At 49.1% G+C, this 57,671-nt stretch carries 50 protein-coding genes (2 of these 50 cut by a window edge); 12 read left to right on the top strand and 38 right to left on the bottom strand.

Translation table 11 applies throughout. The features are described 5' to 3' along the window. The 3 genes from NSQ46_RS14755 to NSQ46_RS14745 all read left to right on the top strand — a co-directional run. Positions 1 to 37: the 3' portion of an AraC family transcriptional regulator gene (locus tag NSQ46_RS14755; protein ID WP_342576918.1), read on the top strand. 917 nt of this gene lie to the left of the window's left edge; only the last 37 of its 954 coding nucleotides appear in the window; its start codon lies off the left edge, out of view; its stop codon occupies positions 35 to 37. A 174-nt stretch (positions 38 to 211) separates the two neighbouring features. Continuing rightward, positions 212 to 958, top strand: a complete 747-nt coding sequence (locus tag NSQ46_RS14750; RefSeq protein ID WP_028405971.1) for an EcsC family protein — start codon at positions 212 to 214, stop codon at positions 956 to 958. Between the two features lie 304 nt (positions 959 to 1,262). Continuing rightward, entirely contained in the window at positions 1,263 to 2,612 is a 1,350-nt protein-coding gene (locus NSQ46_RS14745) for a glycoside hydrolase family 64 protein (protein WP_342576917.1), read from the top strand. 168 nt (positions 2,613 to 2,780) lie between these two features. Here NSQ46_RS14745 and NSQ46_RS14740 read toward each other — a convergent pair whose 3' ends face one another. The 4 genes from NSQ46_RS14740 to nirB form a co-directional block, all read right to left on the bottom strand. Then, positions 2,781 to 3,299 (bottom strand): GNAT family N-acetyltransferase, encoded by a 519-nt coding sequence (locus tag NSQ46_RS14740; protein ID WP_341033276.1) that lies wholly within the window; start codon positions 3,297 to 3,299, stop codon positions 2,781 to 2,783. A 24-nt stretch (positions 3,300 to 3,323) separates the two neighbouring features. After that, positions 3,324 to 3,773, bottom strand: a complete 450-nt coding sequence (locus NSQ46_RS14735; RefSeq protein WP_341033275.1) for a MarR family transcriptional regulator — start codon at positions 3,771 to 3,773, stop codon at positions 3,324 to 3,326. Between the two features lie 220 nt (positions 3,774 to 3,993). Then, positions 3,994 to 6,132: a nitrate reductase gene (locus tag NSQ46_RS14730; protein ID WP_342576916.1), complete on the bottom strand. Its 2,139-nt coding sequence runs from the start codon at positions 6,130 to 6,132 to the stop codon at positions 3,994 to 3,996. 33 nt (positions 6,133 to 6,165) lie between these two features. Next, positions 6,166 to 8,334, bottom strand: a complete 2,169-nt coding sequence (nirB, locus tag NSQ46_RS14725; RefSeq protein WP_342576915.1) for a nitrite reductase large subunit NirB — start codon at positions 8,332 to 8,334, stop codon at positions 6,166 to 6,168. Between the two features lie 459 nt (positions 8,335 to 8,793). Between nirB and NSQ46_RS14720 the strand changes: the two genes are divergently transcribed. After that, on the top strand, positions 8,794 to 10,020 hold the full coding sequence (locus NSQ46_RS14720; RefSeq protein ID WP_342576914.1) for a nitrate/nitrite transporter: 1,227 nt from the start codon (positions 8,794 to 8,796) through the stop codon (positions 10,018 to 10,020). A 125-nt stretch (positions 10,021 to 10,145) separates the two neighbouring features. Here the strand turns inward: NSQ46_RS14720 and NSQ46_RS14715 are convergent, their stop codons facing one another. Next, the gene (locus tag NSQ46_RS14715; RefSeq protein WP_342576913.1) at positions 10,146 to 11,375 is read right to left on the bottom strand and encodes an MFS transporter; all 1,230 of its coding nucleotides are present in this window, start codon (positions 11,373 to 11,375) and stop codon (positions 10,146 to 10,148) included. Between the two features lie 148 nt (positions 11,376 to 11,523). Between NSQ46_RS14715 and NSQ46_RS14710 the strand changes: the two genes are divergently transcribed. Together NSQ46_RS14710 and NSQ46_RS14705 are read left to right on the top strand one after the other, a co-directional pair. Next, the gene (locus tag NSQ46_RS14710) at positions 11,524 to 12,138 is read left to right on the top strand and encodes a TetR/AcrR family transcriptional regulator (protein ID WP_342576912.1); all 615 of its coding nucleotides are present in this window, start codon (positions 11,524 to 11,526) and stop codon (positions 12,136 to 12,138) included. Positions 12,139 to 12,304: 166 nt separating this feature from the next. Then, the gene (locus tag NSQ46_RS14705) at positions 12,305 to 12,646 is read left to right on the top strand and encodes an MmcQ/YjbR family DNA-binding protein (RefSeq protein WP_251534707.1); all 342 of its coding nucleotides are present in this window, start codon (positions 12,305 to 12,307) and stop codon (positions 12,644 to 12,646) included. Positions 12,647 to 12,652: 6 nt separating this feature from the next. Here the strand turns inward: NSQ46_RS14705 and NSQ46_RS14700 are convergent, their stop codons facing one another. The 5 genes from NSQ46_RS14700 to NSQ46_RS14680 all read right to left on the bottom strand — a co-directional run bounded on the left by NSQ46_RS14700 (position 12,653) and on the right by NSQ46_RS14680 (position 21,910). Beyond that, complete coding sequence (locus NSQ46_RS14700; protein ID WP_251534705.1) at positions 12,653 to 13,213, bottom strand: dihydrofolate reductase family protein; 561 nt, start codon at positions 13,211 to 13,213, stop codon at positions 12,653 to 12,655. 144 nt (positions 13,214 to 13,357) lie between these two features. Beyond that, positions 13,358 to 13,588, bottom strand: coding sequence for a hypothetical protein (locus tag NSQ46_RS14695; RefSeq protein ID WP_007128185.1), 231 nt, complete (start codon positions 13,586 to 13,588; stop codon positions 13,358 to 13,360). Between the two features lie 202 nt (positions 13,589 to 13,790). After that, the gene (locus NSQ46_RS14690) at positions 13,791 to 14,567 is read right to left on the bottom strand and encodes an SDR family oxidoreductase (protein WP_251534703.1); all 777 of its coding nucleotides are present in this window, start codon (positions 14,565 to 14,567) and stop codon (positions 13,791 to 13,793) included. Between the two features lie 462 nt (positions 14,568 to 15,029). Then, a complete protein-coding gene (locus NSQ46_RS14685) occupies positions 15,030 to 20,939 on the bottom strand; it encodes an S-layer homology domain-containing protein (protein WP_342576911.1) in 5,910 nt (1,969 codons plus the stop codon). Positions 20,940 to 21,682: 743 nt separating this feature from the next. Continuing rightward, the gene (locus tag NSQ46_RS14680) at positions 21,683 to 21,910 is read right to left on the bottom strand and encodes a hypothetical protein (RefSeq protein WP_342576910.1); all 228 of its coding nucleotides are present in this window, start codon (positions 21,908 to 21,910) and stop codon (positions 21,683 to 21,685) included. Between the two features lie 423 nt (positions 21,911 to 22,333). Between NSQ46_RS14680 and NSQ46_RS14675 the strand changes: the two genes are divergently transcribed. Further along, entirely contained in the window at positions 22,334 to 22,792 is a 459-nt protein-coding gene (locus NSQ46_RS14675; RefSeq protein ID WP_341341937.1) for a hypothetical protein, read from the top strand. Positions 22,793 to 22,927: 135 nt separating this feature from the next. Here NSQ46_RS14675 and NSQ46_RS14670 read toward each other — a convergent pair whose 3' ends face one another. The 6 genes from NSQ46_RS14670 to NSQ46_RS14645 all read right to left on the bottom strand — a co-directional run bounded on the left by NSQ46_RS14670 (position 22,928) and on the right by NSQ46_RS14645 (position 27,702). After that, the gene (locus NSQ46_RS14670) at positions 22,928 to 23,284 is read right to left on the bottom strand and encodes a helix-turn-helix domain-containing protein (protein ID WP_144878342.1); all 357 of its coding nucleotides are present in this window, start codon (positions 23,282 to 23,284) and stop codon (positions 22,928 to 22,930) included. A gap of 82 nt (positions 23,285 to 23,366) precedes the next feature. After that, positions 23,367 to 23,930 carry a 6-phospho-3-hexuloisomerase gene (gene hxlB / locus NSQ46_RS14665; protein ID WP_040738218.1) on the bottom strand — a complete coding sequence of 188 codons (564 nt, stop codon included), beginning with the start codon at positions 23,928 to 23,930 and terminating at the stop codon, positions 23,367 to 23,369. 4 nt (positions 23,931 to 23,934) lie between these two features. Further along, complete coding sequence (gene hxlA / locus NSQ46_RS14660; protein ID WP_007128193.1) at positions 23,935 to 24,567, bottom strand: 3-hexulose-6-phosphate synthase; 633 nt, start codon at positions 24,565 to 24,567, stop codon at positions 23,935 to 23,937. 576 nt (positions 24,568 to 25,143) lie between these two features. After that, positions 25,144 to 26,391, bottom strand: a complete 1,248-nt coding sequence (locus NSQ46_RS14655; protein WP_007128195.1) for an MFS transporter — start codon at positions 26,389 to 26,391, stop codon at positions 25,144 to 25,146. A 335-nt stretch (positions 26,392 to 26,726) separates the two neighbouring features. After that, positions 26,727 to 27,131 (bottom strand): nuclear transport factor 2 family protein, encoded by a 405-nt coding sequence (locus NSQ46_RS14650; protein WP_007128196.1) that lies wholly within the window; start codon positions 27,129 to 27,131, stop codon positions 26,727 to 26,729. A 100-nt stretch (positions 27,132 to 27,231) separates the two neighbouring features. Then, complete coding sequence (locus NSQ46_RS14645) at positions 27,232 to 27,702, bottom strand: DinB family protein (RefSeq protein WP_007128197.1); 471 nt, start codon at positions 27,700 to 27,702, stop codon at positions 27,232 to 27,234. Positions 27,703 to 27,894: 192 nt separating this feature from the next. On the opposite strand from NSQ46_RS14645, the gene NSQ46_RS14640 reads away from it, so the two are divergent. After that, positions 27,895 to 28,797, top strand: a complete 903-nt coding sequence (locus NSQ46_RS14640) for a LysR family transcriptional regulator (RefSeq protein ID WP_007128198.1) — start codon at positions 27,895 to 27,897, stop codon at positions 28,795 to 28,797. A gap of 464 nt (positions 28,798 to 29,261) precedes the next feature. Here the strand turns inward: NSQ46_RS14640 and helD are convergent, their stop codons facing one another. From helD to NSQ46_RS14605, 7 genes are all read right to left on the bottom strand, one after another. Further along, complete coding sequence (gene helD, locus NSQ46_RS14635) at positions 29,262 to 31,676, bottom strand: RNA polymerase recycling motor HelD (RefSeq protein WP_007128200.1); 2,415 nt, start codon at positions 31,674 to 31,676, stop codon at positions 29,262 to 29,264. Between the two features lie 336 nt (positions 31,677 to 32,012). Next, positions 32,013 to 32,690 carry a DUF1796 family putative cysteine peptidase gene (locus NSQ46_RS14630; protein ID WP_034273142.1) on the bottom strand — a complete coding sequence of 226 codons (678 nt, stop codon included), beginning with the start codon at positions 32,688 to 32,690 and terminating at the stop codon, positions 32,013 to 32,015. A 305-nt stretch (positions 32,691 to 32,995) separates the two neighbouring features. Further along, positions 32,996 to 34,075, bottom strand: a complete 1,080-nt coding sequence (locus tag NSQ46_RS14625; protein ID WP_050954003.1) for a glycoside hydrolase family 88 protein — start codon at positions 34,073 to 34,075, stop codon at positions 32,996 to 32,998. 190 nt (positions 34,076 to 34,265) lie between these two features. Next, the gene (locus tag NSQ46_RS14620; protein WP_340900464.1) at positions 34,266 to 35,909 is read right to left on the bottom strand and encodes an extracellular solute-binding protein; all 1,644 of its coding nucleotides are present in this window, start codon (positions 35,907 to 35,909) and stop codon (positions 34,266 to 34,268) included. 51 nt (positions 35,910 to 35,960) lie between these two features. Further along, the gene (locus tag NSQ46_RS14615; RefSeq protein WP_340900463.1) at positions 35,961 to 36,860 is read right to left on the bottom strand and encodes a carbohydrate ABC transporter permease; all 900 of its coding nucleotides are present in this window, start codon (positions 36,858 to 36,860) and stop codon (positions 35,961 to 35,963) included. A 14-nt stretch (positions 36,861 to 36,874) separates the two neighbouring features. Continuing rightward, positions 36,875 to 37,840 carry an ABC transporter permease subunit gene (locus NSQ46_RS14610; protein WP_342576909.1) on the bottom strand — a complete coding sequence of 322 codons (966 nt, stop codon included), beginning with the start codon at positions 37,838 to 37,840 and terminating at the stop codon, positions 36,875 to 36,877. A 270-nt stretch (positions 37,841 to 38,110) separates the two neighbouring features. Next, complete coding sequence (locus tag NSQ46_RS14605; RefSeq protein WP_342576908.1) at positions 38,111 to 40,381, bottom strand: helix-turn-helix domain-containing protein; 2,271 nt, start codon at positions 40,379 to 40,381, stop codon at positions 38,111 to 38,113. Between the two features lie 657 nt (positions 40,382 to 41,038). On the opposite strand from NSQ46_RS14605, the gene NSQ46_RS14600 reads away from it, so the two are divergent. Continuing rightward, positions 41,039 to 41,521 (top strand): MarR family transcriptional regulator, encoded by a 483-nt coding sequence (locus tag NSQ46_RS14600; RefSeq protein WP_007128208.1) that lies wholly within the window; start codon positions 41,039 to 41,041, stop codon positions 41,519 to 41,521. Between the two features lie 57 nt (positions 41,522 to 41,578). Continuing rightward, positions 41,579 to 42,610, top strand: coding sequence for a nitroreductase family protein (locus tag NSQ46_RS14595; RefSeq protein WP_340900460.1), 1,032 nt, complete (start codon positions 41,579 to 41,581; stop codon positions 42,608 to 42,610). An 87-nt stretch (positions 42,611 to 42,697) separates the two neighbouring features. Here NSQ46_RS14595 and NSQ46_RS14590 read toward each other — a convergent pair whose 3' ends face one another. The 5 genes from NSQ46_RS14590 to NSQ46_RS14570 form a co-directional block, all read right to left on the bottom strand. Next, positions 42,698 to 43,060 (bottom strand): DUF4181 domain-containing protein, encoded by a 363-nt coding sequence (locus NSQ46_RS14590; protein ID WP_341033263.1) that lies wholly within the window; start codon positions 43,058 to 43,060, stop codon positions 42,698 to 42,700. A gap of 332 nt (positions 43,061 to 43,392) precedes the next feature. Then, entirely contained in the window at positions 43,393 to 44,271 is an 879-nt protein-coding gene (locus NSQ46_RS14585) for an ADP-ribosylglycohydrolase family protein (RefSeq protein ID WP_028405105.1), read from the bottom strand. 82 nt (positions 44,272 to 44,353) lie between these two features. After that, positions 44,354 to 45,178 (bottom strand): isocitrate lyase/phosphoenolpyruvate mutase family protein, encoded by an 825-nt coding sequence (locus tag NSQ46_RS14580; protein WP_341033262.1) that lies wholly within the window; start codon positions 45,176 to 45,178, stop codon positions 44,354 to 44,356. A 182-nt stretch (positions 45,179 to 45,360) separates the two neighbouring features. After that, a complete protein-coding gene (locus NSQ46_RS14575; protein WP_007128213.1) occupies positions 45,361 to 45,795 on the bottom strand; it encodes an SRPBCC family protein in 435 nt (144 codons plus the stop codon). A gap of 2 nt (positions 45,796 to 45,797) precedes the next feature. Next, a complete protein-coding gene (locus NSQ46_RS14570; protein WP_341033261.1) occupies positions 45,798 to 46,298 on the bottom strand; it encodes a MerR family transcriptional regulator in 501 nt (166 codons plus the stop codon). A 233-nt stretch (positions 46,299 to 46,531) separates the two neighbouring features. Here NSQ46_RS14570 and NSQ46_RS14565 point away from each other — a divergent pair, with 233 nt between their 5' ends. Next, positions 46,532 to 46,870, top strand: a complete 339-nt coding sequence (locus tag NSQ46_RS14565) for a DUF1801 domain-containing protein (RefSeq protein ID WP_007128215.1) — start codon at positions 46,532 to 46,534, stop codon at positions 46,868 to 46,870. 228 nt (positions 46,871 to 47,098) lie between these two features. On the opposite strand, the gene NSQ46_RS14560 is transcribed toward NSQ46_RS14565, so the two are convergent. The 3 genes from NSQ46_RS14560 to NSQ46_RS14550 form a co-directional block, all read right to left on the bottom strand. Further along, positions 47,099 to 47,617 (bottom strand): hypothetical protein, encoded by a 519-nt coding sequence (locus NSQ46_RS14560; RefSeq protein ID WP_342576907.1) that lies wholly within the window; start codon positions 47,615 to 47,617, stop codon positions 47,099 to 47,101. Between the two features lie 361 nt (positions 47,618 to 47,978). After that, positions 47,979 to 50,018, bottom strand: a complete 2,040-nt coding sequence (locus tag NSQ46_RS14555) for a serine hydrolase (protein WP_342576906.1) — start codon at positions 50,016 to 50,018, stop codon at positions 47,979 to 47,981. A 245-nt stretch (positions 50,019 to 50,263) separates the two neighbouring features. After that, positions 50,264 to 51,001, bottom strand: coding sequence for an SDR family oxidoreductase (locus NSQ46_RS14550; protein ID WP_028405111.1), 738 nt, complete (start codon positions 50,999 to 51,001; stop codon positions 50,264 to 50,266). A gap of 186 nt (positions 51,002 to 51,187) precedes the next feature. Here NSQ46_RS14550 and NSQ46_RS14545 point away from each other — a divergent pair, with 186 nt between their 5' ends. Further along, entirely contained in the window at positions 51,188 to 52,093 is a 906-nt protein-coding gene (locus NSQ46_RS14545) for an AraC family transcriptional regulator (protein ID WP_028405112.1), read from the top strand. Positions 52,094 to 52,350: 257 nt separating this feature from the next. Here the strand turns inward: NSQ46_RS14545 and NSQ46_RS14540 are convergent, their stop codons facing one another. The 7 genes from NSQ46_RS14540 to NSQ46_RS14510 form a co-directional block, all read right to left on the bottom strand. Then, positions 52,351 to 52,848, bottom strand: coding sequence for a DinB family protein (locus NSQ46_RS14540; protein ID WP_007128221.1), 498 nt, complete (start codon positions 52,846 to 52,848; stop codon positions 52,351 to 52,353). 131 nt (positions 52,849 to 52,979) lie between these two features. Next, positions 52,980 to 53,573 carry a YdeI family protein gene (locus tag NSQ46_RS14535; protein ID WP_040738121.1) on the bottom strand — a complete coding sequence of 198 codons (594 nt, stop codon included), beginning with the start codon at positions 53,571 to 53,573 and terminating at the stop codon, positions 52,980 to 52,982. 130 nt (positions 53,574 to 53,703) lie between these two features. Further along, a complete protein-coding gene (locus tag NSQ46_RS14530; protein ID WP_040738123.1) occupies positions 53,704 to 54,480 on the bottom strand; it encodes a TerC family protein in 777 nt (258 codons plus the stop codon). Between the two features lie 556 nt (positions 54,481 to 55,036). Further along, complete coding sequence (locus NSQ46_RS14525) at positions 55,037 to 56,242, bottom strand: PQQ-binding-like beta-propeller repeat protein (protein ID WP_007128224.1); 1,206 nt, start codon at positions 56,240 to 56,242, stop codon at positions 55,037 to 55,039. A gap of 349 nt (positions 56,243 to 56,591) precedes the next feature. Beyond that, the gene (locus tag NSQ46_RS14520) at positions 56,592 to 56,792 is read right to left on the bottom strand and encodes a helix-turn-helix transcriptional regulator (RefSeq protein WP_007128225.1); all 201 of its coding nucleotides are present in this window, start codon (positions 56,790 to 56,792) and stop codon (positions 56,592 to 56,594) included. A gap of 10 nt (positions 56,793 to 56,802) precedes the next feature. Further along, positions 56,803 to 57,183 carry a DUF3796 domain-containing protein gene (locus NSQ46_RS14515; protein WP_007128226.1) on the bottom strand — a complete coding sequence of 127 codons (381 nt, stop codon included), beginning with the start codon at positions 57,181 to 57,183 and terminating at the stop codon, positions 56,803 to 56,805. Beyond that, positions 57,176 to 57,671, bottom strand: partial view of a hypothetical protein gene (locus NSQ46_RS14510; RefSeq protein ID WP_342576905.1) — the end only. Its footprint extends 728 nt past the window's final position; only the last 496 of its 1,224 coding nucleotides appear in the window; the start codon falls outside the window, past its right edge — the gene reads right to left on this strand; its stop codon occupies positions 57,176 to 57,178. Before NSQ46_RS14510 ends, NSQ46_RS14515 begins: the two co-directional genes overlap by 8 nt.

The raw sequence follows: 57,671 nt of genomic DNA, 5'->3' as shown, positions 1-57,671 counted from the left end.
CTCTCCATCCAAGTGGCGAGCGATGAAACGTCAATGACCTTCGCACGATCAGAAACAATCGAACCTCTATACAGAACCCTGCCCACAATCAGCAATTTATCTTCGATGCGATGCTGGACTTTAGTCGAGGTCCGCTACCTCCTGCGGACGGTTTCGAATCATGGATATATTCGTTATAATTTTGCCAAGTATGTTGGAGGAGCGATGGAGCATGAGCTACGAACATAAAGTACAGAGGGAAATTGCCGACTGGGAACACAAAATGTTCAGACCGCCGGGATGGCTGGAAAAAACATCGAAAACAATCGGCAATCGAATTAATCATTGGATTCCCCCGAAGGTGCACAATATCATAACGACCACCATTCGATCGATCGTGCGCACGGCATTGTTCGGCGCGGAATATACGCCGAGTCGGCAGGTGGAGCGTACTTTGGACCTTGAGGCTGCGGATCAAGAAGCGCAGGAATTATTTGCCCTGTACCAAAAAATTGCGGTTGCCGAAGGGGCTGGAACGGGAGCTGGCGGCATTATGCTTAGCATGGTGGACTTTCCCGCTTTAATTGCGATCAAGATGAAATTTCTGTTCGAGCTGGCTCATGTTTACGGCTATGACACCAAGCATTTCTCTGAGCGGGTATTCATTCTCAAGGTGTTCCAAATGACGTTCTCGGGACCGGAGAACCGTGCGCGGCTGCTCGAATCCGTCAAGCATTGGCATATCGAAAAGGAACAATGGATGTCCGACACCGAGTACGCCCGCAATATGGACTGGGAGACATTTCAGATCGAGTATCGGGACGCCATGGACTTCCGGAAAATGCTGCAGATGGTGCCTGGGATCGGCGCTGTCGCCGGCGCCTGGGCAAATTACACCATTCTTGAGGAGCTGCGTGAATCCGCCATGAATGCTTACCGCCTTCGTAGATTGCACGATGATTTCGTAATTGTGGGTTAAATCCCCTTTCTTTTGCCATAACCACAGTTATAAACATGATGCCATGACAATAGCGGCAGCTAATCTGTATGATTAGCTGCCTTTAAAATTGCCAACTATTGTAACGCTCAAACTCCATCCGAAATTGTGAGCCCCATCCCGAAATTCCAAGACTCCTATATTTTGGTAAACGGAATTATAATCATTTTTGTAACCGCATTCACAGCAATCAACAGCCGAATACCTCGGTAAAACAAAGGAGTGATGCCGTTTCAAGCCCAATTGCAAAGTTGACTTTATCCCCAAATTAAAGGAGGAACTTTTAATGATGCGAAAGGGATTGTCTTATTTGCTGATTCTGTCGTTGCTGCTGACGTGCTGTACCTTCTTCGGTACGAAGGCGGAAGCCGCAGACTACACGCAGGGCATCGAACGATCCGGAAGCACAGCTACCATATGGTTCAAATCGTCCGTCAAGACGAGTTGGGTGGATGTTCATTACAAAGTGAATGACGGCGTGCAGCAAAATTTGAGAATGGCGTACAACGCTGGCAAATCCCGATACGAACAAGCGATCACAGGCATAGCCGCTGGCAACGTCATTGCGTATTGGTTTACTTATAATAACGGAACCCCAGCCTACGACACCAATATCTTTACGTACACCGCTGGTTCCACGCCAGATCCCCCTTCATCCGGTTCCATATATGACATTCTCCCATCCTCGATTCCCATGCCGCCAAACGGTGCCGTCTCCGTAAAGATCATGAACGGGACCCATGGCGCTTACACCGACCAGCAAATATACTGGGGCGTCCTCGGCATCAATCCCGTGAACGGTCGTTGGAGCTACCTGGACCTGAGTGGCAATCTGATCCCCATCTCGAGCGCCTTGAATGATGCGCCAGGCCACTTAACCAAGAACGGCATCCATTACGCCAACATTTACCACAAGGTCAGCGATGCTTCCTGGATCACCTTGCCTCAGATTACGTCAGGCCGAATGTTTCTTAGCGTCGGTTCCCCAATGTACTTGAAAACCTTCGATCACGGATTTGCCGGTCCCGATCTGAACAATCCAACGGATCCAAACCGCGATATCATTTTCGATTTCGTTGAATTCACGGTTGACCAGGCAGGCTATCACGGCAATACGACACGCGTGGATGGGTTCGGTTTTCCGATCCAGCATCGGCTAGTCAACAAATCAGGTTCTTTTGACCAAACCGTAGGTGAGCTTGAATCCGAGACTCGAAGCGGAATTTTCGCCAAATTCCAGGCCGAGGTTCCTGCCGAATTCAAATCGCTGGCAACCGTTCAAGCTCCATATCGCATTGTAGCGCCAATTCACGGCTCTTTCGCCCAGGGAGGCGCGAATGCCAACTATTTCGCCGGGTACGCACCGTACAGTACGCAGGATATTTTCCGGTGCGACGGCGCTTTGACAGATGCTGCAACGTGCGCAGCCATCAATCGCCATGTATATACGACGAGCGACTGGAATAACGTGTCAAATTACTATCAAGCCGCTCCGGCTAATTATTACGTAAAATTCTGGCACGACCACAGCATTAACCGCTTGGCCTATGGATTTGCATATGATGATGTCAACGGCCAAGCTGCTTATCTCGAAGTGGGCGATCCGAAGGGCCTGATTATTCGTGTAGGATGGTAAATGATCAATCAAATCTGTTAGATCTAAAGCAAAAACGATGACATAGGTCATCGTTTTTGTTGTTATACCATTAAAACGTTGCCTAAGCCGTACAGACAAGCCGCACCCATCTTGGCGCCCTTTTGCTAGTTATAGCTCAGCTTCAGTGCTATAATCTCGGTTGAAGCGTTACATGCAGGTTTTGATCATAATGAAGTCCCTCTGTTCTTCGTCCCCCATATAAAAGGAATGGGAACCTGTTTGAACAAACCCCATTTTCTTATAAAAAGCAATAGCATTTTCATTTCGTTCCCAAACGCCTAACCAAACCTTCCGTTTATGGCGTTCCGCCGCGATTTCCATGGCTTTATTGAGCAGAAGCTTGCCAAGCCCATGTTTTTGATAGCGGCTCTTAATATAAATCCTCTCGATTTCAAGCGAGTCATTGCCCATCAATTCCGTTTGCGCATCTTCGGTGTTTACCTTTAGATACCCGGCGATTTCCCCATTATAAGAAGTAAAATAGAACTCCGAATAGCTATTGCTTATCTCTTGTTCTAATTGGTTTAAGTTAAATGCTTTGTCTAAATATGCCTTCATATTTTCAGGTGAATTCTGATCCTTAAATGTTTCATTAAATGTTTCAACACTAACATCTTGAAGTATTTCCAGGTCTTCTAAGGTGCATTTTCTTATATGGATCGTCAATCGATCTCTCCTCCCTTTGATAAATCAATACAATCTCTTGTTGCCCTTTTTAACAAACTCCCAGTCTTTCTCTACATTTTTTCTGACCCTCTGCAAGAGATTGAACAGAGTTTCTGCTTCGTTTTCGGATAACCCTTCTAATGCAACCCCATTGGAATAATCATGTTCTCTCTTTATAAAAGGATACACACGTTTCCCTTTCTCCGTTGGAAAGAGCCGTTTGATTTTTCTATTATGATGATCTTCCTTCTTTTCAATAAAGCCGTGAAGCTCAAGCTTCTTGATGGCACGGGCTGCAGTTGTGCGGTCTACTTTTATCATCTCAGCCAGCTTCTCTTGAATGATTCCTGGGTTTTCGCATACCCTCACAAGGTACAAATATTGTCCTTTGGTCAGGTCATATTCTTTAAATTCCATATTGCTAATCGAATCCAATGCTCTTGCAATCATTCCAATCTCTCGAAGAATTTCCATCCAATTGACTCCCTCGTTCTCAATATGTTGCAATTGCAACAAAAGTATTTATTTAGTTTAATCGAATAATGCTGCATTTGCAACAATTAACGACAAAATAATGACCACTTCGATGAGATGCTCTGATTCATCGAAATGGTCATTAGATTGATAGAAGCTGATTTGTGACATCGTAATAGAGGCGAATTATAATCAATGTAGGCGCTTTGTTCTTAACCGCTTATCCTTCCAGGCTGTTTGCCTGCTTTAAAGACCGAATACGAACGGCAGTGGTCTTGAAGCCGGGCATTTTGCAGAACGGGTCCAGCTCCGGCCGGGTAGCATGATTGACGTTCTGTACCCCGCCCCAATGCATAGGGACAAACAGGGTATCTTGCCGAATAGAGTCTCCAACTCTGCAGCGGACCGTAAATGAGCCATGCTCCGACACAACTTCGACCCACTCGCCGTCACGGACCCGATAACGCTGTGCGGTAGTCGGGTGAATCTCTGCGAAATTCTCCAGCTCGCGCGCAAGCAAAGAGGGGCTTCTCCGGGTCTGCACCCCGGTCAGATAATGGGACAATACGCGTCCATTGGTCAGGATTAGCGGGTATTCCTCGGACACTCCTCCCCAGCGCTCTCCTTCTGTTATGGTGAAAACAGCCTTCCCGTCCGGGTGGGCAAACGATTGCTGGAACAGTAAGCCGACCCCAGCCTCTTCGGTAGAGGGGCAAGGCCAGTACACCCCTTCCTCCCTGCGCAATCGGTCATACGTGATGCCGTAATAATCAGCAACCCCGCCTTTGCTCGCCAGTCTCAGCTCATTAAATATCTCTTCAGGCCCGTTGAAGCGAAAGTACAGTCCTTTTCCCAGTTGGTCTGCTATGGAGCAGAGGATCATCCAGTCATGGCGCGCCTCACCGGGAGGCTCACGGCCGGCTTCCCGCAGAAGGACCCGCCCCTCCAGATTGGTCAGTGTCCCTTCATTCTCCAAATAGGAGGTCACCGGCAGCACGATGTCAGCCAATTGGGCCGTTTCGGACATGAACATATCGGCAACCACCAGCAGATCAAGGCTCTTCAAGCCTTCCACCACATGCCCGGCGTTCGGATTCGAAACCACGGGATTGGAGCCCATCACGAAGAGAGACTTGATCTCGCCCTGATGAACAAGCTCCATCATCTCATAGGCCGAGATGCCTTTTCCAGGTAAGCTTGAAGCTTCAACACCCCATACGGAGGCAACGTACTTACGGTCCTCCTCATTCTCGATCGATCTGTAGCCCGGCAGCTGATCAGCCTTTTGCCCATGCTCTCTTCCGCCCTGTCCATTCCCCTGCCCGGTGACGGCTCCATATCCGCAGCCTTCCCTGCCGATTTTGCCTGTGGCTAAGACCAGGTTCAGAAAATGCCGAACCGCAAGATGGCCATCCATCTGCTGCTCTACCCCTCGGGCGGTCAAAATCATTCCTGTGCCTGCCATGCCATAGGATCTGGCTGCCTCCCGGATTTGCTCCAGCTCCAGTCCGCATAGATCGGCAGCCCGATTCAAATTGAACCCGTTCATATAGGCTCTCAGCTCATCATAACCATTTGTCCTGGCTCGGATAAATGCCTCATCCACGAAGCCCTCATCCATGATGATCTTCAGCATGGCATCAGCCAGCAACGCATCCGTACCCGGTCTGATCGGCAGGTGGATATCCGCAATGGCGGCTGTTGCCGTTTTCCGCGGGTCGATGACCACGATCTTCGCTCCGTTCTCTTTCGCCTGGTTAAAATAAGGCAGCAGCGTTGGCTGGCACTCCGCGATATTGGTACCGGCGAGGACAATGCAGCGCGCCAGAGGAATGTCGGCCAGCCTGAACGTCAGCCCCCTGTCAATCCCAAAGGTTTTACTCCCAGCAGAGGCCGCTGCCGACATGCAGAAACGACCGTTATAATCGATATATTTCGTGCCGAGCGCCACTCTGGCAAATTTGCCGAGCAAATAGGCCGTTTCGTTGGTCAGCGATCCACCGCCGTATACGGCATTCGCATCAGGACCGTACTGGTCTGTAATCGTCTTTAGCCGATGGCTTATCACGTGAATCGCCTCGTCCCAGGAACAAGAAACGAGCTCGCCGTTGACACGGATCAGTGGTTCCAGCAACCGCTGCGAGTGGACAGCATGCTGATGCGCATTCATGCCTTTGACGCAGACCCTGCCCTCGGAGGCAGCGTTTGGCACGCCTTCAATCTGGTAGGCAGTCCGTCGCTGACCCGGAACGCCTTCCTCCACTTCAGTAACCGTCATCTTACACTGTACACTGCAAAAAGGACATTGAGTCTCTACCTTGGCAGGAGCTCTCTCTATATCCAAATCCGTATAAACCATCTTAGACCACCTCTCCCTCGATTTCTCCTCCGTCTAACCGGCATAAGCTTTCAACGAACGTCGCGACAGCTTTTCTGCAAGCTCACGCTGCATATCATCGTCAAGCACAATCTCCCGGATCGCAAGGACATCCGTACGTTCCACCCACGCCCACAGCGGTTCATTGTAGAAGCTGTTCTGCCGATACCACTGCAGGCAAGCGGATACGAGACGAACGATGTCTTCCTCTTGCTCTGCAACACCGATCAGCTGTCCTTCACGGACAGGATGCTCCGCATGTCCGCCGAGATACACCTCCCAACCTGCGGGGGAAGCTGAGATCCCGATCCCCTGGACCAGAATTCCAATGGGCGACCCTGTCCCATATGACACGCCGGCACTTACCGGATAAGGAAGCGTTACATCTTGCCAGCTGATACGGAGCCTTTCCCCAATGCGCTGGATGCCAGCCGCGACCGGTTCGGAAGCTTCCCCATCGTCAATACGTATCCGCACGCCCTGATAATACGATTGATCTGCATAAAAAACATGGCTTTGTGCCTTCCTAGCCGCTATCCTCTCTTCATCGTTAACAACGCCCGCCATTTCCAGATAGAATCGTATGACCGGGAGGCATATAGTACATCCGCCCGCCTTCTTCCAGCCCAGTTGCGACATGATGTCCGGGATGGTACGGCAGCCTTGATTCACCGCGTCAGTAATGGTTTGCTTCATTGAAGAATGACCATGAACCGTACAATCACATATAGGAGCTTCCGCCGGCGTTCCGACTGCCTTCTGTTTCTGCGGCTTATCCGTCGTTTTACTGCTTTGCATATATTGGACAATTCCAACCACCATTGGCCGGCATCCGCCGCAAGAAGCGGATGCTTTGGTATGCACCTTTACTTCTTCGGCACTTGTTAAATCGTGGTCGGTTATGGCATGAATGATCGCCGCTTTGCTGACACGGTTGCAAGCGCACACCGTTTCATGGTCCGGCAGCGCTTCAGCCGCCGCTTCCGCCGGGCTGGCAGCACGCTCACGCGGGAGTAGCTCTGCTACGGCCGCGCCCCGTTCCACAAATCCCAGCAATGCAGCTCCTTCCGCCGTATCCCCGAACAGAATTGCCCCGGCAATCTTGCCGTTGTGCATGGTTACTTTTTTGTATGTGCCGCAAACGGCATCATAGTTCTGAACAGCGGTTTCTACGCCTTCACCCGAGATTACGCCGGCGGAAAAAACATCTACACCCGATATTTTAAGCTGGGAGGACGGGATCGACCCGTTATAGGGCTCAGTCTCGTGTCCGCAGATGACGCGGGCAAGCACCCTCCCCTGCTCATATAAGGGGGCCACCAGGCCGTAACTTACTCCTCGGTGTTCCGCGCATTCCCCCACGGCAAAAATGTTCGGATCGCTTGTTCTCATGAAGTCATCTACGACAATCGCCCTCCGCGTTAGAATGCCGCTTCTTTGGGCCAGCTCTATGTTCGGCCTGATCCCCACGGCGAGGACGACCACATCCGCATCAAGCCGCGTTCCGTCCATAAACCGAAGCCCCTGCGCCCTTGTTCGGCCGGTAATTCGCGTGGTGTTTTTCGCCAAATAAAATTGCATCCCTTGGCTCTCGAGTTCTCGCTGAAGCATATCCGCAGCGACGCGATCCAGCTGTCGATTCATGATATAAGGTGCGTTATGAACCACTTGGGTCTCCATACCAAGATGAAGCAGCCCGCGAGCTGCTTCCAAGCCTAACAGCCCTCCGCCAATGACAGCCGCTTTTCTATAGGATTTGGACATTTCGGACATTCTCTCGCAATCGTCGATCGTTCGAAAGGATATAACCCCTTCCTTATCCGTTCCTGGGATAGGCGGTATGAATGGAGATGAGCCGGTTGCCAGGATTAATGCATCATACGTTGCGCGTAGGCCGGAGGCTGTCTCGACGAAACGTCGTTTGGCATCGATATGACGAACGGGCTGACCAGCGAACAAGCGGATCCCATGCCGCTTATACCAGGACCAGTCGTTCAGAATAATATCCTGCAGCGCATGTTCACCTTGCAGGACTTTGGATAAGAGGATCCGATTATAGTTTGGAAAGGCCTCGGCTCCGAAGATCGTAATATCAAGGTGCTCCGGAGCAATCTTTAGGATTTCTTCAACACACTTTATCCCCGCCATGCCATTCCCGACGACTATAAGTTTCTTTCGCTGCATGTTATTCCTCCATTCAAGCCATGTCATCTTCATGTGAGAAAAATACAAAAAATGCCCTCCCCCTGCACGCAGGGAAAGGGCGTCATTGCCTCAAAACTGGCACAGCATTGTGCCGATCTTCGATTATTATGTTAAATACAGATTAGTTCATGTCGATTATAATGTCAATATATATTACATTTTGAGAGTAGTAAATTTATAAATTTAAATTTTTTTAAATTTTTGTGTTATGTATATTGACACCATTTCCCCCTCCTGTCTATAATGTGAACATCAAATCAGCTGAATATTAAGACGAAAGACACAATGACGTGTTTTTTGTCATGGGCAATGTGGCCGCGAATCGTTCTGGAAAAGAGCGACTTGCGGCCTTTTTTGCCTGCGGCTGGGGATTTGGCGATTTGGCTTCATGAAGCCAAGAGAACAGAGAAGAACACATTTGGATGAGGAGTGAAAGTCATGGAGAGGAAAGGTTTTTGGCAAAGCGGGCATAAGCCCTCCCTGTTCGGTGCTTTTCTGTATTTTGATATCAGTTTTATGATTTGGGGCATGCTCGGGCCGCTTGCGGTTATCATTGCCGCGGATTATCCGATGGATCCGGTTCAGAAGGCAAATTTGGTGGCGCTGCCCGTTCTGGGCGGCTCGATTCTCAGACTTGTATTAGGCTTCCTGGCTGATCGTATCGGTCCCAAACTTACCGCTCAGATTGGAATGATGGTCACCCTGATCCCTCTGTTGCTCGGCTGGTTATGGGTAGATTCACTCGATCAATTGTACGTCGTTGCTGTTCTGCTCGGGGTCGCGGGAGCATCGTTCGCCGCTGCGCTTCCTCTTGCTGGTCAGTGGTATCCCAAGGAACATCAAGGTCTGGCAATGGGGATCGCGGGTGCCGGGAACAGCGGTACCGTTCTCGCGACCTTGTTCGCCAATCGTCTTGCCCAGCATTTCGGAAGCTGGGAAGTTGTGTTCGGTCTAGCAATCATACCTATTGTACTGGTCTTCATTTACTTCTCGCTGTTTGCCCGCAACAGCCCGAATCGCCCTGCCCCCAAACGGCTGTACGAATACGGCCATGTCCTTAAACAACGTGATGCTTGGGTATTCTGTGCCCTGTACTGCGTAACCTTTGGCGGCTTTGTCGGGCTCGCTAACTATCTGACGATCTTCTTCAACACCCAGTATGGTCTCTCCGCGGTTCAGGCCGCAGACATTACAACGATCTGCGTCATCGCAGGGAGCTTCTTCCGCCCAGTTGGAGGCTTTCTCGCCGATCGAATCGGCGGCTCTCGAATGCTGATGATTCTCTATGCCGGTGCCGCGATCATGCTGATCGGTGTTTCCTTCCTGCCTCCTCTTTGGGTCGTTGTCATCCTGCTGTTTATCGGCATGATGTGTCTGGGAGCGGGTAACGGTTCCGTATTTCAGCTCGTCCCTCAACGGTTTGCCGGCGAGATCGGCCTGGTTACCGGGATCGTCGGCGCTGCCGGTGGACTTGGAGGCTATGCGCTGCCGCTGATTCTGGGGCGATTGTACCAAGCGACAGGCTCATACGCCACAGGCTTCATCATTTTAAGCTTTATCGCGGCGGCTTCGTTGACTCTTACGATCGTAATGCAGCTGAAATGGCGCCGCAGCTGGCTCCGCAGTGTGCCATCCGGCCCGCAAACCGGATCGGCTAAGGTTTAATCTCGGATTTAGCCATACGTACAGCACATTGAGCAGAACAACTACGTGGAATCGTGTTGTTTTGCTCATTTTTTTTATATGGCGGAACGTAGTCATGTTTGGTCTTCTTAAAGATTACCTTCAATTTATTGCTGATTATTAAGAGAACAATCGGACGTATTCAAAGTACAAGCCCAAAATATCAAGGCGATCATGCTTACTAGAACCCCCAGCATGCACACGCCGAACCACCCTGCCCAAGAATAAATCCAGGTTGACGCGATTGCACCCGTTGCACTTCCAAAGGAATAAAAGATCATGTACCCGGCAGTTAACCTGCTTCTTGCTTCCGGACGAACACTTAAAATCATGCTTTGATTGGTAACGTGAATCGCTTGCACTGCGAAATCCAACATAAGGATCCCTATGATGAAAAGCCACATGGAATGCAGTAGTAACCCGATTGGGAGCCATGCGAACAATAACAGCAACAACGCGATTCCTGTTGTCCGTTGTCCTAATCCCCGATCTGCCAGTCGCCCGGCGCTGCTCGCGGCCAACGCCCCCGCTGCACCTGCGAGTCCAAACAATCCAATTACGCTGTGGCTGAACGAAAGTGGAGGGGAGCTCATCGGCAAAACCATTGAGGACCATAGAATACTAAAGTCCGAAAAAATGAAGAAGGCAAGGAGGCCGCGAATTCTCAATAGGGGGATTTGTACGAATAGATCTTTTATGGAGCGGAGTACTTCCCTGTACGAGTTCTTACTTGGCGGACGTCTTGTATCGGGTGTAACGGTTAGGAACACAAAAGCCAATGAGATCATGATCACTGCCGAGACGATATAAACGGAACGCCATCCGTTCATATCCGCTAAGGTGCCCGAAAAGGTACGGGCCAGTAGTATCCCTATTACAATTCCACTAGTAACAACTCCAATCGTGCGGCCACGTCTGTATTGCGGTGCTCGATCAGCGGCAAGAGCAACAAGCACTTGTGCAACTACAGCCTGGAATCCAACCGTCCCCAAGCCGAGGAATAGAAACCAAGGTTTTGAAGCTAATGCGACGATACTTAATGCGATCGATAATAACACGATCATCCCCGTTACAAGCCGACGCGGATTAAACATATCCCCTAACGGCACCAAGAACAATAACCCAAACGCATAACAAATCTGGGTCACGGTTACTACCGTACCGATGATAGATCTATTCATACCAAACTCAGTAGCCATCATATCGAGCAAAGGTTGGGAGAAATAAACCGTTGCTACTGCCGATCCGCAGATGACCGCATAAAGAAAAACCGCCGCGCTCGATAGTTGTGCTTGTGATTCCGTGTAATTCGGACGAAGCTTAGGGGAACTTGACATTGAATCAGCCTCCTTAAATGTACCGTTCGGTATGTTATTTTGAGACCAATTAACTCACAGAAATGGATGAATGTCAACGTTTAGTTGATTTAATCAATATTCTTCGATAAAATATTATGTACTAAAAGGTATTTAATCAGGAGGGGTTATGGCTAGAATTCGTGAATTTGATGAACAACAGGCTTTAACGGAGGCAATGCATGTGTTTTGGGAAAAGGGATACGAGGCGACTTCACTTAGTGACTTAACTTCTCGAATGAAGATTCAGAAACCTAGTTTATATGCTGCATTTGGAGACAAATTATCTTTGTTTGAATCAGCCCTTCGAAAGTATAACGAAATACACGCTAAATCCATTCGCTTGAAGCTTAACGAAAGTACGAGTGTCAAGACTGCCTTCAGGCGCTTGTTTCTGGAAGGGGCGTTCCCTGACGGAACCCTTGAGCAGAAAGGTTGCTTCTGCATTAATACGATGGTGGAGCTCGCTCCGCACGATGCGAAGTTTGAAATTTTGACGCGAGAGCATCAACAATATTTAGCGGCGATGTTTGAAGATGCCCTTAAACGAGGGATACGCTCCGGAGAGATCGACGAATCGATCAACGATCGGGCGATAGCCCAGTCGCTTGTGGTAGCTTTCATCGGAATAACGGTATTAAAGAAATCCAATCCTAATCGGGAATGGATCGATAGCTGCATCGACTCAGCGTTATCATTACTCACAGCACCCCCACGTAAAGAACGTGACAGTCTGATTAAATGAAAGGAACCAAGTGTCGATCCGTGTTCCTTGCAGCTTCAGCTTGTCCCCCGACAACCATATTTGTTATGTTAATAGTAGTTCTGCGCTTGATGTTGATTAGGAGTGCATACAAAAATGCCGTACAAGCCACGGCATTTTTGTAGGTTATAGGTTGGGGGAGTTATGAATGCGAAGTAGACAGGAAGCCATTGATTACTGTTTGAGTTTGAGCCATGCGTATGAGGATCAACCATTTCGTGATAAAAATTGGACAGTGATTCGGCATCAAGATAACAATAAAGTTTTTGCTTGGATTTTTGAAAAAGACCATCTTATTTGGATCAATGTAAAATGCGAACCCGGCATGCTCGAGTTCTTACGCCAGGCATACACTGCAGTAGCTCCGGCCTTTCACCTTAATAAAAACCATTGGAATTCTATTATTCTTGACGGCACCGTACCAGAAGAAGAAATTCACGACATGATCAAACAGAGCTATCATTTAACTAAAACATCTTCCCGAGGTTAACCCGGTTCACTTTTCGCTTCCATCCAAATGATAGATGAGCTGCACGACTCCTGAGGAGAACGTTCTTGTATTCACCAGCTTTAAATTCAACCTTTGCTTGATATCCACGAACAACGGTTTTCCTTCTCCCAAAACGACAGGGTGAACCGATAATCTGAATACATCAACCAGCCCTAACTGGATAAAGGTTGTAATGAGGCTTGCTCCTCCATATAACCAGATGTCTTTACCCGGCTTATTCTTTATTGCAAGTACTTCTTCAAGAATATGATCGTTGATGTAGATTGCTTTATGATCGTTTCCTGTTTGCGTCCGGGAAAACACATATTTTTCTTTACTGTGAACGATTGACCAAAGCTCATGATCAGCGTCCGATTGATCCGGAACCGGCGTGAATTGGCCCCACAAATCATAACTTTTTCTTCCATACAATATCGTATCGATTTGATTCAAGAAATCCAAAAACCCCATCTCCGGGTCCATAATGCACCAATCTACTTCCCCATTCTTTCCTTCAATATAACCATCCAAAGTTACGGCTAAATCTAAAATGATTTTACGTTTCATGCTTTGTTTCTCCTTTCGGGATTTACCACTTATTCTAGCCCTTAATGATGTCATCTAATGTCATATAACGTATCCATCGAAAATAAAAAAAGCCGCCGATAAGCGACTTTGCATGAAAAAAGTTTCCTCCGGCGCAAGGCGTGGCTATCCCCAAGTCTGCCACACTTGAGTTTCGAGTAAATGTTTGGCTCTGGCGATCACAGATTCGGGAATCTGACTCACCTCTCCCATTTCATAAAGCACAGACATATGCCACCATGCCCCATCCCATTTCTGGCGGGTGTGTTCACCGTGGGCTGTCACCCATTGCGAAGTGGATTCAAGGAATCGTATAGATTCTTCAATTGCCAAACGAACCGTTTGATTGGTTGCCATCCTGCTATTTCCTTTTGGTATACCGCCGTAAACTTTAACCTTGCGTGGATCTCTTCACTGGGTGGGTGGAGCGGCAATCCGTATATCGAACCCGGGTAACTATCAATTCCTAATTGATATCTCTTATAACGCAGCAAAGCTGCCGAGTCGACCATGGATCCGGCAGCTTTGATTTTTTAATCAGTCAACCACTGAGGAGAACTCACCAGAAGCCTCCATCGGAATGAATAATCTGTCCCGTAATCCATTCAGATTCTTCGCTTGCTAGAAAAACGATTAATTTGGCAGCATCTTTAGGTTCACCGATCCGCCCCATAGGGAATCTCGGTAGCAAGTATTCTTTCAATTCACCGTTCATCCATCCAGTGTCTGTTGGTCCAGGGTCTACTGCATTAACGGTGATATGAAGCGGCGCTAATTCGAGAGCAACGGATTTCGTAAAAGTGGAAATCGCCCCCTTGGTCGAAACATAAGCCAAATTTCCAGGTTGAGGTGATTTGTCCTGACCCGATACCAGGTTAATAATTCGGCCACCGTGTGTGCCTTCAATTCGACGAGCGAACTCAACCGTCAAAAGACACGTTCCTCGAATGTTCACGTTATAATGAGCATCGAGGATATCCGCATTGAGTGATCGAAAATCAACATCAACGGAATGGGTTGCGTTATTTACAAGAATGGACGGCAATCCCAGCTTCTCCTGAACTTCATTAAGCAGTATTTCCGGTGCTTCAATCTGCGATAAATCCAACTCCATGGATTCGCACCTTACGCCCAAGCTGCGGATTTCCTCCATAAGATGTTCTGCCCAGTCCAAATCCTCATTAACAAAATAGTCCATGCCTTGATCATAGGCTGACCAATGAGTGAAAAAGATGTCAGCGCCTTCTCTTGCTAATTCCAGGCATATTGCAGTACCTATGCCCATCTCCCGACTGGCGCCCGTAACAATGGCAATCTTATTCATTAATCGTTTCATACCCTGCATCTCCTCACGGAAACGCCGATTGACGTGCTAATGGAGACGTAAGCTCACCCATAAAAAAAGCGAATACCTAAAAAGGAATTCGCCCGGTGTATTTATAGCACATGAACCCAGCGATCCAATAATGGTTAAACAAAAAATGGGAAATTGACCCTTTAATAAAAAAGGGATCAACATATCCTTTCCATTCCTTCACCATTACAGGATATCTGCCATTTTTAGTCCATGCTCCTTTCGTACATCTCCATGCTCATACGGTACCATAATTACGAATGATAGTAAATTCGTTATTAATAAAAACGGGACGGATTTTTAGATGTCAGATTGATCTTCAGGTTGTTGAGAAGGGACCTCGAAATTTTACTTCAACGAGAAAAAGAGCGGGAGCTTCCTCCCGCTCGAATCACATAAATCCATCATATGCATATGATACCAGCTCGACCCTTACTCCTTTTCTTACGAAGCCTCCCGGCTTCTGAGCAGGTAGTTGTACATCAGCTGCGCTGCCATGGCCCGATTGGTAACAGACTTCGGTGACAGCTTGCCTCCAATGGTGCCTTGAAGCATTCCGACATCCAGCATGTAGTCCATCGCTTCCTTCGCATAACCGGATACGTCCTTAGCATCGGTATAGCTTTCGATCTTCTTTCCTCCGCCCGGCAGCTCGCTGCCAACCGATTCCATCATCGCATGGAGCATGACGACCATATCCTGACGCGTGATCGAGTCCCCTGGTCTGAACCGGTTATCTCCCGTTCCATGGACAAATCCCAGCTTCTTCGCTGTAGATAGATACGGCGTATAGTAGCGGCTGCCCGCATCGGCAAAATTACCGTCTTCATCCGTATTCTCCGGATTTATGCCGAAGGCGTTCATCGCCATGACCAGGAAATCGGCCCGGCTGATCTCCTTCTGCGGCAGATACCGTCCTCCTCCCGCCCCCTTAATAATGTCACGGGCAGAAAGGTAATGGACGGCGTCTGCATACCAGCTTCCCGGTTCCACATCCCGATAGGATACCGGCTTATATGCAATCGCATATGTGCCAAGCTTGCCTGTCTCGAACGTCAGAGCACGAAGCTCTTCATCGTAAAATGCGTTCAGGACAGAGGTTATCGCTCCCATCGCATCGACTTCCCACGCGACCAGCTGATCCGTTCGTTCGTCGGTCTTGGCTGCATAGTGGAGCGAGACGGATACTGGGGTAGTACTTCCCGGCCATTCCACCGTCTTGCCATCGATTTGCAGCAGCAACTCAACGACCGGTCTATTAGCGATCCCGGCAAGCTGGTCCGTGGACAACAGGCTTCGATCACCCGCCCGTACCACGATACCCGTGAACTGCCCTGCATCCGGCAGACGGTTCAGCATATCGGAAGCCAGCTTCACGGTTGCCTGCGGCGTAACGATCTCGATCCGTTCCCGCGCGTGATTGCGGTTCAAGTAAGCTGACGGAACCTGGATGACGATTTCGCCGTTGAACGAGCGGGCGCTTTCGTCCAGCTGGATCGTCACGGTCTTGATTCCACGCGCGTTCGCAGAGACGCTCTCGAAGGCACTGCTGAGCTCCGATTCGCTGACGGCTGCTTGAGCCCTCTGGCCGTTTATGGCGATTTGCGCCGTAATCGTTCCCGGTCTGGAAGGCCCAGTGGCCGGTGGTTTTCCACCTGGCTTGCTTTGGCCTGGTTGATTACTGCCGTCGTTATTGCCGTTGTTTCCGTTGTTTCCGTTGTTTCCGTTATTACCGTTATTACCGCCCCCATTGTTGCCGTCGCCGTCATTTCCGCCTCCAGGCGGAGACGTTTTCTTCGAGGTCGTAAAACGATAGATTGGGCTCAGCTGCTTGGCGCCGAATTCATCGGTAATATCCATATACCAGTAATACGTCTTGCCGGCTTCAAGCCCCTTCCATGCGGCTGAGGCAATTTCTCCGGATTTCACGTCTTTTTTCTCGCCAATCAGCTTATTTTTGTACACGTTGACTGCAAAATAATCGGTTGCCACCCGTTTTTGAATGTCCCTGAACGCAAACGGCTCGGTAAAATCCTCGATGGCGTCGTCAAAGAAATTGTAATCGTCCAAGTAAGGCGAGTACGTATCCACGTCCAGCGTACCTGAGACCGGATCGAATTGAAGCAGGCGCAGATAGCCGTTTCCGCCATTCGGCCCACCCTGATAATCTGCCAGCATTTCGATCACCTGTCTCGTCGATCCGTCCGGATGCGTCACAGTCTTCACGACCCTATTCGCGGCATGATAATGCCCGCTTAGTACGAGCTGCACGTTTTTGTTCGGTGCAATGACCTGGTCAAACACGCGCTGTGCCATATTTGACAAGGTGCCGTTGCTCTCCAGATAGGCGTGCATGCCCACGATCGCTATGCGGTCCGCATGCTTCTTCAGCGCCTCGTTGGCCCAAGCAATGGTTTCCGGTGTGTCTTCAAGTCCGAAGCCGATGTACAGGAAAATAAAGTCATGGCCTCCAAACGATACGAGGTCGTAATGGTTGCGGTTGTTATCCATTTCGCCGCCATACCACGGATTGTTCTTGTATCGGTCGGCCCCGACATACTTTCCGTAGTAGGAGTAATCCACGCCGTCAATGATGACATCGTGATTACCCGCGAGGACGCCATACGGTACGCCCGCTTCGTCCAGCTTCTTCAGATTGCGGTCGGCTACCGCCCACTGCTTCTCGTCGTCAGCCACGTTCACGATGTCACCTGTATGAATGACATAACTGAACAAGCCCTTTTTATATTCTTCCGCGATCCAATCGCCCAGTTTATCGAAAATATCCGGGTACGATTCCGCGTAATACTGCGTGTCCGTAAACCATAAAATGTTGAACGGCGCGTTCGCGCTCTTCACTTCATCCTGCACCATGGCCTGGATTTTGCCATTTCGCACATAACGCTTAGGATCCACTTCCGCCGTCAGGGCGATGTCGGATTCGGCATCGTCGCCGGTGGCCGACTTCAGCGCTGTCCACTTGCCAGTCTCATAATCCCATGCATACAGCGTCACGATGCGTCCCGGAAGCGTGCGTCCCTCCCAGTGCAGCTCTACCTTATCCTGTTCGGTCCATGCTTCGTCCAGCTGGACTTCGAATCGATGATAAGGGAATCCGGAATCGGTATCCGTGGTGAGGTAATCTCCGTCAGGGTAAGCCATTTTGTCGGCCTCTTCCTTGCCGATCCCCTTCTCGCCGTCTGGCTCCAGAACAAGCGGCGGCTCCCGGTCTGCAACGTTGATATGACCCTCGATTCCGTCAGCGCGGGCAAAATCGTATTTATCCCCCTCCAAAAAGCGCACATCCATCGAGTCTCCGCTTGGATCGCTGAGCCGAGCTCTCAGGCTCGGATTCAAACCAACGTTCTCCGCGAAATCGGCTGGGGAAACTTCGCCCGGAAGAAGAGGCTTCTCCTCTTCAATCATGAAGGTGCGTGTGATCTCCGCCGAATTGCCGGCCCCGTCGAGTACGGTCACTTTCAGAATATGCTCGCCCGGCGCAAGCAACGTGGAAGACGTCTCGTAAGGAAGCGTGATCGTCTCACCATCAAGCTCCGCCGTAATTTCGGCAACTCCGCTTAACTGGTCCGAAGCGACCACATCCAGCGTAAACGTCCCTTTGAGCTGCATGGCGTCGGTCAATAATTGCCCTTCCCCATACGATATCCCTTCAATCTCGGGTGCGGTGTTGTCCACGGTCACGTCGATGGACTGGAAGACTTGACCATTCATCGACATGCTTAGAGGATAAATCCCGTCCTTTATCGCGGCGGTGTCAAGCTCGGCATATCTAGCCGTAAACTTGTCCTGCGGAATCGGGAAATGGAAGTCGCTGATCATCGGCTTGTTCGGATTGCTGCCGTAATCCGCATCACCGAATCCGTAGTAGGTATCCTCCCGGTAATCCACGGTTGTTTGCCCCAGATTGCCCAGGTAGTTCAGCACCTTATCCGGTTTGACGACCGAACCGTCCGGAAGCACGAGATGAAGATTCATCACTTCGAAATCATCATGGTTGTTCTTGCCGAATACCTTGTCGTGATCTTTGACTTGATAAGGAGCGTTCTCATTTCCTGTATGCACGGAAACGGTCGAACCGGTTACGAAAAGATCCGGTGTCATATCGAACATCGACCATGCGCCGTCGATATATTTGGGCAAGATTCGCGCGAAAAAGACCGTCTCTCCGCTTGCGTTCAGCGCGCTTGCCGATGCTTGGTAGATCTGATCGATGCCACGGCTTTGCATGCCGAGCTGTACCTTGCCTGGCAGCGCCTTGCGAAGAGGCATCGGATTTCCGTCGAAGCGAACTTCGATAACGTCCTCGGCACGGGAGCCGTAAGCGTAGAAGGATGCATTCCCGCTAAGCATGCTTCCGTTTGCAATGGATAACCCCGGGTTCGGCAGCTCCGTCCCCGTGCTTTCATCATTAACGGTCAGAAGGCCGCCTCTGGAGTTATATGGAACCCGTGTACGATTGCCGCTGCTGTCGACCGCGTCGATGATATAACGATAGACGCCGGTTTCATTCAGTGTGATCGAGCCTTGGTAGACGTAACGTCCGTTTTCCTGGGACGCAAGCTGCAGCGCATGCTTGTCCGTAAAAGTCGTCGGCTCCTCGGAGGCTGCTCCGATCAATACCTCAGCTGAAGCAAGAGGCTCGTCGCTGGTCACGGTCACAGCATATGCCTGCCCCTTGCCCAAATTATAAGCGGTCTGTTCATGCTGAAGCGTAGGTGCAATCATATCCATGCCCGTTATAGGCGGCACCTGACCCGGATCAATGCTGCCAGGATTGGCATACATCCGGTTATCCAGTCTTTTCATAGTCGTTCCTGCATCCGGGTAGGCATATCGAACGACTGCGTTACGAACGTCGTTCACCAGCCTGTCCGGGCTGTCGGGCGTGCTCGGGTCGTACCAGGCCTGCACGATGTACGAATTTGCCTGACCCGGTGCTGAAATGGCCAGCCCGCGATGCAGCGAATTCGGAAGATTGAAATCGGAAGCTTTTGAATTATCGTAGAAAATAATGTCGCTATCGTTCAGCGTGCTGTTAAAGTGCAGATTGAAGTCGGCCGTCGTTGTATATCCCTTGCCGTTGGCGATGGCTTCCTTCGCGAACCAGATGACGGCTGAGCTGTAAGGCTCGATTGCGGTATGATCCGGAATCGTCCAGCTCTTCGGTGCCGTCTGATTCGGGTACAGATACCAGAGCGTGTAATCCTTGAGGTCCAATTCCTGATCCGAATGATTGTAGATTTCAACATATTCGTACTGGTTGCCGCTTCCCCATCGGTAATCCCCGGCCGGGTTCGGCAGAATCTCGGTAATGAGGATGCGCGGAACGTCTCCGCCTGCGACGGCACCGGTTAACGCCGTTTCATAATCCCCGGATCTCGAACGTTGAAGCCCATCCGCTGCCTCTATGTAATAATACAGCTTATCGCCGATCAACTGATCGGCCGGAACGACCGCATCGAATTGATCCCCTCCGCGATCCATCATATCGATCATGCTGTATGGGTTATTGACAGCCGTTTTGTAATAAAGCTTAACGTCTAACGCATCGCCGTCTTCGTCATAGACGCTTGCACTTACGGTCAGAGGCTGCGTCCGGTCGGCCGAGGCGACCGGCCTGTGACTGATGTCCGGCATGCGATTGTCAGGCGGCAACAACTGATCCGGATCGATGATACCGGCGGAAGGCGCTGCTTCCCGTGCGTAAGGAATCATTCCTGAACCGCCGGAAGGCGGCTGAAGGTGCACGCTCTTGCCGTCGCCGACACCCTCGGCGGTATAGTAGAAGCTGCTGATTACGGCGGCGTCATCGCCTTTACGGGTTATGTATAAACCGCGGTCCGTGTTGTTGAGGCCATCCTGTCCCCGAAGCTTGAATACCGGTACATGGTCGGGAACCGAATGATACTGCCGGAAATCGGATTCCGTCAGGGCGGCGGCAGCCCCGGTTATGGACGAGCTGGTTCGTTCCACCCATAGCACGGCTGGGCTGTCCGCCGGGATGACCACTCCATCCGGATTGCCGTAAACCGTGTCCGTTACCGTCAGCGTCTTCACGCCCGTATTGTAGTCGTAACGAATGTTGAACTCATCGTTGAACGAGAGCGGTGCCCCCGAATGATTGTAAAGCTCAACATATTCGAACAGATCGGCCCCGCCTGCGCCCTCGATCGTTTGCTGATTCGACCGGTCATCGGGATAAATTTCCGAGATGAACACGGGCATCGCTCCCGAAGGGGCTGCATAAGCAGGGGTGTTTGCAAGCGCAAACTCAAAAAAGCTGCTGCCGATCAGTATGCCGGATAATAATCCGGCGATCCATTTTCGCTTCATGTGCTCCTCCTTCATGCTTTTTATCTCTAAAAGCCTAAAGCATGAAGGTTAAGTGAATATCAAACGAAATCGAGTATTTCGTAAACGTAAGACAAGTCGTTCGTCTGTGTGTTGGAACGTCTGAATGTTCTTATGCCGGCAGGGCACACTACAGAAGGAGGTGCATATGATGAGGAAGTTATTGATACTGCTCTTGGTAATTCCTTTGGTTTTTGGATGTTCCACGGCCGGAGTTTTCGGCGAACCCAATGTAAATCATAGCCAAGAGGAACAGGATGATACGATACATTCCTATAGACGAGGCGGATTTCGCTCGCCCAGACGAAGCTATAATCCGGGAATCGGTACCCCTGGGCGTACGACGCGGAGACCTGACCAAAACGTTCGCAATCCGGGCCAACCGAGAACAACGCCAACGCCGCGAACGGGGTTCGGCGGTTTTTTCGGCGGTTTATTCGGGGGATTGGCACTAGGGACAATATTGGGATCATTGGTCAATCCGTTTGCCGGTTTTTCGCTTGGGTTTCCTTTGCTGTCACTACTTAGCATTGGGCTATGGATCATCATTATTTATGCGATCATTAGATTGTTTCGCAGGCGGAAGCAATATTAATCGGAACCCACTGTATGATTTAACAGTGGGTTTTACATTTCAATGGGACCACTCGTTTCGGTGGGAGCTTTCGCGCTCGTATGCGCGCCCGCATTGAAGTATGGTTAATCCGGTTCTGCGGAACACGCGCTTAACGCCGAGCAGAATCTTCATCTGTTCCGGCGATCGAATCGAAAACACCGTCCTCCGGCACGTTCGTAAGCTTTAGCTGCCGCTTGATCTGATTATTCATACTCTCATACCAGGACTCAAAGGAGTCATCCAGCTGCTCCTCTCGATTACGATCCTCATTCACATCCGAATCGACTTCGATGTCATTACCCAGTACCCCGTAGTCATCTTGGGGATTACTCATCATTCTCCTTCAGCTCCTTCTTCTACAGATTGAAATATTCTCTCCTGTACAACCCAATGTTATGCTACGGCTTTTACCAAGAATGATTAAGGTATTTGTCTATGAGCTGCTGTTCGGTCCATAACGAATGCTGCAATTTCAAAAATCGATAGTTGTGAAAAGTATCACTCTACCAGAACATTTCGTCTAAATAAATAGAGTCCGCTCATCAAACATCAGCCTGCAGATTAGATGGAATAATCAGAAATCACTCTTTGTTAACTATGTCCTTGACCCCGGTTCAATCACAGACCATTTTCCTAAAAATTTGATTGCAAGATGTGAATAGGCGAAACGATTGGACATATCGAGATCGAGACTTCGGATCCATCGCTCATCCAGTTGACTGGCGGTGACCAGGGTATCCAGGTAGCGCCAGTTCCGAATGTGAATCAAGACCGCCCGGTCTCCCTCATCTTTAAGGTATTCGAGAAGGATGCCGAAGCGGGTAAGATCGAATTGCCTATCCGATTTGATTCCGAGCCCCCGACAGTTACGGGGGTAACCTACGACAGCGCTCAAGGACTCTTCTTATTCCAATCCGCTGAACCGGTATATTCCTATCCTCAGACCATTCCACTGAGGGCTCAGGTCGATTACTCCAGTAACGGCGATTTCGGCCAAAATTCCATCGATATCTTCCCGTTAGTGGACAGAGAAGACTTCGAGGCAGGAATCACGCAGGATAAACGCGCCGTCATGATTCAGCTTACCCCCAAAGGGCTTTCCAAGCTGGCCGGTGAGCTTCCTGGCGGAAAGTTCAGAATCACGATATACGGCATGAGTGATTTCGCAATGAATTGGCAGCAGGAGCTTCATATTATTGACGCACCGAAAACGCAATGAGGAATAAGTCGACAACGTCAATAGAACCACCCGATTAACGGGTGGTTCTATTTGCGCAAGCCTGCTTGCTTTTTGTATTGAATAATAAAATGCCGCATGCAGCCTCTTGCTCCATAGCACGCATAAAGCGCTCCCTCATTTGGTCCAGACGACCTGTTCGCCGTAATCTCTTCCCCAATCGTACATCAATTTCAGGATAGGCATTAAGCTCTCCCCGTAAGGCGTAAGCGAATATTCGACTCGGGGCGGAACCTCGGGGTAAACGACACGTTGGACCAGCCGGTCCTCCTCCAATTCACGGAGCTGATTGGTCAGCATTTTCTCCGTGATGTGGGGTATCATACGGTTCAGCTCACCGAAGCGTTTAACGCCCTCCAAGCCAAGATGCCAAAGGATGATCAGCTTCCATTTGCCTCCGATGACCGCCAGGGTTAACTCCTTATGGCAGTTAATTTCTTTGAGATTTATTCGCTTCTTGACTTCATTTGCCATAATTATCACCCCTTCTTTCCTACTAGTATACAACGGTCACGGAGATCCCATCAAAGTGGAGTACATAGCGCAGGGACGTGTCCTACTCCAGATTGGCATGCAGGCTGAACATCTGGTCGGATTGGAGCTCGCTTACCTCCATCAATCTTAAGATGATGGAATCCAGCACAATCAACATTGTCTGCTCAAATAGAGAGGCCATCGGCTGGACGGTCACGAGCGCATCTTGGTGCTGTTCCTTGGTGCTTCCCGGCAGCTGAACGATCGTATCGGAAAGCTGCCCGATGCGAGATTCGGGTTGGATCGTTAGGGCGGCTACGTCAGAGCCGATATGCTTGGCCTTCTGGGCCATCGCAACTAGACTCTGCGTTTCTCCTGAACCTGAACCGATAACAAGCAAGTCGCCTGACCCGATCGCTGGTGTTACTGTGTCGCCCACAACGTGAACGTTATATCCCATCTGCATTAGCCGCATGGCAAAGGTTCGCATCACCAGGCCGGATCTGCCCCCACCCGCTACAAAGATGGCATCGGCATGCAGGATTCGTTCAATTAGTGCTTCAACCTGAACGGCTTCGACCTTCTGTACAGCTTCGGATAGCTCTTTGACGATTAGAACGGCCTGCCTAAAGATTGGCTTGCCCATCTGGTTAGGCATGTTTTACCAGTTGATTCATTTTAGCGGCCACGCTCTTCTTATCGGATTGACCCGTGATTCCACCGCCAACGATGACAAGATCCGGCTTCGCTTGAATGGCTTCAGGAAGAGTCTCCAGCTTGATTCCTCCCGCAACGGCGGTTTTGGCATGTTTAACGACACGCTTGATCGCAGCCAATTCCTCGAAGGAATTCTTGCCTTCCGCCTGGTGGTCATAACCCGAATGGACGCAAATATAATCCACGCCTAAGGCATCAAGCTCCTGTGCCCTGCCCTCAATGTCTTTTACATTAATCATATCGACCATGACTTGCTTGCCTTGCTTCCGGGCTTCGGCCACAGCGCCTTTGATCGTGGAATCGTCGGATACCCCCAGCACCGTTATAATATCCGCACCGGCTTCGGATGCTTTCATCACTTCATACCCGCCGGCATCCATAATTTTAAGGTCGGCAAGCACTCGCAAATGCGGGAAAGCCTCCTTGATCGCTTTCACGGCATGCAGCCCTTCGTTAATGACGACCGGCGTGCCGATTTCCACGATATCAATATGCTCGGCTACCTCGGCCACCACTTGTTTCGCTTCCGGAATGTTCACTAAATCCAATGCCAATTGAAGCTCCATATCGTTAATCTCTCCTTATGAACGTATTGGTTATTGCCTTCACGAGCATTGTAGAGTAAACACGATACAATCCGGAAGTACGTACTTATAAGTGAGATACTAACTTGCAAGTAAGTAATAAAGCGGGACAAGGGTTTCAGGGCTTCATTTATTCTGCCTTGCCTTAACCACTCTCGGTATCTTTTTCTCATAAACGGATAAGACATGGGAAACCAATTGTTCGCTTGGCAGCGTGTTATCTCTCAAAAGCGCATAAATAAGGTTCAAGAATGTCTTTGCATCGTTCTCGGATAAATTTCGGATTGATTCCATAATATGATCATGTGAATAATGCTCTTCCTTCGACTCCATCTTTCTCCTCCCTAACCCAATATGACTTTAGTGCGCCTGCAAAATATGTAAAATACGTTGTCTCCATGACTCTATTACGAGATGGTTACACCCAAATTTTCGACTTCACTATCACAGACTCCTGCCGTTAGCTTAATGAAAAGGCAGCCAGATCATCAGACCTGCTGCCTCCACGTATTCATTCAACGATAGTTTTCTTAGCGCAATCTTATTAATGCAGCAAGATTACGTCTCTTGCGCAGTAAGCACGTGCTCAGGCGCTTTTTGCTTCATGATCGGCACCATGACCAGTGCACCAAGAAGGAATAATAATCCTGCTCCGCCATAGATCGTGCTCAGCGGAAAGGCGTCCTTTAACGCGCCGGCGAAAGACATGGATATGACCATCATGCCGACGAACATTGGATTTAGAACGCCGTTGACGCGGCCGACAATGGAAGCATGTGACCATTTGAGGATCATGGTGCTAATCCCGATATGAATGCAAGGGAACACAAGGCCATTCACAAATTGTACGGCCAGCGTGACCGGTACGCTCGTCGAATACCCGACAATGGCTGTGCAGACCGCTCCTGAAAGCATGCCCACAGCAAGAAGAAGCTGAGGCGGAACCTTCTTGGCAAAAACAGCGACGACCCCGCCGCCGATCAGCATGGCTCCGCCATTCACCATCAGCAGGTATTGCAGAAACTCCTCGCTGCGTCCCAGACGCTCCGTTACGATAAACAGATTGAGCGCTTGGGCTACACCAACAGCGAGTCCAGCGAGAATAAATGCGAGTCCGAGCATGCGCAGGACTTGGCTTTGCCAAACATAACGGAAGCCTTCGGCGAAATCTTTACGAAATTGCCCTTTTACAGCGGCCGTTTGCGGCTTCATATTATCCTCAGGCAGGCGGACAAGAACGAGTGCGGACAGCAGAAATACGACGCCCATTACAGCGATCGATGTTTCCAGGCCAAACGTGCTGTATACGAAGGTGCCAAGCATAGGGCCAAGCACCATAAAGATGGCCATCAGCGATTGGAATAGAGCCATCCCTTGCTGCAGCTGTTCCTCAGGCACATGATACTTAAACAACCGCATGCTTGAAGGCTGCGAGAACTGCGAAAGAATCGCCGAGATGAATGCGACCAGGTAGACGGATTGCCATGAACCGAAATGTATGGTCAGAAGCACTACGAATACGGATACCGCGGATAATAAATCGCACCAGATCATCGTTCGTTTGGGCCGCCAACGGTCGGCAAATGTACCGCCAATGAACGAAAACACAAAAATAGGCGCGAATTCCGCCACGCTAATTAAAGAAATGGCGTATGGATCATTATTCGTTCGATCCGCAATATACAAAAGAATGGCAAAATTACGTACCCAGATCCCGATCTGCAGGAGCACGCTTGATAATAAAATCGTCTGCAGGAACCGATTGTGAAGCAGGCTTGGTGCATGGGTGCTTCTTTCTTGCTTCAACCTTTTCAACCTCCAATTTGTCTATAAAGATGTGCATCTTGCGTCGTGCTACGGCTCTCCTTTCCATTCTTTAATTATAAGAACCTCAACATGGTTGACCTCCTACTAAAGACTGATATTTCGGAGTGCGTGAAAAAATTTTTCCCTGTAGATGGTCAGGGCGATGCTTCAAATCAGCCCTGGAGGAGTTACCGGGAATCGCTGCAATAATGAGTATTTGTTACCCGCTGGCTGATAAAATTGCAGCCATAAACAAAAAATGAACCAGACCCTCGGTCGGTTCATTTTTCATATTATTGTAAAAGAGTTTGCTTTTACTGCTCATGGCATTATCTTTATGGGTTTTCATAGTTTTTTAACGGCATTCCTACATACTCCCGGAAGCAGCGGGTCCGCTCTCCCTCGAATTCGAAGACGATAGCAAGCTCATTGCTAAAATGCCGCCCATTTAACGAACCTTCCGAGCGAAACACCACCATCCCGTTGTCATCATCCTCCAGCACGATGAGAGGAGTCAGCTGCATCTGAAATACGGAGCGCTCGAACCGGACTAATTCCTCGAACCGCCCTTTGCCCTCCTGCTTGTGATTCCATCCCTCTAACGGAAGTGGAACGAAGAAATGAAAATCCTCCGTAACCTGTTTAAGAAAATCGGCTGTATCCCCTGTTTCCAAAGCATGCCTAAAAGCATCAAACACTTCACTAGTGCGGGATTGGACAGAATCAAGAGATTTCTCCATGAACATATCCTCCTCATCAAGATTTATTAGCTGCTTACCTTTTATTCATCGCCTTTGTTTGATATAAAGAATAAGCAATAGGATACCTGCACTGCATGGCTTAACTCAACGCTAGAACCTTTAACTGGCTCGAGATCACGCCAAGGTGAAACGACTCGTGAATCAGAATGAAGTTTAACAACTCACCAGAGGTGTTGAATTGGAACGGTCCCATGGCAAACGGAGTTGAAAGTTTCTCGCCCAGCATTTCAGGTGTCAGCTCAGATAAGCGGGAAAGCTGAGCTGTTAACATCTCGACCATCGCTTCCTTTGACGGAGGATCGAACGTCCAATCCGAGGGCTTTGTTCCAGAGTTAAACAGCGTTTCATAAGAGTCCGGTATGACCGGCGGACTGTTAAAGATCAGGGCAGAATACTTATCCATCCAATACATCATATGGCCGACATTCCAACGAACCGTATTGTTGAAACCTGCGGGTTGAATATCGAAGAGTTCCTCCGGAATCGCCTGCACCTGCTGCACCAGCACTTGACGTGCAGTTGTGGCTGTGTTGATAATCATTTCAGACATGTTATTTTCCTCCTTTGTCATGAGAACCGCTTGATATGTCCCCATTGTATGACTCATGGAACTTACCATCAATGCAGTGGGCGTTACCGTAACGTTAAGTATCAGTTAACGATAACTTGTTGACACAAGAAGAAGTCGGAGCAACAATAGGCATTAAGCATGATACACATGCTATAGAAAGCAGGTGTGAAGGTGGAGTTAAAACAGCTTCAGTATTTCATGGCCATTTGTGAAGAGCTTCATTTCTCGAGAGCAGCCGAAAAAATGGGAGTCAGCGCACCCAATATCAGCCAGCAGATCAGGCGACTAGAAGAAGAATTAGGCGTTCTATTGTTCGACCGTGTGGGTAAAACAATTGTCCTTACAGATGCCGGTGCGATTCTTCGTGAGCATGGTGCCGCCGTGTTCAGACATTTGCAGCAAGCGGGCGATGCCATCGCAGATCTGAAGCAAATGCAAGGAGGCTCTCTATCCATCGGGGTATTGCCCGGTGACGCGGATCTGATGTTCAATGCCATGCTGCTCAACTTCCATCAGACCTATCCCACCATTTCGCTGTCCCTATTGGAAACCACAAAGGTAACGGAACAAGTGCTGGACCGAAGCATCGATGTGGGCGTAACCATTGGACCTGTTATCGATGAGCGGCTCACAACGATTCCTTTGTTCCATGAGGAGTTTTCATTGGCAGTAAGTATGCACGATCCCATTGCAACGGAAAGCTTTATCCCTTTGAGTAAGCTGCAAACCTTAAAAATGGTCATGTTCCCGCCAGATCATCAGTGCCGGAAGCTGATCGACCACTTTTGTATGGACAGCGGCTTTGCACTGCAGCCGCATATGGTGACGACAACATTATCTTCACTCCTTCAGATGGTACAGAGCGGAGTTGGCGCTTGTGTTCTGCCGAGACTTCTATTGGATAATCTTGACAATCCAGATATCAAGGTGGTGCACCTAAGGAACCCTACGCCTTCTCAGGACATTTGTCTGATCTACCGCAGCGACAGGTACGTCGGATACGCCATGCGCACGTTCATCAAGACTTTGAGAGCCTACATTGAGACAGCGATCCATCATGCGAAGTCTTCATAGTCAGGGTAATCCGTGAAAGAATCATCGGGATATGCAAGAACTTATGTCAGCACAACAAAAAAGTCGCGGGAATCCGCGACTTTGCGTTGGTGTGAGTTCTTGTCCACCCATCACTCGGACATACTTTGTTAACCCGTTCATTTTAAAAGAAATTCAATAAACATGTTAGCAGCATCACAACTAGAGGGCCGATCACGAAGAACCCTAGTAATAATGCAATGATCTTAAATGGCGCTGACATGCCATGGTTCATTTTTTAGCTCTCCTTCGTTAAACGCCTTATCATTTTCAGCCATAGGTTTATTTTACAATATGTGGGGCGTTAATGCTATAATTATACATTTGTAAACTAAGGTTACGTGTGATATAGGAAAGGCGCGCCCATCGAGGCAGCGCCTGATCATCCTTCCAATAACGCAAGCAACTGAAACGGTCTATCGACATGCGAGCTTTCGAACCAGCTATCAAGTCACCATTTCATACAAACTAGAGTCCATGCTCTCCACGAATGGCGACCAGTCCCCTGTCGTATAAAGCAAGAGCTGATGCATGGCCCGGGTACATGCCGTATACAAAAGCTTGCGATCGTTGTCCCGGCCGTAAGCATGCGGTGACGCCTCATATATCAGAACCGCATCGAACTCAACCCCCTTGGCGAGATACACGGGAATAACCATCGCACCTTTCTCAAAGGTTTCCGTTTCCTTCGTAATGAGCTGCAATGCTTCGCCTCCATGCTTCCGCAATGATTCGAAGGCTGAGCGGCTTTCGGCAGCCGTCTTCGTAATGACAGCAATAGATTCGAAGCCTTCGGCTTTAAGCGCTGCAATATCCTTTAATACACGTATGTCACGCATCTCTCCGTCTTCCACCTTCACAAGAAGCGGCTTCGGTCCGCTCCTTTCAAACGGGACGATTTCCGACGCGTCGGAGAGCAGCACCTTCGTAAATTCCACAATCTCCCGAGTTGAACGATAACTGCGCACTAGGCGGATCAAGCATGTTTCGGTTTCTCCATAGAGCCGGAACAGCGGTGACTCGGCATCCTGCAGATTCGTTGATTGCGTAAAAATCGCCTGCCCGAAATCACCAAGTACCGTCATGCGGGCACGCGGAAACAGTTTTTTGAGATACTCATATTGAAACGGTGAATAATCCTGCCCCTCATCAATGAAGACATGCCGAATCTCCGTGTTCGTGCGAACGCCTTCGATCAATTCTTTTAAATACAAATACGGAGTGGCATCCTCATAGAAAATTTCAAACTTCTCCAGCTTATCCTTGGTTTGCTTACAGATTTCAGACCATAGCACCGGGATATCGACCTCATTCGTCTTGTCCCGATAAGCAGCTTCATCGATAAATAGCTGGGTATACAGGCCGTGAACATCGATGAACGAAAATCTTTTGACATTTTTCCGGATCGGTTTGAAGCTTGCCTTTACGATCTTTTGGCGGAGTAAGTCCTCCTCCCGCTCGGCGAAGTCAAAGTCGCCTTCGTCTTCTCGGCGTTTGTTGCTTATTTTCTCGCGAACAACGGCGTAGTGCTCAGCAATGTCAAGCACTTCCCTTTCCTTATGCAGCTCACTGAATACTTCCGCATAGTGCTCGTTGTCGAGATAATGGAGCTCCTCCTCAACCCAGGAGGCCCCGAGCTCCTTGCGTTCCAGCAGTGAAAGCTCCTTCAGAATCCACTTCTGCAGGAGATCGACACGATTGGCCAAGCTCAAGGAAGTGTCGTATCCGTAAAATTGCGATCTCATTTGCTCGGCGGTGATCAGAACGCGATCCCGAAACCGAATGCCGTTGAACAGCATGCCCTCCCGCCCCAGCCACTGTGCATAATTCTGCAGGGCTTTCATGAAAGCCTCGGACGCCTTATACTTCATCCCCTGAAGGCGGGCCTCATCGTTTGGCGTTGATTGTGCGGTCAGCACATATTCGATCTGGCTGAAGGGATCCTCCACTTGGAAGGATGAACCGAGCCAATATTCGAGATATTCCTGGAAAGTCGTCTGCTGCATATTCTCCTCGCCAAGCTCGGGAAGGACGGAGGATACATAGCTGTTAAACATCTGGTTTGGTGAGAATAGAACGATCTGATCCGCCTTAAGCGAATCGCGGTTTTTGTACAGCAAGTACGCCACACGCTGTAAAGCCGCGGAGGTCTTCCCGCTTCCAGCTGCACCCTGCACAATAAGCAGCCGGCTGTGATCGTTCCGGATGATGGCATTTTGCTCCTTCTGGATGGTGGATACGATACTTTTCATTTGCGAGTCCGCGCCTTTGGCTAGCATCTGCTGAAGAAGCTCGTCGCCGATCGTCACGCTCGCGTCAAACATACGACGAAGCTGTCCATCCTGGATCTGGTATTGCCGTTTCAGCTCCATCGTACCCGTGATCCGCCCGACCGGAGTGTCGTAAGAGGCAGCGCCAGGGGAATGATCGTAGTAGAGACTTGCGATGGGGCTGCGCCAATCATATACCAGGAAGGTCAATCCATCTTCATCGACGAAGGAGGATACGCCGATATAAATCTGCTCGCTCCCGTTCAAGCCGTCCTCCAGAAAATCGACGCGTCCGAAATATGGAGAAGGCAGCATTCGATTGAAGCTCCTCCACTGCTGCAGCAGAAGCCGATGACGGCGCTCCCTCTCGGATAGTACCGCGGCCTGTTGTTTAATCGTATAAAAGGTTTCTTCAAATTCCTCGTCCGTACTCGTATTGACCGTAACCTCTTCCCAGAATCTCCTGCGAATCTCGGCTGCCTGATCGCTCAGACCGCTAACTTCCGGTTCCAACGCGTCGATCCTAGCCTTCAGCTTTTCCCTAACTTGATCCAGCCGTTCTTGTTCTAACCGCCATCCCTTAGCTTCCATCTCGCTTGAACACACTCCTTTTCATTCTGGTCTGAAAAAAGTGCATTGACAAATCAGAGGTCACTGATGTACAATTAAATTAGGAAAAGTAATTATAATATCAGATTAAACTTGATTTTCAATTGCGCTACTGATTATAACATAGCGCTTTTTCGCGTTCAATTATTATTTTGTCTTTTGCCCCCTTGGTGTTTTAGCCTAGCTTTTTTATTTTTCGTAAAATCGAACGTACTCGCTATAAACCGGGAATGAGCATACAGCGACTAAATTAATAAAAATAGGAGTGCGGCTAAGCGATTGCCGGCACTCCTATTTTCACGTTCCAGGGCAGGCCTCTTAAGTCCAGTACCCTGTTAATGACAAACCGTTCAAGGCATAATCCCACACTGCTATATCATTGGGCCGTTCGAGGGGAACCTGCAGCGTGCTGATGCCGCCTAGTTCCCAATCGATCTCCTGAATCGACTCCAAACCGGATACAGGCTGCATGAATAAAATGCTGCAGCTGGCCGGCGTCAACGAGGACAGGACGGCATGAAGCGCGACGGCCTCTTGTACCCCGATCTCTCCCCACCGGACGAACAAAACGGAGCGGCTGTGTTGGAGCACATACCAAAACCGTTGAATGCGTCGGGCAAGCTTTTCCTGATATGCATTATAGGCCGCCACCCAATCCTGGTTCGGAACGATCGGGAAATCATGGACCGATATGATATTATAGCGCGAATCGAGAATAAAATGGGCGCTAAGGTGCGTCCCTCCTTCCGGCACAGTGATCCCTTCCTCCAGATAGGCTGAAGTCCCCTCTATCTTCCGGAGCTGTCCAAGCTCCATAAAGCCTTCAAACCGACTCTTAATCAAATGCGTCACATCCGTTACTGCACTTGAGACCATCCAATCCAGCGGGAAGGAAAAACGCCGCAGCTGTTTGCGCTGCAAATAGATGGATGGCCCGCACCAACTGCCCAAGCTGATTATGACATCATATGCGCCTTTCAAGTCTCCCAGCTTCACATTCGTCACCACTTTCTTGTTAAGAACATCTGCTCTATTCTATGCATTGTGACAAGCAGCCGTATAGATGTTCGGGCAACGAGAAGCGATTACTGCCCTTGTTTTTCGATAGGGCAATCGTTTTCTGGTCCCATCGGTACCCTTTAGCGAATCCCCGCGCTTGTTGGATCGCTTCATATTCGGACTTGGCAAAGGACAAAAGGCTCGCTCTCCTTTGATTTATGTATGGTAACCTCCCTCCAAGTCATGTTCGTTTATATCAAAATTCACCTTCAGATGCTTTTCTTCCCCTGCTCCTTCGATGTCTAATCGACCTGGTCGCTTCGTCTGCTCAGCTCGCGGTTTCTCTGGGCCTCGACTACTTCAATGACTGCCGCCAGGAACGCCAGCGCCAATCCTTGTCCCCAGCCCTGTGCCCATTTCCGGTCAATGCCGAGATATCCTTCGATATCGTTCATGACCGCCGTACCACCGGACACGTTCAGGACCCGCCCGTTATCCGCAATATTGGCGAGCACGCCGTCCAAGGCTCTTCTCACATATTTCGCGTGCAGCGGATTGCCCTGCATTACCATGGCTGCTGCAATTCCTGCTGTAGCCGATACTTCGCCGTAAGCATCCGGGTAATCGAGTACGGTGCCCCATAGCCCGTCCTCATGCTGCAGCCGTTTAACGGCTGCCAATTGGTCGCGCAAGGAGCTCCATATATGCATCATCGGAGGATAAAGATACCCTTCCGGCAGCCCCCTTGCCGCACGGGACATCGTATAGGCTGCCCAGGCGTTGGCGCGCGCCCAATGGATGGCGGACATATGGTCCTTTTTGACGTGGTTGTATCCATGGTACCACAGCCCGGAATCCTCATCTTGCAGGTAATGAATATGCCGTTCGAATTGATGCAGCGCGTCGTCTATAAGCGTCTTCTTCTCAAGCATCACGCCGACCCGAAGCTCCAAATATGCTGCCATGAACAGGGTATCCGCCCAGCACTGCTCCGGAAAGTCATTGTTGGCCGACACCGTATGCTGAAGGACCCGGTCACCGAAGCGCAAAGCTTGATGCTCCAAATAATCAATTTTACTTAAAATGAGATCCAGATATTTTTGATCCTTTGTCTGATCATACAGGGTCAACAGCATATGCCCCATCGCGCAAGTGTTCACGGTCCATTCTTCCGGAATGCCCGCTTCGAGGTACTCCTCCACCCAATCGATCATCCGATCCAGGTAAGCGTGCTCGCCCGTGACCTCGAACAGCCGGCTAATCCCGTAGAATGCGACGCCGCCCGGCCAGTCCCACGTCAAATCCATCCCGAACGTATAGTCCGCAATGCGCTTCGCGGTTTCCTTCAAATCTTCTAAAGCAATATCTAGTTTCAGATTCATATTACCCTCCATATCATTCAGAGCCCCCGCTTGCGGCAGGAGCTCTGTGTATTGGTTGTACGATTGATTGTACCGTTCGAGGCAGCCGTACGAAATGTTCATACGGTCGCCGCTGCTAGCAGATTCACTAATTTAATTATAATCGGATCATTTCTTTCCTCCAACTTCGTATATCGCTAGATTTTCACGATTACCGGAATTGACCTGCATCAATCGCTTTTTGCTTCTCGTCCAAAATCTCCTGGTAGCCTGCGTCGAGGAATTTCTGCTTGGCCGCTTCGTATCTCGCATCGAACTGGTCGGCCGGCGCAAGGATAATATCAAGATACAGCTCCTGGAAGAGGTTGTTCAAATCCGCCTTATACTCGGTAACCTTTTCTAGAACTACGGTGAACAGCGGATCCGGCGTCTGGTATGTTTTGGTCTCATTACGGTATTTAATCATGTCCTCGACAATCTGCTCGTAACCTGCAGGCGTCCAGTTATTTTTGTTAGCCTTAAGGGTAAGTTCTGGCGTCGCGAAGGATGGTGCTTCCGTAACAAGTGCCCAATAGTCCTTGTTATTGTTCTGAGATAGTACGGATTCTCCCTTGAAATCCGGATTTTTCACCGGAAGGCCATCGGAGTCGAGCGTATAATTCTCGCCTTCCACCCCGTTCTGGAGGAACATCAGGTTCTCCGGTTGGCTCATCCACTCGAGATACATCCATACCGCCGTGCGCTCCTCAGCCGTCGATTCATGATTAATTCCCATGATCAGGCCGAACGGCCAGTCGGCGCGTCCTTGCGGCACATTCCCCTCCGGTACGCCCGAGCCTGGAGGAAGCACGGCAAATTCAGCATCCGGATTATTTTTCAGCGTAGCTTCAAACACATCGGTGTTGTTGGTAAGGTATAGACCATAGGTGCCTGTATTCCCCGCTACAAATTCGGCCTTGAGCTTGTTATCATCGTCGCGAAGATAGAACTCTTTGTCAATAAGTCCGTTATGGTATTGATAGCTAAGGTTACGCAGCCAGGCTTCGGAAGCCGGCGTCGTAAAGTCCGCAACAGACAAATCGGAGTAAAGCGCGTGCGTCTTCGGATCGATCGGCCAATCACGGAATGCGTAGCTATAGTTGAATACATTCCGCGTCAATCCGGCCCCCGCAACGCCGATCCCTGCTTCCTTCCATTTGACAAGCATTTCATTGTACTTCTCAAGCGAGGTCAAGTCCTCGACTTTCATGCCCACCTTCTCCACCCAGTCTTTACGAATGATGCTGACAAAGTTATTGAAATCAGGACGCGCAGCGAATACGAACGTATTTTTCCCATCAACTATCCCGTATTGCAGAATCGTCTCACTCAAATTGCTCCAATACGTTGGAGCATAGTGTTCAATCTCTTTCCAGTCCAGCTCCTGCATAACACCTTCCCCGTAATATGCAAGCGCTTGCGGCATGTCGTAGTGGAAAATAATATCCGGCGCTTTGCCTGCAGCGAGCAGCTGCTGATAAGTTGTCACTTCGTTCGTACGGGCGATCGGCGTAAACTTGACCTCGATATTGTATTTGTCGCCGAATTCCTTCTGAATCCAGCGGGTGTAATAGTTGTCCGTGACGTTCCAGCCCTCGAACGCACGCTCATATACCGGGATTTCGAGCGTAACTCTCTCCGGAAAGCCTTGCGAGTAATCGGGATAGCTGCCTTCGGCGTTTTCGCTTGGAGTGGCACCTTCATTCGTTGGAGCTGGCTCCTTCTTACTATTGATGCTGCTCCCCGTGCAGCCAGCTAGAAGCGCGGTAATCAAGATGAAAGCCATGAACAATGACATGATTTTCGGTTTGCTCATCGTATATCCCCTTTTCACCCTCAAATTATCGAAGCAACGGAATCGCAGACGTTATTCCTTGATAGCACCAAGCATGACTCCCTTTACAAAATACTTTTGAATGAACGGATAGACACAAATGATCGGCAAAGTCGCGAAAACGACACACGCTGCCTTGAGCACTTCAGGATTGCTGAGCGAGACCTGCGTCATCTCTAGCTGAAAGCTCTCGCTGGCCTGAACCACCAGGTAATATAGTTTCAGCTGCAGCGGCCGCAGATCGACATTATGCTTAATATAGAACAGCGCGTCCTGATAAGCGTTCCAGCGTCCGACCGCGTAGAATAGGGACAATGTCGCCAGAATCGGCTTGGAGAGCGGCAGCACGATGCTGAACAGAATCCGGAAATGCCCCGCCCCATCCATCCGGGCCGATTCTTCCAAGCTCGCCGGAATATTGCTGGAAATCGAAGTTCTTAAGATCAGCAGGTTGAACGCGCTAAAGGAGAGCGGCAATATGAGAGACCAGATCGAATCAAGCATCCCCAAGCTGTTGATCAGCATATATTCAGGAATGATGCCGCCTCCAAAGAACATCGTAAACATGAAGATGAAGGTGAAGAACGAACGGCCCTTCAGCTGTTTTCGGGATAGCGGGTAGGCTGCGCAAATGGTGACGATCATGCCGATCACGGTGAACAGCACCGTAATGATCACGGATATGTAAAGCGACCTCAGGATGCTCTGATCGGCAAACACTTTGCCGTAAGCATCCAGCGTGAAGCCCGCAGGCCAGAGAAACACCTTGTTAGCAATAACGTAAGCGTCCTCGCTTAAAGATTTGGCGACGACATGAACGAATGGCAGCAAGCAAGCCAGTGAGGCTGCAATGAGAAAGAGACGGATCAGAATATCCCATAGGTCCAGTTTCCTGATGCGGCGCACGGCATGGCTGCTGGCGTTTGTTTTCATTGCTTCCCTCCTTTCTATATCACGCCGTCTTCGCCCAATTTCTTGGCAACCCGATCCGCCAACAAAATGAGGATGAGCCCTACGACTGCCTGGAACAATCCGAGGGCGGTTGCTCGGCTGAAGTTGCCGCCCTCGATCCCCCAGCGGTATACGAGAACGGGTATGGTCGTGGTGAACTCCGTGGTTGCTTTATTCGATAAGGCAAAGACCCGCTCGAAGGAACCAGCCATCACATGGCCCAGGTTCAAAATAAGCAAGGTCACGATCGTCACCCGGATCGAGGGCAGCGTGATGTTCCACATTTTCCGCCATCGGCCCGCACCATCCACGACCGCCGCTTCATATAGCTCGGGATTAATGCCGCTTATCGCAGCCAGGTAGATGATGGTTCCCCAGCCCATGCTCTGCCATACGCCAATGAAGATATAGCTGATTAGCCAATTGACGTTTTCTTGAAGGAACGGAATTCGTGTCCCCCCCAAATTGGCGATCAGATTATTGATCATGCCGGTTCCTTCGCCCAGCAATTGATAGGCGATTGCCCCGATAATGACCCAGGACAGAAAGTGCGGTAAATAGAGCAGCGTCTGATTCACGCGCTTGAATAAAGCGTTCTTTACCTCGTTGAGCAATAATGCCAGGATGATTGGCATGGTAAAACTAAATATCAGATCCGACACGTTCAGCAACAGCGTGTTGCGAATGGCGCGACCGAAATCGGATTTGGCGAAAATGTCCTTGAACACTTCCAGCCCGACCCATTCACTGCCCCAAAATCCGTGGGCAATCTTATAATCCTTAAACGCAAGGATAAGACCGCTCATCGGCGCGTACTTAAAGACCAAGACAAACGCTAACGGGATGAGAAGCAGAAAATAGAGCTGCCAATCCCGACGAAGATAATAAAGGATTCCCTGTTTCTTTTCTAGGAAGGGAATTGAAGCGGTTTCAAATCCTGATGCAGTGTCTGGGACTTTCAAAATCTCACCTCCTCCATGGCTTGATCTCCTCCGTGCATTCCCCTTAATGGATGACCCCGAGGTTGGACTTATCATATCGTCCCGATCATCCAAAGGTAAACGCCGAATATTGATACACTGCAGCCACTTTTGATTCAAATTCCATCTGATCCGCAATTCCTGAGAAACTAAGAATCATTTATGGCTGCTTGAATCAAATAGGGTGTGTTGTCCGTTCCGGCAGCTACATTAGTTAGCCTGTGGACCAAGCTTAAGGACCGTTTCTGCAGGTCACGAGGTTTTGGATCTGTGCAGCTTGTAGCTGCTCGGCGGCATCCCTTCGAATTTTCGGAACAGGCGATTGAAGCTTCGTACATTCATGTAACCTACCTCGGACGCAATTTGGGCAATCGACAGGTTACTGTCAAGAAGCAGCTCTTTGGCCTTCTCGATCCGCAGCAGGTTGAGATAGTCGGACAGGCTTTTGCCCGTTTGTTCGTAGACGATCTTTCGCATGTAAGAGTAGCTGATACCGATTTCCTTAGCCATCTCTTCAAACACCACTTCCTCACGATAGTGCTCATTCAAATAATGGATGATTCGCTCGGCATATTTGTGGGTCCCGCCCGGTGAGCGCGTAAGGTAGTGAACAATTTCGCTGTAAAATCCAATCAGATATTCTTCAAGCTCATCGAGTGTATCAAATGAAGCCAATGCAGCATAAATATTCCCCCTCCTGGAGAAAATCCGCGCGGTGCTGACGTTATTCTCTCTAAGGTGCTTAATGGTCACGCCAACCAATTGATGATAGATGAATAGGATATTATCGTAGGACACGTAATCGGCAGAACGGATTTCGACGCGTATGATTCTCAGCTCTTCAATGATGCTGTCCAGATTGCCTTGGTCAAGGAAGTTTAGAATTCGTCTTTCGCTGTTAGACGGATAGATATATTTTTTGTCCCGACCTTCCTCCTCCTTCCAATATGTGATTCCGCCGCTGCCGGCGATCATCCGCTGCTTGATCGCTTCCATCGCCTCCGCCAGCCGATCCGAGACCAGCCGGATTGAATCTGCCGGACGGCTCACACCAATTGTGACTGAATGCTCCAGCAATTCAGCTGTATCGTCCTTCATCTTTTCTAAAGCGGCATGAATGCCGATTCTATGGTTGTCATCTTCGTCCTGTCCATAGTTGATCAGGATGGCGAAGTGCCCGTCGCCGTGATAGACGCAGCGCGCTTGAACGCCTTTGTGGAACAAGTGAGCACATTTCGAGATGAGCAAGTAGCGATGGTAGCTGCGCGTTTCCGGATTGTTCCGGCTTATATAATTCCGGTAACCGTCGATGGAAACGACGGCTACAAGAAAGTGCAAGTCCGGGAAAATTTCTTCCGCCTGAGACGTTACTTCCCCCCGCAGCAAACGATGGATGGCGTGGCTTTGGGCATCCTGCTCGCGGATACTCAGCAGCTGATACAACCCTTCCTCCTCTTCCTGCATCCGCCTGAATGCAGCCTCCAGAAAGACGAACTCATTCTTATTGCGGACCCCCGGATTGACGCGACCGCGAACGGTACGAACCAGTTCCCTGACCGGCTTGGACAACCAAGTGGCAATGAAAACGGTCAGGATGGATCCCGCGAAAATAATGACGATCGTAAGGAATATGATGCTTCGCTGCAAATTGTGGGGCTTGTTCATCAAATCATCGACTGAGTAGATGCTTACGTTTGTCCAACCGAATTCTTTCGTACGGGACCACGCATACAGTAATCGCTCGCCGTTAAGCTCACGGAACATGTACCCTTCAGGCAATGCCTCCTGGGCGATATCGTGGATGAATGGTTCCTCATACGCGTTCTTGAGCAGCAAATTCTTGTCATGATGGGAGATGATTGCCCCGCTTGACTTCATGAGAAAATAACCTTGTTTCCCCGATTTCGTTGATTGCAGGTACTGCTGGATTTGACTCTCCTTCAAATTGACAACAATCGTTCCGCGAGTAGCGGTTGAAAGCCGATTTAAAGGCAATGCGAACGATAAGACATTCACGCCCGAATCAAGCTTGCGCGGATACCATACGCCGCGGATTCCTTTTTGCTCCATAAGCGCTTCGTTCAGCCAGCCGATCGGCTCGTATTTGTCCAAGCTTGTAATGCCTTTGTCCGTCGATATTACGTAATTCGCATCGTCAAGATAAAAAAAAGACGAATATACCCCGTCGACGCTCTGATTCAGATTCAACAATTCCTTGAGTACCGCCATTGCCTTGCTTACATTCATGTAATTCGTTTTGAGTTCAGCTAGAGACTTGAACGGACGGATTCGATCGAAGATGTCGGTGCCGCCAAGGCGTACCGTATTCTGGGATAGATTGCTCAGAGCATTCTCATTCAGCTCGCGATTGGCATTTAGTTCTGCAAGCGAGGTTTCGGCGAAGGCATGCTCCGAATTTTGCAGGATCTGGGAGCTGCTGTACCAGGTTAAGATGGCCATCGGTACGGCCATGATGCAGAATAGGATAAATGCCAATTGCATCATCATTGGAATTCGCTTCATTGGACCCCTCCATACCCTAAATTGATTGCATAAGAAAAAAACACTTATGTATGTATTAAGATAACTAAAGCGCTTTCATTTGTCTTCGCTTTTAGGTGTCTGTTTTGTTCAGATTTCGCATTATATGTTAAGTCAATGGGGACCAGCTCGTAAATCGCCATAACTGATCTTCATGATCAAAATCTGATCCTTTTGCGAAAATGGGATCAAATTTTGCCAAGATGATCAGTAATGTCGTGCGTCAATTATGTTCCCGTTGGATCATCACCTGACCAGATATAAATAAAATTTGTCATCCTTGTGCATGGTTAGCAGCGCAAGTCAGTTTGATACGGTTACGTTGATTACCGTCGATTGACTATGTAAGACACAGCACCAAACAACCGCCGTGCAGTGACGGCGGTTGTTTGGTGTTATGACGGACTACGATACGGCCTAACGTTGCGTTCGACAACTGTCGATCACGAACAAAAAAATACATCATCTGCTCCTCTAAACGTTTGGATTTTTAGGCACGCTGTTTTTTATTTTTGTTAGATAAAACCGATCTTATGCAGCATATTTCATGATTTACCAAGCAGCAGCACGCACTTGCCGAATCATGTGAACTATGATATTTTAGTTTCCAAGTAAACAAAATGGAGTGTGGACCGAAGCATGGATTATCCTGACCGTATCAAGACGTTAATTTATGAACAGCTGCTTCATTTTTCCCATTTGCATGAACAGAGAATGGAGCTGGAGCTTAAAGAAATCAAAAAGATGGTACAGCTTCAGCAGCTGAAAGACGTGCCTGGAAACTTATCGACCATTCATGTTCTGGATTGTATCGGCGATCATGAACCGATCAATCATTCCGCGATTGCCGAGAAATTAAAATTGTCAAAGGCCAGCATTACCAAGATTAGCAAAAAGCTGCTTGAGCTTGAGCTTATTCATCGGACCCAGCTCAATGATAATCGCAAAGAGGTGTACTTTCGTCTTACCCCCCAAGGGAAACAGCTGTTTGAAATGCATCGGTCTATGCACGAAGCGGAAGAGCAGCGATTTATGCGTTTTTTGGACCATTACTCCGACGATGAGCTGCATACGATTTTGAAGTTCTTTCAGGGAATGGCCCGGTACATAGACGAGAGATAAACAAATTTTTTTAATATTTTTGTTTACTAGTAAACAATTTTCCGAGGAGGAATTACATTGAATTATTCCCAAACGATAAGAGAACGCAGAACCATCCGGAGATTCAACCCAACCCCGGTTGACCCTGATATAATCGTATCCTTGCTGACTGATGCAGCCAAACTGTACGAGACCGAAGGTACACCGCGCTGGCGCTGCCTATACGCCGGCACGGCAGAGTCGCGTCAAAGGCTGGTTGAGAGCATGATCGCCAAAATGAAGGAAAGCAAATTCGGCAAGCTTATCCCTGCTAAAATGATCAATTATTTCATAAAACAGATAACGGATATTCCCTCGCACCTGATCTTCATCGCGGAATCCGCCTCCGATCAGCGACAGCGCGATGAAAATTACGCTGGCGTGTGCAGTATCATGGAAAATTTTCTCCTGCTTGGTTGGGAGCGCGGGTTGGGCGCGCTGTGGGACACGGATCCGATGCTTCAAAGCGAATCGTTTCTTGCGGAAATCGGTTTGCAAGAGGGGGAACGTTTTGCTGGAATTTTACACGTGGGATATTTCGATAAAGTGCCGAGAGCCCGAAGAAGAACGCCGGCGGAACAAAAATGGACCTTGATCGTCGGAGACGGACAGCCGAGTGAAGTGCAATCGAATAACGCCCGGATTTCAGAGCAAAGCATTCTGGAGGTTCTGAATGACGCCGTCTGGGCGCCTAATGACGGATTAAGGGAACCGTGGCGTTTTATCTATGTAACGGGCAGCGGAGCAGCCGGAAAGCTGCCTGTCTTGCAAGGGAATCCTTCGTCTGCCCTCCTCCTAGTCGTAGCCAAGGAAGAAGCAGATTCACATAAGCAGGAGGAGGATTATGCAGCGGTATGCTGTTTGATCCAGAACTTTCAATTGCTGGCCAAATCCAAACCGTGGTACGCACGCCGAACGGTCCCGGAATGGATATATAACCAGGATCATTGCAAGCTATTCGGCATCCGTCCACTGGAGCGGATAGTAGCGGTGCTGGAGCTCGGGGAAGATGATCCATTCTCACAATCGGCACCGTCTGCTCCCCCATTGCTGAACCTCACGCATTTATGATGATATAGGAAAAAAAGGACATTCGTTCCTTCAAACGAATGTCCTTACGACCCTTTTTAGAAAATACGGTGGATCCTGCTTGCAATATCAAACGAACAGCTCAACACCAAAGAAGAGCAGCAAGCTGCTGACACTTGTGTAGGCGCTTAGGAGGTGCTGTTTGGATTCCTTATTGAAGCGTCTTTCAACAACGGATCGGAATGCATGCAGAAAGACTAGCACAAGAATAAAGTCCTGATAAGCCTCCCATCTCCATTCCAGAACAAGCCTCGTGTAGAAGAGGGCGATTAAAGAAACCGCAACAATGATGAGCTCCCCCATGAGATGAAATCGGTTGATATGCTTATACAACGGCCCATTTGAATTGTAGGTGACTTTCATTTTTTTTCTCATCCATAAGTAACCGATAACGACTACGAGTGCATACAAAATGATACTAATCTGAAACATTCAACTGCCCCCTTTCTAAGATAATGGACAGTATCACTTTTGACTTAACGCTCAAGTTTTGTGTACAGCTGCTCGAATTTGGTAATAAAGGTGATCCCTTCCTATTAAAATACACTACTTTCTTGTTTGGATCAATGGATTTAAGGAAACGCCTTCTTAATTGATTAATAAACTCACACCATGCTTCCAGGTTAACATAAGGAATCATCGGAGTGGCTGATATTTAATACTCGAGACCGCTCTGCTGCTCTTTATCTAACGGGTACTTCTTGGTCAACAAGGACTTGAGCTTCATGGGAAACAAAAAAAGCCGCGGATTCCGCGACTCCTTACTACGAAATTTTCAATGCATATAGCTGCGAGCTGATCTCATCAAGCTTCTCCTTAATCAAAATCGCCTCGGCATATCGGGCCGGAATGCCCGCATAACCGTAGTAGATGCCTGCTAACCCACCGGCGATCGCGCCGATCGTATCGGAATCACCGCCTAGATTTGCCGCCTTCTGCACGACTTCTGCATAATCCGACGTTTGGAGCAGGATGTGGAGCACCCACCGGAAGGTATGTACCACATACCCGCTTGTCGGACAATCCGGCCGTTCTTCAATGATGTCCTCGTATTCGCTTCCCGCCACTTCGGCCATGATCGCCGTTCTTAAGTGTTCTCCCTGCAGAAGGCGCTGAGCCATTCGGTTATACATGATGCAGGCTTCAGTACACCTTGGATCATAATGCGTCATGCGTGACTGCATAGCCGTCATTCGATCAATATCTGCCGGGTCCTTATACGCTAACGCCGCAGGCAGGCATCGCATGAGGGATCCGTTCCCGCCGCTTTGCCCCATATCCATGTGCGCCACAAACGCGGCTTCGAGCCAATCGCCCTCGTATTTTTGAAACACGTGTCGGATGATATTCCCTATGTCTTTAGGTCTCGATTGATACCATTCCATAAAGAAACGCCCGATTGCTTCCATTGGTTCAACAGGATTTTCGAGGATTCCTGCTGCCACGCACAGGGTCATCATCGTATCATCGGTCACTTCCCCAGGCTCCAGGTGCCATACCCCACCGCCAATGATCTCCGTCAAATAACCATGCTTCTCCTCGATCTCCCGTTCAGTCATAAACTCCGTCGTTCCGCCAAGCGCGTCGCCCACAGCCACCCCGTACAGCCCGCCCTTGATTCGGTCAAATATTATGTTATCCATTCAAGCACCTCACATTTACTGAAGTTCTTCGTCGAGAGCGTTCTTTGGGGATGTATAGGATTATAGCATATGTAGAAGCCTCTTAGAGCCTCAATAAGTCATCATAAGAAATTTTCGAGGTCGAGGTCATTAGCTCGAAGCTGCCCCTATCCAACATGTCCCGGCCGATGGACTGCAATAAGGATACCGCAGCTCGGAATGGCCCGGAGCCGGTACTGATTCGCTGGATGCCGAGCGCTTCAAGTTCATGCGCTGGAGGCAATTCGGGTACAGCCAATACATTAATCGGGCCGTTTATTTCTTGCCTGAGTGTCCGGATGTCAGAGACTGTTTTGATTCCGGGGACAAAAATACAATCTGCGCCTGCTTCCTGATAAGCATGCGCCCGTTTAATTGTTTCCTCGAGCTTAGTGAAAGGAGTCTCTAACTTGATCCAGTAGGGATCCGTTCGGGCATTGATAAAGACGGGAATGCCAATGCGTTTCCCAAGCTCACGGATGGCGGCGATTTTCTTTTGCTGATCAGGAATATCATACAGCGGCATTTGCGGATCCATGGTGCTGTCTTCCAGATTGATCCCTACCGCGCCGGCGTTGATTATCTGTTTGACCGTTTCAACAATTTCCTCTGGGGTCTCTCCATAGCCGTCTTCGATATCCACGGTTACGGGAATGTCGACGGCTTGAACAATGCTGCGGACGGCATCCAGCATCGTGTCAAACGGCATGCTGCGGTCGGCATAACCACGAGATGCCGCAATGCCAGCACTGGTCGTGCCCAGAGCTTGGAAGCCGCATTGCGCGAAAATTTTCGCGCTCACAGCATCCCATGCGTTAGGCAAAATAAAGAAGCTCGAGTGAAGCCTTCTGAAATTCATCGCCTTTTGAACTAGTTGTGTCCCTTCCATCTTACGCCCTCCCAACTCAATTTCTTCATATATGCAGCCCCGTTACATATTACACCAGGTATGATTCGATAACTATCGAAGTATGGAATGCACATGCCCGCTCCGCTCCTGCACTCGTCTTAGAAATGAACAGAGCCGTTCTCGGCAACAGTCGTTCCCAGACCCTACAAAATCCCTGTCTCCTATTCGAGTGATTTGCCAAGCGCGTCAAGCATTTCGTTCGTGCCATGCTCGCGTATCTCTGGCGTATCATGCCCGTCGAAAAACGCCCCTTGCTCGGTGAATACCAGCTTCGTGCCGCTCTCGGTTGGGAAGAGCTCTACAGTCGTGATTGAAACGGACATCCGAATATCGTCCGAATCCAGGGAGTAGCTATAAACGATCCGCTCCTCCGGCACAATTTCTTGATAGCACGCATCAAAGGTAAAGACGGGTCCCTCTGGCGGACCTCCGCTGCTGTATTCCCGCCCTCCGACACGGAATTCAAAAATTTCGGGCTTGGAGAACCACTTTGCCTTGGAATTCACATCGGACCAGGCTTGAAAGACCCTCGCAGGCGATGCGGCATAAGTTCGTTCCACTACAAAAGTGGCGTGTTTGACAAAACGTTCAGTCACGGTTAATCCTCCTTAGATTTTGATTCTTCTTCTCCCATGGCAAGAAAATCGCCAAGCATATCGAGACGCTGCTCCCACCTTGTCCGCCGCTCGATAACCAATGCCTCATGGCTTTTTTTCATCACTTGCAAGAGTTCGGTGAAATCTTCCACAGCTAATGGTGCATTTCCCTGTATCGACTTGGATACATGCTGAAGCTGTTCAAGGAGCATTTGCTGAAGCTTCATTTGCTCCTTAATTCGAGCCATCTGCAGGTTGATGATCTCCAGCGGGCTGATCTGCCCGTCGATAAGGACGGACTTGATTTCCTCCAAAGATAAACCCAACTCCTTCAGCGATACAATCTGCTGCAAGCGGGAAAGGTCAGATTCGTTGTACAGCCTGTGACCTGACTCAGTCTGCGCGGATGGCGAGAACAAGCCGATTTGATCGTAAAATCGCAAAGTTCGCACGGTGAGCCCTGCGAGTTTGGCAAGGTCCCCTACTTTCCAATGTCGTCTCATCAGAAACTCCTTTGTTAGCGCTAACGGTTTACCGGTAGCTCTAGTATAAAAGATGACGTTACGTAAGGTGCAAGCCATAGCTTGATTTTAGAGCAGGATTTGCTTGGAATGCATCCATATATCTGATAGAAATATTTGGGCAAGACATTTACCAAATATTCCTTTACAGGAATATTCCAAACGTGGTATATTCAGTTCAGTAAATAATTTCCTGGAAAAGGAGCTGAGCTGGATTGAATCAAGAAGTAACCTCTTTTATAGAAAATCTCGGTAAGCCGTGGCAAGTTGAGATTTCAAATCGACTACGCGAGTTGGTTCATGAAACCATTCCCTCGGTCGAAGAGCGTATCCAGTACAAAAAACCGCATTTTCTTAAGAATGGACATTACGCCGCGGTGATTTCCCCCTCGAAAGACGCAATTGCGTTCATGATTATGAATACGGCCGAGCTGGAAGTGCCGAAAGAATTTGAAGGTCCGCCTGAGCGAAAATGGTTGAAAATTCGTGAAGTCGATTCGCCGGACTATGGACTCTTAAGTCAATTGCTCGAAAAGGCATCCAGTTCGCTTTAATGTAATCGAGAAGGCGATTTGAGCATATTTATTTTTCATCGATTGGAACATGATGTGCAGGGAATGCTAATGGATTATCCTAATTTATCGATTACCTGTCCAGCCAGCAATAATCCATTTTCATATCTGAAGGCACCCGGAAAATACGGTACTAACCGTTCATTTCCAGGTGCTTTTTATGCTGGAGGTCGTGTTAAAAAAAGAAATCTGAACGGCAGGTGATTACCATTATAATCCAGATTCTGGCGACCGTCTCTCATTCTTGCATGCAGGCTCCTTAGCTTTTTTGAAGCTTGCGCCTTTGATTATTTTGGTAGGCAGAGGGTAGATTGTTATGAGCTTCTCATAAATAACCTTCACCTCTTCTCGGTTATCACTTTTTATATGGCGAGCCAGAGCTTCGAAGTCCGAAACATCCTTTTTCCGATACCAGTCATACCCAAGCGCTATGGATTCGGCGAGTTTATCTCGCGATTCTTGAGGAACTTCCGGCTTTTCGAGATACATTTTTATGGCATACATCACGTTCGACCCATACAGTTCGCCAGTACGGTTAAATTCTTCCCCTTCAGACTCCGTTTGCGGTGTGAGATCTGCTGACTCCCCGATATTCGGTGTTGGAGCTTCTTCCGATACGGATGGATGGTTTCGTTGATTTGCCTCTCCGGTACTATTGCTGCAACCGGCACTCAAGGCGAAGGATAAAATCATTGCGATTTTACCCCCATAATGAACAAGATGCTTCAAGTTTGAATTCCCCCTCATGCTTCAACAAGCAGATTGATCTCTGTGGGATTATTCTACTATACAACCATTATTTTCTTCCAATTATTTTTCGACTGCCCTTTGGCAAAAGGTGTCAGCGAAATAGTGCCCGTGAACCGAGCTAAACAAATGGGCTCGCTCCGCTCCAATCGGACCACCATCTTGATTCCCACGGATTGGCGAATTTTGGCCCTTGGGACAAAACAACGCATGAAAAAAAGCCGCCTTTGGCGACTTTTGAGAGTAACTTTTCGGTCTTGTACAAACGGTGATTCATGCATTTAACACTCCGGTTCATCGCTTCGCTTAAAAATCACATAAGTTCGAGTGACCCTTCAACAAGTTAAGCGGAACCCGGCAACGTCAAGCTTTTCGTCCCAAGGAGGTATAACAACGCTGCCGCTTCCTTGCGTGTCATGACCTGCTTGGATCGGTAATCGACGGAGCCGTCTGGGGACGGTGTCACTTCCGGACCATAGAACTTGTATCCGACGATATTGCTTACAGCGTCAACGGCCCATGAATCGGTCTTCCCCGTTAGCTTTGCTTTCTCTAGCGGATGACCTAGCAGGATCGCAAGCCGTGAAGCCATCGCTGCCGCCTCCTGACGGGTGATCGGACGGTCCGGTTCGAACGAGCCTTTGTCGGTGCCTGTCACAAACCCCATATCAAACGCTGTCGTGATTTTACCCGCATCCGACCGGTTCGCCGTGTCCCTGAATGCAGGTTGGCTCTTTGAAGGGACAGCTCCCAGCCAATTGACGAGCCAAATGGCGAATTCGGCGCGAGTCATCGGCGCATCCGGAAGAAACCTTCCGTCCTGTCCGGCTTTAACCACGTTAAGCTGATGCAAGCCGTCAATGTAGGACGCATAAGGATGATCTTCGCCGACATCCTTAAATCTTTCGGGAATAGGCAGCTTCTCCGACCACGCCGCCGGATTGGTTTTGGTGAATAAGAACCTGATGGTCCCGTCCTTGTTTTCTTGAAACGCCACAGGACTTCCTTGCTCATCCTCGAACAGCAGCGGCTCGACTTGTTGGAGTGTGTGCTTACCCATTAAATCTTCTAGCAAGAGTACGCCATCTTGTGCCTTAATTCGAGTTGTCAAATAGGCGACCCGCAAATCCCGATAGATGCCTTCGTACCTTTCCAATTGATCCTTGGCAGGTGTAGCGTAGATTGGTTGACGTTCAGCCGGAAAATACCTGTCCATGAATGCTTCGAATAATCGGTCTCGAAGATCGGAGTTATTGTTGTACACGATAAAGGCGCCAACTTTCTGCTCGGGAAGAAGCCACATCCATGAAGCGAAACCGGGGATGCTCCCTCCTTTTCCGATCACGTATTGATCGTTGAATTTGTGATGCATAGCGAACTCAAACCCGTACGTCATCGTCGGCACCTTCGGATGAATCGCCTTCTGCACGCTTTGCATCTCTTTTAATGTTTCTTTCCGAAGAATGCGTGTCTCTCCGAGCGTTCCTTCGTTTAAATGGGCGAGCATAAACTTGGCCATATCGCTCCCCGTCGTTAGCATGCTGCCCTGAGGCATATCGGTTGGAATCGTATTGTAAGGCGGCAGCGGCTCTTGCCGTTCGTTGTAACCGGTAGCAAGGCTTGACTCCATGCCTGGAGTCAATACGAACTGGCTGTTCTTCATTCCAAGCGGCTTGAAAATGTTGTCATTCACGTATTGATGGAACGGCTTACCGGACACTTGCTCGACAATATAACCCTGCAGCATTGAGGCGAAATTATCATATTTATATACTTCGCCCGGTTTGTGAATGACCGTTGGCATCGTCTTGATGATGTAATCTTTGAGCTGCGCAACGGCGGACAAATCGCCCGTAATCATGTCGCCCGGCGGCGGGTCTACGATATCAAAGCCGGTTGTATGTGTAAGCAGATGCTCCATCGTTAGCGGCGAGCCCGTATTATTTTTTAGTAGCACGTCGCCCATGTACTGCTGAACGTCCTGTTCCAGGTCGATCTTGCCTTGTTCCACTAGCTGCATAACGGCTGTAGCCGTAATTACTTTGGAAACGGAGGCAATACGAAACCTGGACTGTTCCGGATCGACGGGTTTTCCTGCCTCGAGGTCTGCATAGCCGTAGCCTTTCTGCAGCAGTACTTTGCCATCCTTAACGACAACAAATAACGCACCGGGTACTCCCAAAGCCTGAATATCGGGGCGGTTGAAAAACGTGTCGGCAAACGCTTCGATGTCCTTCTCGTTCAGTATGGCCGCCCTTTGGGCTGGCGCCAATTTCTCTTGAGGCTCTCCGGCTGCGGATACCGCAGGCACGGTGGCACAAGCGACCATAACGACTGCCAAAGCCGAAAGCATGTTTTTTTTCCAAACAGGGATCGTTGCCATTTAAGCTGCTCCTTTCTCACTCCAATCTGCTATTGCAGCGGAATCGCCATTACAAGTATTGAGGTCTTGTCTTCGATGCCGGATCCGACTTTTTTATTGTATTTGCGAATTCTTTCTGTTTACTTTCTCGTTTCATTCAATTACCTTACAAAAAGGCACAGACGTCTCGCGAACCAGGTTCAGGTACTAAAAAAACCGCCATTGGCGGCTTTTTATGGGACTTGTGTCTTGTCCCCGTCAGCTTCTTAATTAAATCCGCCATTAATGCGGATCGTCTGTCCTGTTATCCACCGGGCTTTGTCGCTGACAAGCAGCTCGATCGCATTGGCAATGTCTCCGGGTTCGCCCAGTCGTCCGAATGCGTTCATTCGGCGGTATGAATCAATTAGCTCTGGTGACTTGCCGCTTAAGAAAAGTTCAGTTGATACCTGGCCCGGCGCTATGCAATTGATGACGATATCTCTTGCGCCGAATTCCTTGGCCAATTGGCGGGTCAACTGCTCGACTGCTCCTTTCGTAGCAGCGTACACGCTGTACGTCGGAAGCATCCCACCTGAGATGGAGGTCGAGAAGTTAATGATCGTTCCCCCCTGCTCCATATGCTTCATCGCTTGTTGACAAGCGAAATACGTTCCCTTCACGTTGATCGCGAAATGCCGGTCAAAGCTCTCCTCCGTCACGTCCTCAATCGCCGTACACTCCATGATGCCGGCATTATTAACCAGAATGTCCAGGCGTCCAAACCGCTCAAGCGTTTCCGCGAACAACGTTTCAACTTCTCCTACCTTGCTGACATCGGCACGAATCGCTGCAGCTTCCCCGCCGGATGCCTCAATGGTCTGAACAGCCTCCTCCGCTTTCCCTGAATTCGAGGAATAATTGACGACCACCTTCACTCCGGACGCAGCCAGTTGGATCGCGATCTGCCGTCCGATTCCCCGTGAAGCCCCGGTAACGATTGCCACTTTTCCATGTAAACTCATATTTGTTCACACCTTTACCTTCATTTTATTGCCGGTAACCCGACTGGATTGACCCTGTGAACTCATTATATGGAATCAATGGCTTATGCCGTTAGAACATATCTATTCAATCCTTGCCTAATTCTCTTCATTCTCGATATGATAAAAGCAATACACTCCGACTGATCTGGAAAGGAATACGTGACTATGGACGAATTACTCCGCAAGGAGCAAGTCTTGCAGCAATTGGCGAGTTTGATATGCCGCCACGCTCCGTCAACCGGGACACATTTGACGCCGATCCCGTCGTTGATGTTGATGCATGCTACAAAACTGTCCCAGCCGATGGAATCCGTATATAAGCCATCGATATGCGTCGTAGCGCAAGGGGCAAAAACAGCGACAACGGCCAATGAAACCTATCGATATGATCCATCGACCTATCTGGTGACTTCCGTCGAATTGCCTATCATCGGAAGAATCATTGAGGCTACGCCCGAAACTCCGTATTTAAGCCTAAAACTTAGCTTCGATGCGGACGTCATCTTGGATATTGTCAAAGAGACGAGCCCCTCCGTTGTTTCGCTGAGGGAAGCCTCCCGCGGCATAACCGTAAATCGCACGTCTCCACCATTGCTCGAAGCCATGGTTCGTCTCATGCAGCTGCTGGACGAGCCAGATCATATTCCTTTCCTGGCACCGCTAATCATCCGCGAAATTCTGTATCGCATCCTCCAAGGTGAACACGGCTCGCTTATCTATCAATTTGCTATGATCGGCAGCCATGCACACAATATCGCGCAGGCGATCCAGATGATTAACCGGCAATACGACCGTCCGCTTGTCATTGAGCAGCTTGCCAAATCCGTCAACATGAGCACGTCTGCATTCCATAAACACTTCAAACGCGTCACGGCAATGAGCCCGTTGCAGTATCAGAAAAGCTTGCGCTTGCAAGAAGCCCGCCGACTAATGGTGACCGAGGCCGTGCAAATTTCCGAAGCCGCCTTCCGCGTAGGCTATGAGAGCCCATCGCAGTTTAGCCGCGAATATGCCCGTATGTACGGACGGCCGCCCATGCTGGATATTCAGGAGCTACGGGATTCGATATGAGTGATAGTCATAAGCACTGCGCGAAACATAAGCCATTTTAAGCCAATTTTCATGACATTCATTTGACCTTAAAACAAAAGAAAAGGCAATCTACTCCAATCGAATAGATTGCCTTTTCGGGCCGCTGTTACTTGCCACGATGTCTCGTGATAAACGGAAATCTTCCTTGGTATTTTCCCTCTGTTGTACTAAGGAGCGGAGGAGATCATCGCCGGCAGCATATGCCGATTCCCCGCGACTTCACGAGGCATCTTCATTCATTTTACTGACTCGTCGGCGGATGGACCGTAAAAGCCCGGAACCGGAATATCAAGGAGCCGCAAATATACCCCAAGCTGCGCCCGGTGGTGAACCATATGGCTGATACCGAAGGTGCGAAGCGCGATAGCCCGAGGCTGGCGCAGGATGATATGGTCGCCGTTTCGCAAGGTCCATTCCTCGCCGAGCGTCGTCTCACCGCATTCGGCTAACAGCTGATCAAGCTTGACGACGTTTGCGTCGAATTCTTCCAACACGTCATCGCGTTTTTCTAAAGCCTCCCGCCGAAGCGGCACGGTTGCAAGATCGAATTCAGGGTACTGAAAAATGGCAATTTGCCAGTTGAGGATGTTGATCAGATGCGTGGCCAATCCGCCAAGCGTCATGGACTTCTCGTGCGGCTTCCACGACATATGCTCTTCGGGCAAGCGCTCCAGAATGCGGCGTGTAGCACTCAACTCTTGCTTCGCGTCTCCCACAATCAATTGTTTTACCATTGTTTTCCTCTCCTCCTTATATAGCAAGCATACTATAAACCCGCTCGGGTGAACATCATGGATTGGGTCGGATCTTTTCCAGTTCTCAATGAGAGTCCGCGAGAATCGGAAAGATGAACTAATCGTATATCCTAATCGTTTAATCCCTTTCCATCAAGGATTTGCGGTACATATTTTTCGACCCGGGACGCACGGGTTTTAGACTGCTTGGGTTGGGAGAAATAATGAAGATACGCTCTTTGACGTCCGGGCGTCAAGCCTTCAAATGCTGCTTTCAAGCCAGGGATTTCCTCGAGCTTAAGTTGAAACTCTTCAGGAACTATGTATTCATCCGTCTTTTTAAAATTGACTTCCAAACCGGCCTTTTCAATCTCAATCGCTTCATATATATAAGATTTCAAGATGGGTTCTAACTCATCGATTTCTTGTGCATTGGTGAACCGAATTTGACGCGCCGCCTGCACATTTTCCGTTTGTTGGATGAGAATTCCGTGGGCATCCTGTAATAAGGCGCCTTTGTGAAACAGCAGTGCACAATATTCCTTAAATCCGTGGATTAAAACGACGTTCTTATTCTTAAAGCTGTAACAAGGATGCATCCACTTAAAATCTTCGGTCAGCTCACAGTCAAGAACGATGGCTCTCAACTTTTCATATTCTTCTTTCCACTTTCTGGATTTACTTACGAATTCATCGACCTTTGGATTCAGATTTCGAGTTGTCACGATGGAGCCCCCCCCCTTCAAATTCGTCGATCCGCCGATCGACAAGAATGATCATTCATCGTTTGCGTAAAATGGCCACCCTTTACTGGATGGCCATCTGTCATTTCATATAGTGAAGCTCAGAGTTAACCTAGAGTGGATCGGCTTGTGATTGTTTTTTGTTCGCAGGCGCAAACCAACCGAGAAGGGCTATCGCCACCAATACACCATAGAAGATCAACGTCCAGGCTGTGCTATGTGGAAAATGATGATCCAGCACAGCGATATCCTCATGAGCTAATGTAATCACGACGAGCTTGACCCCAACCCATGCTACGATGGCATATGCCGTGGTCTCCAGTGCCGGCCGTTGAGCAAGCAGCTTAACAAACCATGTCGCCGCGAATTTGATCAGGATGAGCCCGGCGATGCCGCCAAGCAGGACAACGATAAATTTTCCGCCGTCCATTCCACCGAAATTTCCAAGCGGCGAATCCGGAAGGCCCAGCGCTAAAGCCACTGCAGCAAGAATGGAGTCAATCGCAAAGGCGAGGTCAGCAAGAGCAATTTTACCTACGGTAGGCCAGAAGCCTTTGCCCGCAGCATCTTTCTTTATATCCTCGCGGATGTTCTTGTTTTCCTTGCCAAAACGCGCTTTGATTATATGTTTTAAGCCAAGGTACAGCAGATAAGCAGCCCCGATCGCTTGAATTTGCCAAACGTTCGCAATAAATGATATGGCAAACAGGGCGGCGAAACGAAAAACAAACGCCATGATAATTCCGTAATTGATGGCTTTCTTCTTCTGGTCATCCGGTAAGTGCTTCGCGATTACCGCCAGAACGAGGGCATTATCCGCAGATAGTAAGCCTTCCAATCCAATAAGAATTAGTAATGCCCATGCATACTCCAACCAAAGTGACTCCAACAGTTACTTCCCCTCTCTGATGTTTAGAATGTCATGACAAGCTTCTTGCTTTTAACCTCCAAGCATTGAAGCAAAGGGGATTTTCCGACTTACATGGTTTCCCGTATCCCCTTTCGCTATTTACGTTGTCATTTAACGTCTCGTTTCATTCATTTTTCGTTTGTTTTATCATTCATGCTCCGTAGAAATCTCATCACCTTTCATAAAAATTGCCACCCGCTACACTATCCGTTGATGAATCTATTGTTAGTGTCCATTTCGGCTAAAGATAGTATACCAACAGCCTGCCGCTATTCATAGTGACTGTTGATATAAAAGAACCAGAACGGATTTGGATACAAAGTCGCAGAAATCGTGAGCTCATGTGTAAACATTCCAACTCTCTCTTTCCATCCGAGCATCGCGGCATGCATCGAAGAAGATCCATGTCATTACCGCTTTTTTGGATACGAAAAAAAACCGCTAAACGCAAGGAACCTTGTGTTTAGCGGCTGCTGCATGAAGAAGCTAACCTGAAATGAGTCTGGCTCGTCAGCTATTGGTGTTGAGGGATATGTTACTGAGCAACAGGTTTCTTCACACCGCTGATCTGCCCGCCATGCTGAACGACAAGCACGTCTTGTCCGATGAGCGTCGGCAATGGTGTGCCTTTGTATTGAGCGGAGGCCAGCGTACGTCCACTGTTCGTATCGAGCATTAGCAGCTTGCCGTTCTCAAGTCTTACATAGGCGATGCCCGAATCGCCGAGGGACCATTCGGTCACTTTCGCTTCAAACGAATAAGTTTTTTCCGGCTCGGATTTGGAAGGACTGACTGTTTTGAAGCGGGAGACCACAGCTTTCTTTTGAGTCTCATCATACTTTTCAATGACATAGAAATACTCTCCATCGGATACGACATCCGATGCACTTTGATCTTCCACGAAATCCACCGGTATGTAGGATCGGGTAGCCATAATTTTTCCGTTGGTCAAACTAATTTCATTGATGTTAGCTGCATATCCGGCATCGATGCCCTCGGTTACGTCTCGCGAATAGAACGATTTGTCATTCGAGAAGAGAATGTCCTGATGGTCACCGTCGTTTTGTGTCCATTTTACTTTGCCGTTCTGAGGATCGATTCCCTGTAACCCGCTCGTGGTCAAAGCACCGTCGATAGTCGTGGTTGCAACAAGGATTTTGCCTGTTTGCAGCAGTTTGTACCCATGGGCGCCGCCCTTCAATTTCCACTTCACCTTTCCGTTTGATGCGTTGTAGGCCGTCAGTCCGAACGCATCCCCGACATAGATCACACCATCGGCTGCATGCAAGCTGTGATTCACATAGCTTTCTTTCTTAGCTGGCTGGGATTGGGTTTTAACCTTCCATTGCAGCTTCCCTGTTGCAGCATTGAGCTTGATCAATCGGCCAGTCGCATCCGTAAACCATACCGATTTACCGTCTGTGACGGTCTGCGAGACCGCGGTCGCAGGATACGTCCAGCGGGTTTTGCCTGCCGACGCGTCAAAAGCAATATATTTCTTCCCGACGGAATAGTAAAGGCTGTTCTTAATTAATGTGGTTTGGGGGCTGATCTTGCTCGGATCTCCCAGCGTCTTCGTCCACATCGGTTTCAGATTATAGGAAGACTTGTCCTCAGCTGACGCAGCAGAAGCTACATGTCCCTGCCCCGGCAAAATGGAAGAAATCGGCGATGCGAGAAGAGCCACTGCCATACTTGTTACGACGAGACGAGAAACGGTTTTCTTACGATTCATATTCATTGATGTATTCCTCCTATGATTAGATATACATATACCAGACGCTAGATAAGACAAAAGGTTGCATAATAATCCTATAAAATCCAAAATATCGAAAATTATTTAAAACCTTCCATATTCAGCATTCAACGAAACTAGGAAGTAACTGGATCGGTCTCACAACAGGGATAACGGGCTGGAGAAACCTTAACAAGCTGAGCCGCCCTGTGAGACGAAACGACCATCCGCTTTATGGATACATGTTATTGTATTATGACTAATTAGTTTTTTCAAGAACCATTTGGTTTTTACACAGGCGTACGAAATGACGCATTTGCTGATGCTATGGCCCATCAAATGCATCATCGTATGTTTAGTCGAATATAAACAGCTCCTCAATGGGCGCTCCAACTGCACGGGAAATATCAATCGCCAGCTTTAAGGAGGGATTGTATTTTGCCGCCTCCAGACGGATGATGGTTTCTCGGCGAACCCCTACCTTGCCCGCCAGCTCATCTTGGGTCATTCCCGCTAACTGCCTGTACTTTTTCAAATTGCATTTGAATGGTTCCATGGGCATCCACCTAACAATATTTATCCAGATAATAAAAAGTTATGGAATACGTCAGAAACGTAGCTGCCCAACCCGCTGCGCTCACGATAATCATGAATTCTCTCGTTACGAAGGCGAACATGCTGCCCATTCCAATGATAAACAAACATGCGGCCGGCACCCACATGGTGATGGACCTCGCCTTCTGAGCATTCATGTAATACCGTTCATCCGGCATCTCCTCTGCCAGCTTCCCATTGAAATAGAAACTGAAAAAGCTAAAAAAACTAAAGTAAAACAACATGGCTGGATCATGGGTCTTAAAATACTGCAGTCCGTTAAACCCCAATAAACCGAGCAGCCAACCGTGCTTTCCAATCCGTACGTAACGCTTCCTCTGTCCCTTATACATTCCTGATTCCTCTCCTGCGGTTAAAAATCAACGCCACCTCGATCCCTACCAGCAGAGCGATAAGGTATACGGCTGCATCCATGCTCATCACCGCGGCTGCCAGCAGGCACATCATCAGCGGAACGGCATATTTGCGGGGATGGTGCCATAAGTCACTCTCCACCCGCCATTTGTGCACGGGATATTTCCACTCGAGCCAAACGGCTGCAATGGCGGACTGGGCGGCAAATACGATGCTAATTACATAATACACGATTTCTACGGACCCATGAAATAGAAGCCAGGAGACTAAGAAGATCATGTAGATGAACAGGTTTACGGTCAATATAAACAGACCATACGGAACAACGGTACGTTGAAGCTGGCCTGGCAGCATTTGGATCTTCCGGTGCAGCCCGCGATTGCTCGATAGCAGGATGCCGATCGGCGTGTTAAAGGACAGAACCGCAATTGCGAGCGGCAGGCACGAGTCCAGATGCATCTGCTCG

It is taken from the genome of Paenibacillus sp. FSL M8-0142 (assembly GCF_038597315.1).
In the GTDB taxonomy this organism is placed as follows: Bacteria; Bacillota; Bacilli; order Paenibacillales; family Paenibacillaceae; genus Paenibacillus_AQ; species Paenibacillus_AQ lactis.
Note: the sequence above shows the minus strand (reverse complement) of the source record. Positions and strands in the feature narration are given on the sequence as shown.

Coding starts and splice junctions, on each gene's coding strand:
- NSQ46_RS14750 (WP_028405971.1), top strand. CDS start 212: ATGAGCTACGAACATAAAGTACAGAGGGAAATTGCCGACTGGGAACAC.
- NSQ46_RS14745 (WP_342576917.1), top strand. CDS start 1,263: ATGATGCGAAAGGGATTGTCTTATTTGCTGATTCTGTCGTTGCTGCTG.
- NSQ46_RS14735 (WP_341033275.1), bottom strand. CDS start 3,773: ATGGAAATTCTTCGAGAGATTGGAATGATTGCAAGAGCATTGGATTCG.
- NSQ46_RS14730 (WP_342576916.1), bottom strand. CDS start 6,132: ATGGTTTATACGGATTTGGATATAGAGAGAGCTCCTGCCAAGGTAGAG.
- nirB (WP_342576915.1), bottom strand. CDS start 8,334: ATGCAGCGAAAGAAACTTATAGTCGTCGGGAATGGCATGGCGGGGATA.
- NSQ46_RS14720 (WP_342576914.1), top strand. CDS start 8,794: ATGGAGAGGAAAGGTTTTTGGCAAAGCGGGCATAAGCCCTCCCTGTTC.
- NSQ46_RS14715 (WP_342576913.1), bottom strand. CDS start 11,375: ATGTCAAGTTCCCCTAAGCTTCGTCCGAATTACACGGAATCACAAGCA.
- NSQ46_RS14710 (WP_342576912.1), top strand. CDS start 11,524: ATGGCTAGAATTCGTGAATTTGATGAACAACAGGCTTTAACGGAGGCA.
- NSQ46_RS14705 (WP_251534707.1), top strand. CDS start 12,305: ATGCGAAGTAGACAGGAAGCCATTGATTACTGTTTGAGTTTGAGCCAT.
- NSQ46_RS14700 (WP_251534705.1), bottom strand. CDS start 13,213: ATGAAACGTAAAATCATTTTAGATTTAGCCGTAACTTTGGATGGTTAT.
- NSQ46_RS14695 (WP_007128185.1), bottom strand. CDS start 13,588: ATGGCAACCAATCAAACGGTTCGTTTGGCAATTGAAGAATCTATACGA.
- NSQ46_RS14690 (WP_251534703.1), bottom strand. CDS start 14,567: ATGAAACGATTAATGAATAAGATTGCCATTGTTACGGGCGCCAGTCGG.
- NSQ46_RS14685 (WP_342576911.1), bottom strand. CDS start 20,939: ATGAAGCGAAAATGGATCGCCGGATTATTATCCGGCATACTGATCGGC.
- NSQ46_RS14680 (WP_342576910.1), bottom strand. CDS start 21,910: ATGATGAGTAATCCCCAAGATGACTACGGGGTACTGGGTAATGACATC.
- NSQ46_RS14670 (WP_144878342.1), bottom strand. CDS start 23,284: ATGGCAAATGAAGTCAAGAAGCGAATAAATCTCAAAGAAATTAACTGC.
- hxlB (WP_040738218.1), bottom strand. CDS start 23,930: ATGGGCAAGCCAATCTTTAGGCAGGCCGTTCTAATCGTCAAAGAGCTA.
- hxlA (WP_007128193.1), bottom strand. CDS start 24,567: ATGGAGCTTCAATTGGCATTGGATTTAGTGAACATTCCGGAAGCGAAA.
- NSQ46_RS14650 (WP_007128196.1), bottom strand. CDS start 27,131: ATGGAGAAATCTCTTGATTCTGTCCAATCCCGCACTAGTGAAGTGTTT.
- NSQ46_RS14645 (WP_007128197.1), bottom strand. CDS start 27,702: ATGTCTGAAATGATTATCAACACAGCCACAACTGCACGTCAAGTGCTG.
- helD (WP_007128200.1), bottom strand. CDS start 31,676: ATGGAAGCTAAGGGATGGCGGTTAGAACAAGAACGGCTGGATCAAGTT.
- NSQ46_RS14625 (WP_050954003.1), bottom strand. CDS start 34,075: ATGAATCTGAAACTAGATATTGCTTTAGAAGATTTGAAGGAAACCGCG.
- NSQ46_RS14620 (WP_340900464.1), bottom strand. CDS start 35,909: ATGAGCAAACCGAAAATCATGTCATTGTTCATGGCTTTCATCTTGATT.
- NSQ46_RS14615 (WP_340900463.1), bottom strand. CDS start 36,860: ATGAAAACAAACGCCAGCAGCCATGCCGTGCGCCGCATCAGGAAACTG.
- NSQ46_RS14605 (WP_342576908.1), bottom strand. CDS start 40,381: ATGAAGCGAATTCCAATGATGATGCAATTGGCATTTATCCTATTCTGC.
- NSQ46_RS14600 (WP_007128208.1), top strand. CDS start 41,039: ATGGATTATCCTGACCGTATCAAGACGTTAATTTATGAACAGCTGCTT.
- NSQ46_RS14590 (WP_341033263.1), bottom strand. CDS start 43,060: ATGTTTCAGATTAGTATCATTTTGTATGCACTCGTAGTCGTTATCGGT.
- NSQ46_RS14585 (WP_028405105.1), bottom strand. CDS start 44,271: ATGGATAACATAATATTTGACCGAATCAAGGGCGGGCTGTACGGGGTG.
- NSQ46_RS14580 (WP_341033262.1), bottom strand. CDS start 45,178: ATGGAAGGGACACAACTAGTTCAAAAGGCGATGAATTTCAGAAGGCTT.
- NSQ46_RS14570 (WP_341033261.1), bottom strand. CDS start 46,298: ATGAGACGACATTGGAAAGTAGGGGACCTTGCCAAACTCGCAGGGCTC.
- NSQ46_RS14555 (WP_342576906.1), bottom strand. CDS start 50,018: ATGGCAACGATCCCTGTTTGGAAAAAAAACATGCTTTCGGCTTTGGCA.
- NSQ46_RS14550 (WP_028405111.1), bottom strand. CDS start 51,001: ATGAGTTTACATGGAAAAGTGGCAATCGTTACCGGGGCTTCACGGGGA.
- NSQ46_RS14545 (WP_028405112.1), top strand. CDS start 51,188: ATGGACGAATTACTCCGCAAGGAGCAAGTCTTGCAGCAATTGGCGAGT.
- NSQ46_RS14540 (WP_007128221.1), bottom strand. CDS start 52,848: ATGGTAAAACAATTGATTGTGGGAGACGCGAAGCAAGAGTTGAGTGCT.
- NSQ46_RS14525 (WP_007128224.1), bottom strand. CDS start 56,242: ATGAATATGAATCGTAAGAAAACCGTTTCTCGTCTCGTCGTAACAAGT.
- NSQ46_RS14520 (WP_007128225.1), bottom strand. CDS start 56,792: ATGGAACCATTCAAATGCAATTTGAAAAAGTACAGGCAGTTAGCGGGA.
- NSQ46_RS14515 (WP_007128226.1), bottom strand. CDS start 57,183: ATGTATAAGGGACAGAGGAAGCGTTACGTACGGATTGGAAAGCACGGT.